General features: G+C 61.8%; 52 protein-coding genes and 3 pseudogenes (1 of these 55 only partly in view). 38 read left to right on the forward strand and 17 right to left on the reverse strand.

All coding sequences use genetic code 11. The features are described 5' to 3' along the window. Nucleotides 1-175 precede the first annotated feature (175 nt). From NKG95_RS18285 to NKG95_RS18295, 3 genes and pseudogenes are all read left to right on the forward strand, one after another. Nucleotides 176-1144 (forward strand): annotated as a pseudogene (locus tag NKG95_RS18285) (zinc-binding alcohol dehydrogenase family protein). A gap of 329 nt (nt 1145-1473) precedes the next feature. Further along, entirely contained in the window at nt 1474-1701 is a 228-nt protein-coding gene (locus tag NKG95_RS18290; protein WP_023718512.1) for a ribbon-helix-helix domain-containing protein, read from the forward strand. Next, on the forward strand, nt 1698-2135 hold the full coding sequence (locus NKG95_RS18295; protein ID WP_023718511.1) for a TA system VapC family ribonuclease toxin: 438 nt from the start codon (nt 1698-1700) through the stop codon (nt 2133-2135). The genes NKG95_RS18290 and NKG95_RS18295 overlap by 4 nt, the downstream gene beginning before the upstream one ends. A 187-nt stretch (nt 2136-2322) precedes the next feature. On the opposite strand, the pseudogene NKG95_RS18300 reads toward NKG95_RS18295, so the two are convergent. Continuing rightward, nucleotides 2323-2565, reverse strand: a pseudogene (locus tag NKG95_RS18300) (D-amino-acid oxidase); the annotation flags it as partial. Between the two features lie 9 nt (nt 2566-2574). Between NKG95_RS18300 and NKG95_RS18305 the strand changes: the two are divergent. Beyond that, nucleotides 2575-3378 (forward strand): D-alanyl-D-alanine carboxypeptidase, encoded by an 804-nt coding sequence (locus tag NKG95_RS18305; protein ID WP_353041788.1) that lies wholly within the window; start codon nt 2575-2577, stop codon nt 3376-3378. 331 nt (nt 3379-3709) lie between these two features. Here the strand turns inward: NKG95_RS18305 and NKG95_RS18310 are convergent. After that, nucleotides 3710-3859 (reverse strand): annotated as a pseudogene (locus tag NKG95_RS18310) (ABC transporter ATP-binding protein); the annotation flags it as partial. A gap of 69 nt (nt 3860-3928) precedes the next feature. On the opposite strand from NKG95_RS18310, the gene NKG95_RS18315 reads away from it, so the two are divergent. After that, a complete protein-coding gene (locus NKG95_RS18315) occupies nt 3929-4786 on the forward strand; it encodes a protein-L-isoaspartate O-methyltransferase family protein (RefSeq protein ID WP_353041790.1) in 858 nt (285 codons plus the stop codon). A 215-nt stretch (nt 4787-5001) separates the two neighbouring features. Here NKG95_RS18315 and NKG95_RS18320 read toward each other — a convergent pair whose 3' ends face one another. Further along, nucleotides 5002-5616, reverse strand: coding sequence for a glutathione S-transferase family protein (locus tag NKG95_RS18320; protein ID WP_353041792.1), 615 nt, complete (start codon nt 5614-5616; stop codon nt 5002-5004). A gap of 95 nt (nt 5617-5711) precedes the next feature. Then, nucleotides 5712-6785 carry a pyridoxal-phosphate dependent enzyme gene (locus NKG95_RS18325; protein WP_353041794.1) on the reverse strand — a complete coding sequence of 358 codons (1074 nt, stop codon included), beginning with the start codon at nt 6783-6785 and terminating at the stop codon, nt 5712-5714. 87 nt (nt 6786-6872) lie between these two features. Between NKG95_RS18325 and NKG95_RS18330 the strand changes: the two genes are divergently transcribed. The 15 genes from NKG95_RS18330 to NKG95_RS18400 all read left to right on the forward strand — a co-directional run bounded on the left by NKG95_RS18330 (nt 6873) and on the right by NKG95_RS18400 (nt 22108). After that, entirely contained in the window at nt 6873-7355 is a 483-nt protein-coding gene (locus tag NKG95_RS18330; protein ID WP_353041796.1) for an Lrp/AsnC family transcriptional regulator, read from the forward strand. 305 nt (nt 7356-7660) lie between these two features. Next, a complete protein-coding gene (locus NKG95_RS18335; RefSeq protein WP_353041798.1) occupies nt 7661-8323 on the forward strand; it encodes a TetR/AcrR family transcriptional regulator in 663 nt (220 codons plus the stop codon). A 111-nt stretch (nt 8324-8434) separates the two neighbouring features. After that, nucleotides 8435-9298: a TauD/TfdA dioxygenase family protein gene (locus NKG95_RS18340; RefSeq protein ID WP_023718497.1), complete on the forward strand. Its 864-nt coding sequence runs from the start codon at nt 8435-8437 to the stop codon at nt 9296-9298. A gap of 24 nt (nt 9299-9322) precedes the next feature. Continuing rightward, complete coding sequence (locus NKG95_RS18345; protein WP_353041800.1) at nt 9323-10270, forward strand: carbohydrate ABC transporter permease; 948 nt, start codon at nt 9323-9325, stop codon at nt 10268-10270. Continuing rightward, nucleotides 10260-11096, forward strand: coding sequence for a carbohydrate ABC transporter permease (locus tag NKG95_RS18350; RefSeq protein WP_353041802.1), 837 nt, complete (start codon nt 10260-10262; stop codon nt 11094-11096). The genes NKG95_RS18345 and NKG95_RS18350 overlap by 11 nt, the downstream gene beginning before the upstream one ends. A 28-nt stretch (nt 11097-11124) precedes the next feature. Further along, complete coding sequence (locus NKG95_RS18355; protein WP_353041804.1) at nt 11125-12414, forward strand: ABC transporter substrate-binding protein; 1290 nt, start codon at nt 11125-11127, stop codon at nt 12412-12414. 396 nt (nt 12415-12810) lie between these two features. Then, entirely contained in the window at nt 12811-14349 is a 1539-nt protein-coding gene (locus NKG95_RS18360; RefSeq protein ID WP_353041806.1) for an ABC transporter substrate-binding protein, read from the forward strand. A 114-nt stretch (nt 14350-14463) separates the two neighbouring features. Beyond that, nucleotides 14464-15405: an ABC transporter permease gene (locus NKG95_RS18365; RefSeq protein ID WP_352910055.1), complete on the forward strand. Its 942-nt coding sequence runs from the start codon at nt 14464-14466 to the stop codon at nt 15403-15405. Next, on the forward strand, nt 15405-16268 hold the full coding sequence (locus tag NKG95_RS18370; RefSeq protein WP_353041808.1) for an ABC transporter permease: 864 nt from the start codon (nt 15405-15407) through the stop codon (nt 16266-16268). Before NKG95_RS18365 ends, NKG95_RS18370 begins: the two co-directional genes overlap by 1 nt. Then, entirely contained in the window at nt 16268-17491 is a 1224-nt protein-coding gene (locus tag NKG95_RS18375; protein ID WP_353041810.1) for an amidohydrolase/deacetylase family metallohydrolase, read from the forward strand. Before NKG95_RS18370 ends, NKG95_RS18375 begins: the two co-directional genes overlap by 1 nt. Further along, nucleotides 17488-18507 carry an ABC transporter ATP-binding protein gene (locus tag NKG95_RS18380; RefSeq protein WP_353041812.1) on the forward strand — a complete coding sequence of 340 codons (1020 nt, stop codon included), beginning with the start codon at nt 17488-17490 and terminating at the stop codon, nt 18505-18507. The genes NKG95_RS18375 and NKG95_RS18380 overlap by 4 nt, the downstream gene beginning before the upstream one ends. Next, nucleotides 18504-19496: an ABC transporter ATP-binding protein gene (locus tag NKG95_RS18385; RefSeq protein WP_353041814.1), complete on the forward strand. Its 993-nt coding sequence runs from the start codon at nt 18504-18506 to the stop codon at nt 19494-19496. The genes NKG95_RS18380 and NKG95_RS18385 overlap by 4 nt, the downstream gene beginning before the upstream one ends. A 13-nt stretch (nt 19497-19509) precedes the next feature. Continuing rightward, on the forward strand, nt 19510-20001 hold the full coding sequence (locus tag NKG95_RS18390; protein WP_352639600.1) for a RidA family protein: 492 nt from the start codon (nt 19510-19512) through the stop codon (nt 19999-20001). Nucleotides 20002-20029: 28 nt separating this feature from the next. Further along, complete coding sequence (locus NKG95_RS18395; RefSeq protein WP_353041816.1) at nt 20030-21229, forward strand: aminotransferase class V-fold PLP-dependent enzyme; 1200 nt, start codon at nt 20030-20032, stop codon at nt 21227-21229. A gap of 57 nt (nt 21230-21286) precedes the next feature. After that, on the forward strand, nt 21287-22108 hold the full coding sequence (locus tag NKG95_RS18400; protein WP_352910051.1) for an IclR family transcriptional regulator: 822 nt from the start codon (nt 21287-21289) through the stop codon (nt 22106-22108). A 268-nt stretch (nt 22109-22376) separates the two neighbouring features. Here NKG95_RS18400 and NKG95_RS18405 read toward each other — a convergent pair whose 3' ends face one another. The 3 genes from NKG95_RS18405 to NKG95_RS18415 all read right to left on the reverse strand — a co-directional run bounded on the left by NKG95_RS18405 (nt 22377) and on the right by NKG95_RS18415 (nt 25398). Next, nucleotides 22377-23966, reverse strand: a complete 1590-nt coding sequence (locus NKG95_RS18405; RefSeq protein WP_353041818.1) for a hypothetical protein — start codon at nt 23964-23966, stop codon at nt 22377-22379. A gap of 464 nt (nt 23967-24430) precedes the next feature. After that, a complete protein-coding gene (locus NKG95_RS18410) occupies nt 24431-24763 on the reverse strand; it encodes a hypothetical protein (RefSeq protein ID WP_023718481.1) in 333 nt (110 codons plus the stop codon). Nucleotides 24764-24903: 140 nt separating this feature from the next. Beyond that, complete coding sequence (locus NKG95_RS18415) at nt 24904-25398, reverse strand: hypothetical protein (RefSeq protein ID WP_031193811.1); 495 nt, start codon at nt 25396-25398, stop codon at nt 24904-24906. A gap of 480 nt (nt 25399-25878) precedes the next feature. Here NKG95_RS18415 and NKG95_RS18420 point away from each other — a divergent pair, with 480 nt between their 5' ends. From NKG95_RS18420 to NKG95_RS18435, 4 genes are all read left to right on the forward strand, one after another. After that, a complete protein-coding gene (locus tag NKG95_RS18420) occupies nt 25879-28710 on the forward strand; it encodes an AfsR/SARP family transcriptional regulator (RefSeq protein WP_502913967.1) in 2832 nt (943 codons plus the stop codon). Between the two features lie 540 nt (nt 28711-29250). Beyond that, complete coding sequence (locus NKG95_RS18425) at nt 29251-29619, forward strand: hypothetical protein (RefSeq protein ID WP_353041821.1); 369 nt, start codon at nt 29251-29253, stop codon at nt 29617-29619. 277 nt (nt 29620-29896) lie between these two features. After that, nucleotides 29897-31708 carry a hypothetical protein gene (locus NKG95_RS18430; protein WP_156948049.1) on the forward strand — a complete coding sequence of 604 codons (1812 nt, stop codon included), beginning with the start codon at nt 29897-29899 and terminating at the stop codon, nt 31706-31708. Nucleotides 31709-31717: 9 nt separating this feature from the next. Continuing rightward, complete coding sequence (locus NKG95_RS18435) at nt 31718-33160, forward strand: hypothetical protein (protein ID WP_352639592.1); 1443 nt, start codon at nt 31718-31720, stop codon at nt 33158-33160. Nucleotides 33161-33397: 237 nt separating this feature from the next. Here NKG95_RS18435 and NKG95_RS18440 read toward each other — a convergent pair whose 3' ends face one another. Next, complete coding sequence (locus tag NKG95_RS18440; protein ID WP_352483665.1) at nt 33398-34198, reverse strand: IclR family transcriptional regulator; 801 nt, start codon at nt 34196-34198, stop codon at nt 33398-33400. Nucleotides 34199-34439: 241 nt separating this feature from the next. Here NKG95_RS18440 and NKG95_RS18445 point away from each other — a divergent pair, with 241 nt between their 5' ends. Genes NKG95_RS18445 through NKG95_RS18460 form a run of 4 tightly spaced genes read left to right on the forward strand, consistent with a single transcriptional unit; the run spans nt 34440 to nt 38949 of the window. Further along, on the forward strand, nt 34440-35492 hold the full coding sequence (locus NKG95_RS18445; protein ID WP_031193806.1) for a substrate-binding domain-containing protein: 1053 nt from the start codon (nt 34440-34442) through the stop codon (nt 35490-35492). Nucleotides 35493-35510: 18 nt separating this feature from the next. After that, nucleotides 35511-37019: a sugar ABC transporter ATP-binding protein gene (locus tag NKG95_RS18450; protein WP_023718472.1), complete on the forward strand. Its 1509-nt coding sequence runs from the start codon at nt 35511-35513 to the stop codon at nt 37017-37019. Next, a complete protein-coding gene (locus tag NKG95_RS18455; protein ID WP_023718471.1) occupies nt 37016-37981 on the forward strand; it encodes an ABC transporter permease in 966 nt (321 codons plus the stop codon). The genes NKG95_RS18450 and NKG95_RS18455 overlap by 4 nt, the downstream gene beginning before the upstream one ends. After that, nucleotides 37978-38949 (forward strand): ABC transporter permease, encoded by a 972-nt coding sequence (locus tag NKG95_RS18460; RefSeq protein ID WP_156948048.1) that lies wholly within the window; start codon nt 37978-37980, stop codon nt 38947-38949. The genes NKG95_RS18455 and NKG95_RS18460 overlap by 4 nt, the downstream gene beginning before the upstream one ends. Here NKG95_RS18460 and NKG95_RS18465 read toward each other — a convergent pair. Next, the gene (locus NKG95_RS18465; RefSeq protein WP_352790942.1) at nt 38923-39864 is read right to left on the reverse strand and encodes an amidohydrolase family protein; all 942 of its coding nucleotides are present in this window, start codon (nt 39862-39864) and stop codon (nt 38923-38925) included. The genes NKG95_RS18460 and NKG95_RS18465 overlap by 27 nt on opposite strands. Nucleotides 39865-39938: 74 nt before the next feature. Between NKG95_RS18465 and NKG95_RS18470 the strand changes: the two genes are divergently transcribed. From NKG95_RS18470 to NKG95_RS18495, 6 genes are all read left to right on the forward strand, one after another. Then, complete coding sequence (locus NKG95_RS18470) at nt 39939-41258, forward strand: alanine racemase (protein ID WP_352717066.1); 1320 nt, start codon at nt 39939-39941, stop codon at nt 41256-41258. A 40-nt stretch (nt 41259-41298) separates the two neighbouring features. Beyond that, the gene (locus NKG95_RS18475; protein ID WP_353023446.1) at nt 41299-41643 is read left to right on the forward strand and encodes a RidA family protein; all 345 of its coding nucleotides are present in this window, start codon (nt 41299-41301) and stop codon (nt 41641-41643) included. A gap of 9 nt (nt 41644-41652) precedes the next feature. Beyond that, a complete protein-coding gene (locus NKG95_RS18480; RefSeq protein ID WP_023718466.1) occupies nt 41653-42663 on the forward strand; it encodes a succinylglutamate desuccinylase/aspartoacylase family protein in 1011 nt (336 codons plus the stop codon). Nucleotides 42664-42719: 56 nt separating this feature from the next. Then, nucleotides 42720-43898, forward strand: coding sequence for a hypothetical protein (locus NKG95_RS18485; protein ID WP_023718465.1), 1179 nt, complete (start codon nt 42720-42722; stop codon nt 43896-43898). A gap of 265 nt (nt 43899-44163) precedes the next feature. Continuing rightward, complete coding sequence (locus NKG95_RS18490) at nt 44164-44415, forward strand: helix-turn-helix domain-containing protein (RefSeq protein WP_023718464.1); 252 nt, start codon at nt 44164-44166, stop codon at nt 44413-44415. Then, complete coding sequence (locus tag NKG95_RS18495; RefSeq protein WP_023718463.1) at nt 44415-45722, forward strand: type II toxin-antitoxin system HipA family toxin; 1308 nt, start codon at nt 44415-44417, stop codon at nt 45720-45722. Before NKG95_RS18490 ends, NKG95_RS18495 begins: the two co-directional genes overlap by 1 nt. A gap of 91 nt (nt 45723-45813) precedes the next feature. Here the strand turns inward: NKG95_RS18495 and NKG95_RS18500 are convergent, their stop codons facing one another. Continuing rightward, on the reverse strand, nt 45814-46257 hold the full coding sequence (locus tag NKG95_RS18500) for a MarR family winged helix-turn-helix transcriptional regulator (RefSeq protein ID WP_353023450.1): 444 nt from the start codon (nt 46255-46257) through the stop codon (nt 45814-45816). A gap of 97 nt (nt 46258-46354) precedes the next feature. Here NKG95_RS18500 and NKG95_RS18505 point away from each other — a divergent pair, with 97 nt between their 5' ends. After that, the gene (locus NKG95_RS18505) at nt 46355-47956 is read left to right on the forward strand and encodes an FAD-dependent monooxygenase (protein ID WP_353041824.1); all 1602 of its coding nucleotides are present in this window, start codon (nt 46355-46357) and stop codon (nt 47954-47956) included. Nucleotides 47957-48171: 215 nt separating this feature from the next. Here NKG95_RS18505 and NKG95_RS18510 read toward each other — a convergent pair whose 3' ends face one another. Next, nucleotides 48172-48645: a phosphatidylglycerophosphatase A family protein gene (locus NKG95_RS18510; RefSeq protein WP_352483659.1), complete on the reverse strand. Its 474-nt coding sequence runs from the start codon at nt 48643-48645 to the stop codon at nt 48172-48174. A gap of 350 nt (nt 48646-48995) precedes the next feature. On the opposite strand from NKG95_RS18510, the gene NKG95_RS18515 reads away from it, so the two are divergent. Further along, the gene (locus NKG95_RS18515; RefSeq protein WP_352549180.1) at nt 48996-49622 is read left to right on the forward strand and encodes a CDP-alcohol phosphatidyltransferase family protein; all 627 of its coding nucleotides are present in this window, start codon (nt 48996-48998) and stop codon (nt 49620-49622) included. A gap of 53 nt (nt 49623-49675) precedes the next feature. Here the strand turns inward: NKG95_RS18515 and NKG95_RS18520 are convergent, their stop codons facing one another. From NKG95_RS18520 to NKG95_RS18545, 6 genes are all read right to left on the reverse strand, one after another. Then, the gene (locus NKG95_RS18520) at nt 49676-50695 is read right to left on the reverse strand and encodes an LLM class flavin-dependent oxidoreductase (protein WP_352856819.1); all 1020 of its coding nucleotides are present in this window, start codon (nt 50693-50695) and stop codon (nt 49676-49678) included. Between the two features lie 155 nt (nt 50696-50850). Next, nucleotides 50851-51054, reverse strand: coding sequence for a hypothetical protein (locus tag NKG95_RS18525; RefSeq protein WP_353041826.1), 204 nt, complete (start codon nt 51052-51054; stop codon nt 50851-50853). A gap of 17 nt (nt 51055-51071) precedes the next feature. Then, a complete protein-coding gene (locus NKG95_RS18530) occupies nt 51072-52214 on the reverse strand; it encodes a DegT/DnrJ/EryC1/StrS family aminotransferase (protein WP_023718457.1) in 1143 nt (380 codons plus the stop codon). Between the two features lie 254 nt (nt 52215-52468). Next, complete coding sequence (locus tag NKG95_RS18535) at nt 52469-53392, reverse strand: carbohydrate kinase family protein (protein WP_353041827.1); 924 nt, start codon at nt 53390-53392, stop codon at nt 52469-52471. Continuing rightward, nucleotides 53389-53835, reverse strand: coding sequence for an RbsD/FucU family protein (locus tag NKG95_RS18540; protein WP_023718455.1), 447 nt, complete (start codon nt 53833-53835; stop codon nt 53389-53391). The genes NKG95_RS18535 and NKG95_RS18540 overlap by 4 nt, the downstream gene beginning before the upstream one ends. Nucleotides 53836-53837: 2 nt before the next feature. Continuing rightward, nucleotides 53838-55067 carry an ROK family transcriptional regulator gene (locus NKG95_RS18545; protein ID WP_023718454.1) on the reverse strand — a complete coding sequence of 410 codons (1230 nt, stop codon included), beginning with the start codon at nt 55065-55067 and terminating at the stop codon, nt 53838-53840. A 229-nt stretch (nt 55068-55296) separates the two neighbouring features. Between NKG95_RS18545 and NKG95_RS18550 the strand changes: the two genes are divergently transcribed. Both NKG95_RS18550 and NKG95_RS18555 read left to right on the forward strand, forming a co-directional pair. Continuing rightward, a complete protein-coding gene (locus NKG95_RS18550; protein ID WP_023718453.1) occupies nt 55297-56313 on the forward strand; it encodes a sugar ABC transporter substrate-binding protein in 1017 nt (338 codons plus the stop codon). 89 nt (nt 56314-56402) lie between these two features. Continuing rightward, nucleotides 56403-57093 carry the 5' portion of an ABC transporter permease gene (locus NKG95_RS18555; RefSeq protein WP_023718452.1) on the forward strand. Its footprint extends 392 nt past the window's final position, so the window shows 691 of its 1083 coding nt (coding positions 1-691); the start codon lies at nt 56403-56405; its stop codon lies beyond the right edge, outside the window.

Consider the following 57093-nt stretch of genomic DNA (forward strand, 5'->3'; position numbering starts at 1 on the left):
CTCTTCATCATCTTGTCTCTGCGGCTCTGTTAAGTTTTTTAATCATCCCCCTCCCTATAATTTTTATTTTCTTGCATTCTCACCCGCCGGGGGGGGCGCGCCCCCCCCCCCCCCCCCACTTCCTGTTGCCGGACTCCAGCTTAGCAAGGGGGGAATTGCCGTCATGGATCCCACCATCAAAGTCGTGCGATGCTCCGAGCCCGGCAGACTGGTGTTTGAGGAGCAGCAGGCACCAGACGCTCCGCCCGAAGGCTGGGCACTGGTCAATGTCGCCTTTGTCGGGATATGCGAAACCGACTACCACATCTTCGAGGGCAGGCATCCTTATCTCGCCTATCCGCGCATCATGGGCCATGAGGTTTCGGGAACAATCGCGGCAATCAACGCGCCGGACCTGTCGGTCGGAGAGCAAATCCTCGTCAATCCCTATCTTGCCTGCGGACATTGTGCCGCCTGCCGCCAGGGCAAGCCTAACTGCTGCATGTCGATCGAGGTGCTTGGCGTGCACCGTGACGGTGCCATGAGTGAGCAGATTCTCGTGCCGGCGCAAAACTTTCCAGCGGCCGGCCTGTCACTGGTGGAGGCGGCCACGGTCGAGTTTCTGGCCATCGGTGCCCACGCAGTCCGCAGATGCATGGCGGGGCCGGGCATTCGCACCTTGGTTATCGGCGCCGGGCCGATCGGCCTCGGCACCGCGCTTTTTGCGCGAATCGCGCAACAGAACGTGACCGTCATGGACGTCGATACCGAGCGGCTGACCTTCGATCATCGAAACGATAGCGGCGCGAACTGCGGGAGCAGGTTTCGACGTCGTCTTCGACGCAACGGGAAACAGCCGTTCGATGCAGTCTGCCTTGCCTATGTTGCTCATGGCGGCGTCATGGTGATGGTCAGCGTCGTGCCGGACGACATAACTTTCTCCGATCCAGAGTTCCACAAACGGGAAATGATGCTGATCGGCAGTCGCAACGCGACTCGTAGCGATTTCCAGCACGTCATTGCCTCGATTCGCGCTGGAAAAATACCAATCGACCAGCTTGTCACCCACCGCACCACCCTGCGCGACAGCCCACGCGACATCGCAATCTGGGCGCAGCAGAAGTCCGGTCTGATCAAGGCCGTTATCGACGTAGGATCTGGCTGACTTCAGCAACACGATCAAGACATGTCATCGCAGCCCTGGTGCTGCATTGTGGGAGGGCGAGTTGCTCGGTGACGCCACGCTAAGCGTCGCGCTTGACACGGTATTCCGTGCGGTTTTCCTCAGATAACAATTGTCCCTGCCGAACTGGCTTGGCGTTTCGCTGATTACCGCGGGCGCAGTTTTCGTCGCATAAAGGTTGAAGCCGCGGAGCGACGATCTTTCCGGCAAAACGTGTTCCACGCAAATCCGCCGGGTATTCGCACCGCTTGAGTGTCCGACGTAGCTAGTCCACATCATGCGTGATGTTTGATGCGCGTCAGGAGAGTGATATGAGAACCACACTGGCGATTGATGACGACGTCCTGGTCGCGGCCAGGGCCATGGCCCGGCAGCAGGGTCGTAGCCTCGGCGAGGTCATTAGCGATCTCGCCCGGCGCTCGCTGCGCCGGCCTCAAGCTGGCGGCGAGCGCAACGGGATTCCTCTTCTGTCGCCTCGGCCGCATGCACCTCCTGTCACGCTTGAGACGGTCAACGCCTTGCGAAACGAACTGCCTTGACCTTCCTGCTCGGTGTCAATGTGCTGATCGCACTGATCGATCCTGGTCACGTCGCCTATGGCGACGCGCATGGCTGGTTCGAAGAGACGGGCAACGCGGCATGGGCTACTTGTCCGATCACCGAAAACGGCGTCCTGCGCATCGTCGGGAACCAAAGATATCCTAATTCTCCCGGCTCGCCCGCCATCGTTGCGCAAATCGTTACCAAGTTGCGGGCTCTGCACGGGCACAGCTTCTGGCCCGACGATGTGAGCCTGGTTGGCTCCGGCGACATCGATGCAGCGAAAATCCTGACTTCGGCACAGGTCACGGATACGTACCTTCTCGCGCTCGCCAAGGCGCGAGGCGGCCAACTTGCCAGCTTTGACCGCAAGCTGTCAGCGGCGCCCGTGAAGGGCGGGAAGTCTGCACTGCACCTGATTCCCACAAGGTAGACCGCCGGGCTCTTCGGTGCAGTCTGCCTTTCGATCTTCTTGGCTTTGAATTGAGGCTTGCGCAACTTGTCGCGCTCAGCGCACTCCAGTGGATCGCGAGCGGCTATCTGGCCATAGTTTGCGGGGCATTCATCTTCTCCCTTGAGCGTCCGCGCTTGGACAGTTCGGCCTTGCCGCAATTGCCCTTTCAGCTGAATCGATTAGCGCGAAACGTTGCAAGCATGGGATGCGGATTGCCTGAGGCGATTTCTTTGGCAAGCAATCCGCCGACGATCAATCCAAGCGTGGCGCCGTTGTGGCTAAAGGCGACGTGAAGCCCGGCGACGGTCTCGACGGAGCCAAGCACTGGCTCGCCGTCGCCCGGGATGGGCTTCGGGCCAACTGCATAGGTAGCGAGTTGGAGCCGCGGATTGCCCTCGAGCACCGCACTAGGCGCAGGATGCGGATCGCGCCATCAGAGGTACGACACCATCATCGAGCGGTTCGAGCCGCCGCCGCGGCCTCCGCGGCCGCTGCGCTCAGATTTCGCCCAACGCGATCTCAAGCTCGTGAAAAGGGATTGCCCAATGCTCGTGATCCATTCGACCCCTCTGACGACCCTCGTCGCGTTAGTCACGCTTGGCTTATTTGCGGCGCCGGCGCGCGCGCCGATACCCTTCGGCCGGTCGCGGGCGACCCGCCTGAACATGTTTCGGCTGTCATCGGAGAGATCCAGTCGAAAGCGGCGTACGCGCACACGAGTTGGGGCATGCGCGTGGTCGATCTCGACACGGGGGCCGTGCTTGTCGACCAGGCGGGAGACCGGGCGCTGACTCCTGGATCGATCATGAAGGTATACAGCACTGCCACCGTGCTGGATCTGTATGGTGCCGAGTACCGGTTTCACACTCCGGTCCACAGGACCGGGTCCGTCTCGGACAGTATGCTTGGCGGTGATCTGATCCTGGTCGCGTCCGGCGACTTCAGTTTCGGTCTACGCGAGCAGTCGGACGGCACCCTCGGCTACAACAATATGCCGGAGATCGACCACAACTATGCTGATACCGGCTTTGCAGGCGGCGCCTTGGTGAAGGGGAGCGACCCGCTCGCGGCGTTTGATGGCTTGGCCAAGGAAGTTCGCGGTGCGGGCATCACGCAGATCAAGGGCGACGTCATCATTGATGCGCGTCTCTTCGAAACCTATCGCGACGCCGGGCCATATGCTGATCACCGACGTGGATGCACGGGCGCTGCCTTGGCCTAATGTCGAGCTTGGCGCGAGCTTGCAATGATCGTGCTCAAGTCAGAGCTTGCCTGATCCAACGCTCCGAAGCACCTCGACAGCAGGGCAGACGGGATGGCCTCTGACCGTGGACCCCACCAAGGCCTTTCGCGAGAGCTCTGACTGCGCCTCGAAGCTTGGTAGTCATAGTCGTGCATGACCCTCGCGAAGAGTAGGTCAGCGGTGATGATTTCGGACTGTACTTGATTGAGCTCATTCATTTTATCTGCCGCTCTGGCTGGGCTTCTGGCTTATTCGCCGGCCCAGCTCGGTATATCAACCTTCGGTAGCGGTATAAGGTTCCGGAACTAATCCCGCCAGAGAGCTGGTGCGGGAACCTGTAACTGAGCGCCGGATCCAGGCCGACCGACCGCAGGACGGCTTCCACGTCTACCGAGTTCGTTGCGAACCCTTGGTTTCGGAGCGGCTCCTTGAGCTGTGAGCGGATCGTCTTGCGGGGATAGGGCCCCTTTGCCGTCGTTCGGTTTTCTGAGAGCATGACAAGTACGCCCAATCCGCGAGCCGACATTCCATGCCAACAAGAATCGATGCCAGTGACGCGCGCCGGTGGTTTGCCGAAGACCTGCGTGTCTCATCACCTGTCTTGCACAATCCTGCGGTCATCGAGGCCTTCGCAAAGGTTCCGCGCGAACAATACCTCGGTGACGGGCCATGGCGTATCCATTCGAGATTGCAGATCGGGGCGGTCCATACGAGCCCTTCAGCCGCACTTCACGAGATTTATCACGACGTTCTGGTCTCGCTTGACGAACAGCGCGGATTAAACAGCGGCTTGCCGTCGCTTTGGGCATTGGTTTTCGACCATCTGAACATGGCTCCCGGTCAGACTGTCCTTCAGGTGGGCGCTGGTGTCGGCTATTTCACCGCCATCCTCGCTGAACTGACGGGGTCTGAAGGACGCGTAATTGCATATGAGATCGACGAAGAACTAGCTCGGCGCGCGCAAAGGAATCTTGCTCGTTATGCCCACGTCGAAGTGACGTTCGGTGACGCAACGCAGGCAGTTGATCTGCCAGACCTCGATGTCGTGGTCGCCTTTGCCGGCGTGACGCACGTGCCGGAACGGTGGCTTTCAAATTTGTCCGACGCTGGCCGGATGGCATTGCCGTTCACAGGTGAAGACCGACGAGGCTTCATGATGCTTCTGGAAAGGGCTGGCGATACGTTTCCCGTACGGTCGCTTGTGCCATGCGGGTTTTACCCCTGCAGCGGAGCTAGGCGCAGTGACGAAGAAAAGGCTTTGATGGTCGCCCTCAAGGCTGCCCGAGGCAAGGTCACCCGTCTCGCGCAATATCATCGAGGCCGACCAACAAATGGCCTCGAGAACGCTTGGTTGGTGACCTACACATACTGGATTTCGAAAGCCTAGAGATTGATGTCAATCTTGCATGCGGCGCGGCGTTCCACGAGCGATCTACGCCGTCGGGAGCAGTCCGAAACATCATTGCGTCCGAAATTTCCCGATCCGCGCGCGCGGATTGTAGTCGCGGTCCTGGCCGGCTGCAGCGCAGGCTTCCTCTTGGCCTCGAGAACGTTTGGCTGGTGACCGACACATACTGGATTTCGAAAGCCCAAAGATTGATGTCAATCTTGCGTGTCGCCGTCGTAGAGTGTGTCACGCATTGAAGGGCGTTCCACGAAGGATCTAAACCATTGTTCCAGTCGTGGCCTTCCCTGCAAGAAGTCCGGCAGTCCGCGGAATTCCAGCCAGCTTAGACAAGTGGCGAGCGCGATGTGGCCGACATGGAGCGGCGCGTCGAATTCGACCTCGCGTTCCACGAAGTCATAGGATTCGATAAGCTTCATCATCATGCCTTCGCTCAAGGCGGGATAACGCAGATGTTCAGGGCGGCGCTCGTTTTCCCAGCGGATGGAAATGCCTATGTCGCACATGCCGCCGGCGAGCGCCTGGAGGCGCAGGGCGGACCATTTTGCTCGCCCCGTTTCGGGGATGAGCCGACTGCTTTCGAGATTGTCGAGATAGTCGCAGATTACGCCCGAATCGAAGATCGCATAGCCGTCGTTGAGAACGAGAACGGGCACCTTGCCAAGCGGATTGATCGCAAACACATCATCGTTGCGATTGATGGGGCTCGTCTCGTGATGAATGACGCGCAGACGTCCGGCAAGCCCGGCCTCGTGGGCAAAGACCAGAACCTTGCGCGCGTAGGGGGAGTGGGTCTGGTAGATGAGCTTCATGGACCCGTTCTGCGTTGAGTCTGAAGCGTGGGCATCTCGAGCAGTCCGCGGCCCAGCCGCTCTTTTGTTCAATGGTCCGGGGTCTGGCGCCATCGTCATGCGTCCTTCTCCAGTTCGGCCTCGGTCACGATGATCAGCACCCGGCTCGATTCGTCGAGCGCAAGCTCCTGCGACGGGCCGGAAGTCGCGACGGCGGTGGCGAGGCCGGCGAGGCCGGCCGCACCCGACGGGGTTGTGCCTGGACCGTTTGCCTCGCGAAGTCGGCTCTTCGCGTCGGCAAGCGCCGCTTCGGACACGGTTATGACCCGAGCGTTGCCTTGGCGGAGTACGTCGAGCGCCGATGCGGCTGCTTCGCCACAGGCGAGCATGTCTGCCGACGTCTTGAGATCGCCGGATATCCGCACGGACCGTGCTTGCGACAGCGCGGCCGCGACGCAGGCTGCGGCCTCTGGTTCTACTACGACGATCATGGCTGGAGGCATCAACCAGTCCTTCAGCCCAGTCGTCAGGGCGGCGGCAAGTCCGCCGACACCGGCCTGCACGAAGAGGTGGGTTGGCCTCAGATGGCCGATCTCGTCGACCTGGCGACGAATTTCCGCAGCAAGCACGCCATAGCCAGCGACGACATCTGCGACAGCTGGGTCATCCGGGTCGCTCGAGGTGTCGGCCACGAGAATGCCTTCTCCGGCGCGGGCCGCCGCAGAGGCCAGATCTACGGCATCGTCATAGGTGCCGTCGACCCACACGATTTCGGCGCCTTGTGATTCGATACGCCTGACCCGCGCCGCAGGAACGCCCGTGTGGAGGTATATTTTTGCCGTCCCACCGGCAAACTTCGCCGCCGCGGCAACGGCAAGTCCGTGATTGCCGGCGCTGGCCGTGATTAACGCCGGCAACGGCGTCCTGGCCCGCTCTGGATCGAGCAATTCGTCGATATCCATCCCGGTAGCCCGGGCCAGAGCACACAGACCAGCATAAGTGCCGCCGAGGGACTTGAAGCTGCCCAGGGCACGGTGTCCCTCGTTCTTGGCAAGCACCTGGGCCACATCCAGGCTCGCAGCGAGGTTTGGCAGGTCGAGCAACGGTGTCGGTGCATAAAATGGCGACAGGCGCTGTAGCAGCGCCGCAATGAGATCGGGGTCAAGGCCCGCCTGTGTGTCTATGGTCATGAGGCAAAGTTCTATCCCGGAAACCACGCCGGTTGGCGCCTATTATCGTTGCTCGCCTGCCTGATTTCGTCATACATGCCTGTCCTCATGACGAAAACTGCCGCCCTCGATCGCTTCGACTATGTGCTGCTGTCGCTGGTTCAGCGCGACAACCAGATCCCGGCGCGGCGTCTCGCCGAGCAGGTCGGGCTTTCCCAGAGCGCGGTTCTGCGCCGCCTGCGCCGGCTGCGGAAGGATGGCGTGATCGCAGCAGACATTGCCGTCGTTCGCCCGGGGGCCGTGGGCCTGCCGCTAACCATCCATGTGCTCGTTTCCCTGGAACGGGAGAGCGCTGTCGAGTTGGACGCCTTCATCGGCAAGCTTCGCGGGCGCTCGGAGGTTCGTCAGGCTTGGTATGTCACCGGTGAAACCGATTTCGTGCTCCTCCTGCAATTGCCAGGGATGGAGGCGTACGATGTCTTCACGCGGGAAGTCTTCCACGCCGATTCGAACGTGAAGGCGTTTCGCACCATCGTGACGATGCGAGAAGTGATCGGCGCAGCCGATGCGCAGCCGCTATCCACTGCCTGAGTTTGTGGCCTGTCCCCAGCAAGGTCATTGCCCTTTTGACCCGTAATATCAGTCAAGGGCGCGAACCAGGTTGAAGGTCGATATACGCGTTCCCGTATCTACTCACCCGCCCCACCACGAATGTCTGCACCTGGCGCAAATTAGTTCCGCCAGTGCGTAGAAAGAGACTCTAGTACGACGGGTACATCGCATGGCAATTTGTGATAGCAACGCTGATCGCGTCTGGTGCCGGTCGGTGGGCGGTTGCGGCTCGTTCCGGCATAGTGATCGTCGCGGCAGCGAGCGGCATGAATTTCGGAAGGCATATGAGAGCCAACATTTCAGGATCTCCCGGTGACGAGGCGCACTCTACGCGGACCAGAATCAAAGAGGTCGCGGCCGAGTTCTATGTCCTACGCGGCCACGATGGTTTCAGCTTCGGCGATATAGCGACGGCAATCGGCACGACGCGCGCCAACATCCATCATCACTTCGGCAACAAGCGTCAGCTGATGGAGGAATTGATCGCAGACTTCGCCGCCAACGCCGAGGCCCGCATCAAGCGCTTCTGGACGACCCCCGATATCCGGTTCTTCGACCGTCTCGATATGCAGCTCGAGGATCTGCGCCGTTTCTACGAACGTTTCAATGCTGAGAAGGGAGCCCGCAATATGTGGAGCCCGCTTTCGCGCCTTCGCCACGACCTCCCGGTTCTCGGCGAACCAGCGGAACGTGCCCTGGAGCGCGTCAACCGGGTCTATGATCAGAGCCTGCGTCATGCGGTAGACCAGGCGGTGAAGGACGGAGAGCTTTCCTCCGACACGCTCAGCGACGAGCTCGTGCACATGCTGCGCATTACCCTTCTGTCCTGTCCACCGATGACGCAGGACACCGGAAGCTTCGACGAGGTCGCCAGGACCTTCGCAGCGCTCGCCGCGATCATCCGCGCCGCTTGGCATGATGCGGGGAAGGGCTCGGGTCGAGGCTAGACATCCAGTGGATCAAAGCGAGGGTGAGTTGACAGCCTTTGGCTTTCAAGTTACTTACTTGCAGGTAAGTCAGCCCATGATGGCGACGAGGCGCGTATTAGGGAGGATCACGTGCTGCGCGATGACGCATTCACTCGTTTCGAGGTCAGCCCCTTCACTGGAGCGCTCGGTGCAGAAATTCGTGGGATCGATCTGGCGAGCGCGAGCGAGGATGCCTTCCAGGACGTTCGCCGCGCGCTCTACAAGTATCATGCGCTCGCCGTGCGCGATCAGGAGCTTGACGCCGCCGGCGTCCACAAGGTCGCCCGCCGGTTCGGACCATTTAGCGGCAATCCGGTGCACACGCCGATCGACGGCTTTAACGATATCGTGCGCTTCGTGCGCGAGCCGGACGACACGGGCAAGGTGATCGGCGAGGACTGGCACATGGACCTCGCCTGGCTACCGAAGCCGCCGGGCATTACGATCCTCTACGGTGAGGAGGTGCCGCCGGTTGGCGGCGACACCTGCTTCTCCAGCCTCGAGAAGGCATATGACTCGCTTTCGCCGCGGCTGGTCGAGATCCTGCAAGGCCTGACGGGCGTCCATAGCGGCCGCGGGGTCTTCGCCATCAACGCGGCCCACAGCCGGCTCGGCGTCAAGGCCGATGTCGAGGCGATCGAGAATGCCGTCGTCGAGCATCCTGTGATCTGTCGCCACCCCGAGACTGGCCGGCGCTATGTCTTCGTCAGCAGCGTGATGACCAATTTCAAGGGGATGACGGAGGAAGAAAGCAAGCCGATGATCGACTTCCTGATGGCGCGGGCTGTCCGGCCCGAGTTCAACTGCAGGCTGCGTTGGGAACCGAAGACGCTCGGTATGTGGAACAATCCCCATGTCCTGCACACCGCCATCAACGATTATCCCGGATATCGCCGGGTGATGTACAGAACAACGGTGGAGGGCACCGTTCCACTTGCCGCCAGGGACGGCTGACGCGCAACCGCTCAGGGAGGAGCAATGGCATTTGGTTCCGAGGCATCCGTCGGCCACAGGGGGGAGGGGACGGCGGAAGCGGCTGGCGAGACCAAGAGGCGGCGCTTCGCGTTTTCGCCGGCCTACCTCTATGCGACGCCCGTGCACCTCCTGGTGCTTGGGATCATCGTGCTCCCCGCCATCTTCGTCCTGTGGCTGAGTTTCGAAGCCTCGTCATTCGGCCAATCGGCAACCTTCGTTGGGTTCGATAACTACATCCGCGTCCTCACCGATCCCTATTTTTGGCGTTCGGTCTGGAACACCGTCCTCGTCGTCGCCGTGGCGGTTCACATCGAACTGCTGCTCGGCCTTGGCCTGGCCCTGCTTTTCGCTTCCGGGCTTCCCCTCCAGCGCGTCATGCTCGTCGTGGTGCTCGCTCCCTACGCCATCAGCGAGGTGACGGCGGTCGCAATGTGGCGCTTCCTGTTCGATCCGGACGTCGGCCCAATCACGCTGATGCTGCGATACACCGGTCTGCCGACGCTCGACTGGACGTTCATCCCTTCTCACGGCCTCGTCCTCGTCGGCCTGCTCACGATCTGGCTGCACCTGCCATTCACATTCATCATCCTCTATGCGGCACGACTCGCGGTTCCGAAGGAGCTCTACGAGGCTGGGCGCACCGACGGGGCCAATGCGTTCCAGCTCTTCCGCAACATCACGCTGCCGCTCCTGGCGCCAGCGATGCTCATCGCGCTGCTCTTCCGCTACATCTTCGCCTTCCGCCTCTTTTCCGAGGTCTGGCTCCTGACCCAGGGCGGCCCGGCACGCACGACCGAGGTCGTTTCCGTTTATCTTTATCAGGAAGGCTTCCGCTACAACTCGTTCGGCACGGCGGCCGCGACGGCGTGGATGATGGTCGTCATCTCGCTGCTGCTTGCGACTGGCTATGTATGGCGGCTGCGCAAGGAATCCTTGGCCAATGCGTTCTAGGCGTCTCGCCATCGGTGCCGGAAAGATGCTCGCTGTTGCGGCAATCGTCGTCTGGTCACTGTTTCCGATCGGCTTCATCGTGCTCTCGTCGTTCAAACCCGGTCGCGAGATTTTCGCGGTTCCACCGGAGCTCTTCTTCGAACCGACCTTGGAGCACTACGCCTCGCTGTGGCAGCGCTGGCCGGCCTTTTTCGACGGGCTCGTCAACAGCCTGATCATCACCACCGGGGCGACGGCGCTTGCCGTCATGGCAAGTCTGCTCGCTGGTTTTGCCTACTCACGCTATCGGGGCGTCCGTTTCCTGGAAGGATCGGTGCTGTTTCTGATCGGATCGCGGCTGATCCCGCCGATCGTCGTGACGCTGCCACTGTTCCCGGTCGTCAATCGGCTCGCGCTCAACGACACCCATCTGGTGCTGATCCTGCTCTGCGCGACGTTCTTTGTTTCGCTCGGCACGCTCTTGATGCGCACGTTCATCGATCAGGTACCGCGCGAACTCGACGAGGCGGCTGTCCTCGATGGCGCGCGGCCGCTGACAATCCTTGTGAAGATCATCTTGCCGCTCGTAGCGCCCGGCATGCTCGCCGTCGCCGTCTTCGTCGTCGTCTTCGCGTGGAACGAGTTTCTGTTCGCCTATATCTTCACCGCCAACCACGCCAAGACCGCGCCTCTGGTCCTTTCGGAGATGATCAGTTCGATCGATGGCGTCGACTGGGGCGTGCTCTTTGCTGCCTCTACCGTCCAATTGCTGCCGGTTCTCGTCTTCGTGGTCCTGATGAACCGGTTTCTCGTCGCCGGATTGACCGCCGGCGCGACCAAGGGGTGACGACGTCACCGAGAAAGGGAGGAAGACAATGCCTTTGCACATGACACGCAGAGCCCTGCTGACGACCGCGATGGCCGCCGGCGCGACGGGCGCCTTGGGTCGGTTGGCCCATGCCCAGGCAAAGACGCTGAACGTGCTTTGCCATCGCGTCCACCAAGCCAACCTGACGACCGGTGCCGCCGGCGATGTCATCAAGCCCTGGGAGGACAGGAACAACGCCCAGATCTCCTGGACCACGCTCGACAGCAATCCGCTCCAGGACCGGCTATTCCGGGAGGCGAGCCTGAGCGAGACCGACTTCAACGTCGGCTATATCATCGACAACCGCATGACGTCGCAGATCGCCTCGCTCTTCGAGCCGCTCGACCACCTCAAGAAAGCCGAGCCGATCGAGGATTTCGACGATATCGCCGAGGGCCTGCGCCAATCGATGACCGTCGGCGGCAAGCTCGTCGGCATCCCCGTGCGCCATGCCACGCAGGGGCTTTTCTACAACGAGGAGCTGCTTCAGGAGGCCGGCATTTCGGCGCCACCGAACACATTGGAGGAGCTGGTCGAGCAGGCGAAGAAGCTGACCTTCACCTCCAAGTCCGGCACGCCCGTCGTCGGCATAATCCTTGCGAGTGACCTCGCTGTCTTCCCGGTCATGTTCGCCCGCGCTTTCGGCGGCGATTTCATCGACAAGCAGTTCCAGGTGGTCCCCGATCCGGAGGCGATGGAAAAAGGCCTGTCCGTGCTTGCCGACCTCTTCAAGGCCGGCGCGCTCCCCCGCAGCTATGCCACAACGCGCAACGACGACATGGTGACGTGGATGCAGCAGGGGCGCGCTGCCTTCGCGGTGCTGCCTTTCGCCCGCTACGCGCAGCTCAACAACAAGGAACAGTCGACCGCACCGGGAAAGATCAAGGCGATCGAGTTCCCCGGCTCCAAAACCCTCGGCAGCGGTCACGAAATGCATCCGGTCGTCGAATCCTGGGCGATGGCCATTCCCGCCAATTCGACGGACAAGAAGCTCTCCTGGAGCTACATCCGTTTCGTAGCGAGCAAGGCGGCCACACTCGACATGGCGCGCAACGGCAATGGCCCCGTCCGCACCTCGACCTATGCCGAGCCGTCGTTCGCCGGGTCGTTGCCGCAGGCGAAGGTCGAGGCTGCCGCGCTCGCCAGGGCGCGACCGGCCTTCCCGGCTTTTCCCGAAGCCGCTCGCGCTCAGTCGACATTTCTCGAGGAGGTTCAGCTCGCCGTCCTCGGTCGCAAGAGCCCGAAGGAAGCGGTCGCCGCCATTGTCGATCGCGTCAAGCCGCTGATGCCAGCTTGATCGTATGGACTGACGTGGCCATGTCGCCTGCTACTTGCCAGGCGACCAACCGGCGAGGATCAGCGCGGTCGTAAAGTCGTCGTCGGGTGAGGCGGTGTTCCATGGACCTGAGTTCGATCGCGCGAGCTCAGGACTGCTTAGCAGTGCGCTGGCGGCAGACAGCAGGTTCAGCGCGCCGCCACCGATATCCCACCACGCGGCCTAGGCGCCTGGGCGATCGCGTGATGCAGGCCTGTGGCAAGGCCACGCCTTGGCGCACGAGGATCATCAGCGACTCCAGCCGCGCGACGTCCTCTGGGCGAAAAAAGCTTGACGACGTCATATTCGGATGCGTTTACTTCGTCCGTAACTAGGATATAAATTCCATTACTATGGAACAGAGCGAAGGGAACCAAGATGAGGCGTTTCTTGCAAATCGTCGCTTCACTCGCCGCGCTTATGCTGCCGGCGACAGGCGCTGCCTGGGCCGAGCCCGCTAGAGGTGGAGTGATTGATGTGGCGACCATTGGGGAGCCGCCGACACTGGATCCGATGGCCTCGACCGCCGATCTGGTTGGCATTGTCACACAGCACATCTACGAGACGCTCTATACCTTCGACAAGGACTGGGGCATCACGCCGCTGTTGGCCGCCGACATGCCACGGATTTCACCGGATGGCCGTACCTACACCATCGCGCTCAGAACCGGCGTTAAGTTCCACGACGGCAGCGATATGAATTCGGCCGACGTGGTCGCTTCGCTGCAGCGTTGGATGAAGATTGCCACGCGCGGCAAGCAGGCAGCCGAAGTCATCGCCACGGTCGACGCCGTTGACGACCACACCGTCAAGCTCACCCTGAAAAAGCCGTTCGCGCCACTTCTGTCGCTGCTCTCACTCAACAATGCGGCGGCAATCATCATCCCGTCCGAAAACGTGGGACAGGAGCCGCTGACCAGCTTCGTCGGTACCGGCCCCTATATGTTGAAGGAACGCAAGCCGGACCAGTACATCCAGCTTGCCCGGTTCGACGGCTACAAGTCGCGCGACGGCGAACCCAACGGCTATGGTGGCGCCAGAAAACAGTATCTCGACGAAATCCGTTTCGTGCCGGTTCCCGATGCGAACACGCGCGTCGAAGGCGCTGTCTCCGGCCAGTTCGCCTATGTTGACTCGCTGCCGGTCGAGTCCTTTGACAAGATCTCGGGTGGCAAGACCCAGCCGGTCATCTTGAAGCCGTTCGGTTGGCCGGTATTCGTCCTCAATACCAAGCAGGGGCTGAATTCCGACATTCGCATCCGCAAGGCGATACAAGCAGCGCTGGCGCCGAACGACATGCTGCTCGCCGCATTCGGATCGAAGGAGTTCTTCGCAGCCGACGGCGACATGTATCCGCAAGGCTTTGCCTGGCACACGGACGCCGGCACCGAGCCCTACAAGCCCGATGGCGACACTGAGGCGGCTGCGGCGCTGCTGAAGGAAGCCGGCTATGACGGCAAGCCTTTGCGCATCCTCACCAGCCGCCAATACGAGTTCCACTACAAGCTGGCGCAGGTCGCGGCCGAGTATCTGAAAGCCGCCGGCTTCCAGGTCCAGCTCGACGTGGTCGAATGGGCGACGCTGACAAAGAACCGCACCGACCCGGCGCTGTGGGACATCTACATTAGCCACAGTCCGTTCCTGCCCGAGCCGTCGCTGACCGGCATAATGTCGGACTCCTCTCCGGGTTGGTGGGTTTCGGATCGCAAGCACCAGGTGCTTGAGGCGTTCAACGCCGAAGCCGATCCGGCCAAGCGCGTCGCGCTGTTCGCAGATGTCCAGAAGGCGATCTACGACGAGGTTCCAGCGTTCAAGGTCGGCGACTTCAACGCCTTGGCCGCCCAGGCCCCCAAGCTGAAAGGCGTGACGCCGGCGCCATGGCCCTATTTCTGGAACGCTTATCTGGAAGGCAACTGAGACGGCTCCTCCCACCTTCCGCCTCAACCCAAGGATAGGCGGCCGGGTGCCGGCCGACAAAGAACCGTGGCGCCCGGCAAACCGTTCGATGATTGCTCAGGGACTATAACGCAGATGCTGCGCTCAATCCTCAACAGACTTCTCGGCATGATCGTCGTCATGGCGCTGGTCGTCACGATCGTGTTCGTCATCGTACGGGTGACGCCCGGCGATCCGGCGGCAGTCATGCTGGGTCCAGACGCCACGGCCGCCGATATAACCGCGCTGCGGTCCAAGCTCGGGCTCGACGGTTCCATCCTCGAACAGTTCGGGCGCTACGTTCTCGATGTCGTCCAAGGCGACTTCGGCCAGTCGATCTTCCTCGGCGAGCCGGTCACGACCGCGCTCGCCCAACGCGCCGAACCGACGTTTTTTCTCACCGTCTTCTCCCTGGTAATCGCAACGCTCATCGCGCTGCCGGTCGGAATCCTGTCGGCCTATAAGCGTGGCTCTATCTTCGACCAGGCGGCAACTACCATTGCCATGTTCGCAGCCAGCGTGCCGAGCTTCTGGCTCGGCCTTGTGTTCATTCAGTTCTTCGCCGTGAAGCTCGGCTGGTTCGACACATCTGGCTATGGCGGGCCGGGAGCTTCGTTTGCCGACCGGCTTGATCATCTGGTGCTGCCGGCGCTGGCGCTCGGTCTCATAAGCTCGGCATTGATCACCCGCTTCACGCGCGCCTCGATGCTCGACGTGCTCAATGACGACTATGTGCGGACCGCCCGGTCCAAAGGCATGAGCGAATGGCGTGTGGTGCTGAAGCATGCCTTCAGAAATGCCTTGATCCCCATCCTCACCGTCATCGGCCTGACCGCGGCACTGCTCATCTCCGGTGCGGTGGTGACCGAGACGGTGTTCGGTCTGCCCGGCGTCGGCAGCTTGGTCGTCTCGGCGGTGTTACGGCGCGACTATCCGGTTATCCAAGGCGCGCTGCTGGTCATTGCCGGGCTGTACGTCCTGGTCAATTTCGCCATCGACATGCTCTATCTGGCTGTCGATCCGAGGGTTCGCTACTGATGGCCGCTATCTCGGTGCCGCTCCAGGCGGAGCCAAATATGCTTTCGCGGCTGATGACGCGGCCGACGGCGGCGGTGGGCATCGCCGTACTGATCGCCATCGTGCTCGCCGCGATCCTCGCGCCGGTCATCGCGCCCTACGCACCGACCAAGCTCTCCATTGCCAGTCGCCTGCATCCGCCGAGCCTCGACCACCTGTTCGGCACCGACGATCTTGGGCGCGATATCTTTACCCGCATGCTCTACGCCGCGCGCACTTCGCTGGCGGTCGGCTTTGCTGTCGTGATCTTCGCCTCGATCATCGGTGTCGTTTTGGGACTGACTTCCGGCTTCTTCAGAAGGCTCGACGCGCCGGTGTCGCGGTTGATCGACGCCATGATGGCTTTTCCCGACATATTGCTCGCAATTGCACTCGTGGCGGCACTTGGCGCCACCGCCGTCAATGTCGTGGTCGCCCTCGGCGTGGTTTATGCGCCGCGGCTCGCACGCGTCGTGCGCGCCTCGACGCTGGTCATTCGCGAACTGCCCTATGTCGAGGCGGCCCGCGCACTCGGCGTGCCGACCCCGATTATCCTGGTGCGGCACGTACTGCGCAACGTCACTTCTCCATTGCTGGTGCAGGCAACCTTCATCTTCGCCAACGCCATCCTGGCCGAGGCCGGTCTGTCCTTCCTCGGCGTTGGCATATCGCCCGACATCCCGACCTGGGGCACAATGATCGCCACCGGCCGTCAATACATGGATCAGGCCGGCTGGATCATGATGTTTCCGGGCGGCGCCATCGTCATCACCGTGCTGTCGCTGCAGCTCGTCGGCGACGGCTTGCGCGATCTTCTCGACCCTCGTCTCGCAAAGGACATCTGATGTTCAGCAATCGCTCTTCCCAAACCGAAAGGCCGCTGTTGATCCGGGGCGCAAAACCAGTCGGCTTCGGCGGCGAGTTTGGCCAGACGATCGACGTGCTGATCGGCAAGGATGGCCGTATCGCCGAAACCGGTTCGACCATTGCCGCCGGCGAGGATGTGACGATGCTTGACGCCAATGGCGCGTTCCTGTCGCCCGGCTGGACCGATCTTCACGTGCATGTCTGGTACGGCGGCACCGACATTTCGCTGCGGCCGCAGCAATGTGGCGCCGCCCGAGGCGTCACCACGATGGTCGATGCCGGCTCAGCCGGCGAAGCCAATTTCCACGGCTTTCGCGAGTTCATCATAGAGCCGGCGCGAGAGAATATATACGCGTTCCTGAACATAGGTTCGATCGGTCTCGTCGCCTGCAACCGTGTCAGCGAGCTGACCGACATGCGCTCGATCGACATCGACCGCACCATTGCAACCGTCGAGGCCAACCGCGACGTCATCGTCGGACTGAAGGTGCGTGCCAGCCACGTCATTACCGGCGGCTGGGACCTGACGCCGGTCCGGCTGGCGAAGAAGCTTTGCCGCATCCTCAAGCTGCCGCTGATGGTGCACGTTGGTGAGCCGCCGCCACTCTATGACGATGTTCTCGGCCTGCTGAGCGAAGGCGACATCGTCACTCATTGCTTCAATGGCAAGGCCGGCGGCTCGATCATCGAGGACGACGATCTTTATCGGCTCGCCGAGGATGCGGCGCAGCGCGGCATTGTGCTTGATGTCGGCCACGGCGGCGCCTCGTTCTCCTTCGATGTCGCCAAGGCGGCGCTCGAGCGCGGTCTGCCGCCGAAGACGATCTCGACCGATCTGCACAACCGCTCGCTCGACGGCGCGGTGTGGGATATGGCAACCACCATGTCGAAGCTGTTGTCGCTCGGCATGGCATTCGACGATGTGGTGACGGCCTCGACGACGGCGCCGCGCCGCGCCATCCGGTTGCCCGCCGACGGACTGCTGGAAAAGGGCAGGCCGGCAGAATTCACTTTGTTCGACCTCGCCGACGCCGAGCTCACCGTGAAGGATTCGCAAGGGGCGACAAGCACGCTGCACCGGCTGTTCGAGCCTCGCCACGCTATCCTCGGTGCCGAGGCGATCATTGCCCACCGCCACCTGCCGCCGGAAGGTTCTGCGGGCAGTGTGCACGTCTGTCCGCATTGCGGGTGGAAATCATGAGCGGCGCGATCGCCAGCGACGTCATCCTGTCGGTTCGGGACTTGCGGACCTGGTTTCAGACCCGCCGTCTTACCGCCAAGGCGGTCGATGGCGTCACCTTCGACCTGAAGCACGGCAAGACGCTGGCCGTGGTCGGAGAATCCGGTTCCGGCAAGTCGGTGACCAGCCTGTCGATCATGGGCCTGCTGTCACGGCCCGGAAGGATCGCCGGCGGCCAGATATTGTTCCGCGACCGGCAGGAGCGTGTCCACGACCTCGCCGGATTTACTCAGAAGGAATTCCGCAAGGTCCGCGGTCGGGAAATCGCGATGATTTTCCAGGAGCCGATGACCAGCCTCAACCCGCTCTTCACGGTCGGCGATCAGATCGGCGAAATGATCGCGGTGCACGAGCCGGTGACCCGGGAGCAAGCGCACAGCCGTGCGCTCGCCATGCTGAAGCATGTCGAGATTCCGGACGCCGTCTCGCGGCTCGACGACTATCCGCACCAGATGTCCGGCGGCATGCGCCAGCGCGTCATGATCGCCATGGCACTCGCCTGCAGTCCGTCGCTGCTGATCGCCGACGAGCCGACTACGGCCCTCGACGTCACCATCCAGGCGCAGATCCTTGATCTCTTGCGTCGCCTGCAGGTCGAGATGGGCATGTCGATCCTTTTCATCACCCACAATCTTGGTGTCGTCGCCGAGATCGCCCATGATGTCGTCGTCATGTATGGCGGCCGTGTCGTCGAGCAGGCACCGGTCAACGACCTGTTTGCGCACCAGCGCCATCCCTACACGAGGGGGCTGCTGGCCTGTACGCCCAATGCCGCGCGCGACATCGGTGACGACGGCAAGCGCCGGGCGCTCTATTCCATTCCCGGCAGCGTGCCGCCGATCACCGCATTGCCGCCGGGTTGCGCCTTCGAGCCGCGCTGTGACTTCGCCATTGCGCCCTGTCGCGCGGCACCGCCGCCATTAATGCCGGCAGGGCCGCATGGCGCTTCCCGTTGCATCAGGAGTGCAGAGCTGTGAGCGCCGGGGTGATACCAAGTCGTGCGGCGACTGCGCCATTGCTCAGCGTGCAGGGTCTGACAAAGCACTTTCCCGCCCGCAATGGCCGCATCGTTCATGCTGTCGAGGATGTCAGCTTCGATGTCGGACGCGGCTCGACGGTCGGGCTGGTCGGCGAGTCCGGCTCTGGCAAGACCACCGCCGGGCGCGCCATCCTCAGGCTGGTGGCGCCGACCAGAGGCAAAGCGCTGTTCGACGGCGTCGATCTGTTTTCGCTGTCCGCACGTGAAATGCGCAGCTACCGGCAAAAGCTGCAGATCGTGTTCCAGGATCCATTCTCCAGCCTCAACCCGCGCATGCGCATCGCCGCCATCATCGGCGAGGCCCTCGACGCGCGCGGCTTTCCGCGAGGCAAGCGACGTGCCGACAGGGTCGCCGAACTGCTGACCCTGGTCGGCCTGTCGCCTGATCACGCCACGCGCTACCCGCACGAATTCTCCGGCGGCCAGCGCCAGCGCATCGGCATTGCGCGCGCGCTCGCCGTCGAGCCGGAATTCGTCGTCGCCGACGAGCCGGTCTCGGCGCTTGACGTGTCCGTGCAGGCGCAGGTGCTCAACTTGCTCGGCGAGTTGCAAAAGCGGCTCGGCCTGACGCTGCTGTTCATCGCGCATGACCTCTCGGTGGTCGAATACCTTTGCGACGAAGTGGTGGTGATGTATCTCGGGCGCGTCATGGAGCGTGGTCCGAGCCGTCTTCTCTACGCCGCGCCGCGGCACCCATACACCAGGGCATTGCTGGCGACAGCACCCGTGCCCGACCCGACCCGCCGCCGCACCCACGTCGCCTTGCATGGTGATATCCCAAGCCCGATTGACCCGCCTTCCGGCTGTGTCTTCCGCACGCGCTGTCCGGAGGCAATTGCCGCCTGCGCCGGGATCATTCCGCCCGTCGACGATATCGGCGGCGGGCATCACGTGGCCTGCATCCGGCACAACGAAAAAACGATCTGATTGGAGTTTGTGTATGACTTTTTCCGAGCTCATGAAGCGACCGGAAAGCACGCCCTACGACCGGCTTTTGGCGCTTGGAATAACGCTGCCCGAGGCGCCGCCGCCGATCGCCAATTTTGTCACACACGTGCAGGAGGGCAAGCTGCTGTTCCTATCCGGCCAGGGGCCGAGTGAGGCCGACGGCCGGGTCTATACAGGCAAGGTCGGTGCCGACGTGACGGTCGATCAGGCCTATGCCCATGCGCGGCTGACCGGTGTCAACCTCATTGCCGTCATGCAGGCAGCGCTCGGCGATCTGTGCCGCGTGCGACGTGTGGTAAAGCTGTTCGGCATGGTAAACGCCACGCCGGATTTCGCCGACCACCCCGCAGTGATCAACGGCTGCTCGGACCTGCTCATCGACGTTTTCGGCGAGCGCGGCACCCATGCCCGCTCTGCGGTGGGTCACGGATCACTGCCGGGAGGGATCAGCGTCGAAATTGAAGCCGTCATCGCCGTTGATTAGTCGCATCGAATAGTCGGAGCACAAGACCATGCCTGTCGAAGATATCCGCAGCCAGTTGGGCCTCAGGCCCGTCATCAACGTCTCAGGCACGATGACCTCGCTCGGCGCCTCCATTGTCGTTCCCCCGGCTGTCGAGGCTGTGTCCGGCATTCTCACCGAGTTTGTCGAAATGGCCGATCTGCATCGCAAGGCCAGCGCCGTGATCGCCGAATTGACGGGCGCGGAGGCCGGTTTCATCACCGCCTCCTGTTCCGCGGCAATCAGCCTGGCCGTGGCGGCCAGCATGACGGGCCCGGACCTTGCCGCGATCGAACGGCTGCCGGATACCGCTGGACTGAAAGACGAGATCGTCATCCAGTCCGGCCACATGGTCAGCTACGGCGCACCGATCGAACAGGCGATCCGTCTCGCCGGCGCCAAGGTCGTGCCGGTCGGTCAGGCGACCAGCGCCTCGGCGTATCAGCTCTCAGGCGCTATCACCGAGCGCACTGCTGCAGCAATCTACGTCGTGTCGCACCATGTCGTCGAGTATGGGCAAATCCCGCTGAAGATGTTCGTCGAAACCGCCCGTGCACGCGGGGTCCCGGTCATCGTCGACGCAGCGTCCGAATACGATCTGGCGGGCTTTCTCGCCAGCGGAGCCGATCTGGTGCTGTATTCGGGTCACAAATTCCTGGGCGGCCCGACATCCGGTATCGTCGCAGGCACGAAGGCGCGGGTGCGCGACGTCTACTTGCAGAACCGGGGCATCGGGCGCGGCATGAAGGTCGGCAAGGAAGGCATCGTCGGTGCGCTCGCTGCTCTCCAGGCCTGGAAAACGCGTGACCATGCGGGTATTCGCGCTCGCGAACGCCGAGCGCTCGACTGCTGGGCGCAAGCACTCGAGGGGCGGCCTGGCGTCACCGCCGCTATCGTACCCGACCCGACCAGCAATCCGCTCGATCGCTTGAAGGTGTGGGTGAATGCCGCCGAATCGCGCATTACAGCCTGGGATCTGGCCGACCGGCTGGCAGCTGGCAATCCGCCGGTGGTCGTCCGCGATCATGAAGTCGAGCACGGCTATTTCTTCCTCGATCCATGCAATTTGCATCCCGACGAAGAATTCATTGTGGCGGCACGGCTTGCCGAGGAGCTTGATGGCGCGCGCAAGTCGAATGCGATCATCGCCACACCATGGAACGAGCGTCTCATGGCCCGCGAGGCTGCGATCCTCAACTGGCCGGATTGAGGCTGGCTGTGGTAAATGCCCCGGCTGCCTTACAGTGCCCGCAAAACCGAGAATGCCATGCCCACGATAGCGCCCGACCTGCACCTGAACCCCGCCGAAGACCCGCGGGAACCCCGCCGCTCGCGCACCAGCGGTATCGACCGTGCGCTGCAGATACTCGACTATCTGCAAAAGCAGGGGCGGCCAGCAACTGCATATGAGATAGCGCACGACATCGGCGCCCCCCTGTCGACGATCTACGTCATCGTCGACGATCTGGTCGAAAAGGAACTGCTGGACCGCAAGGACGGCGGCCTGCTCTGGCTGGGTCCGCGGCTCTATCAGTACGGCCTGACCTACGCTCGCACATTGGACCTGCTCAACGTGGCAACGCAGGAGATGCACGAACTGGCTCAGAGTTCGAAAGAGACGATCCAGCTATGCGGCCGTGACGGTGACCATATGGTCGTGCTTGCGATGGAAGAGGGCAAAGATCATTTCCAGGTTACATCTCGCGTCGGGACCCGGACGCCGCTGAACTGGACCGCGTCGGGCCGGCTGCTCGTCGGCCATTTGCCGGAAGCCGAACGCCGCGCCATTTTCGCCCGATCCGCGATCGCCTCTCCGACCGGTCGAGCCGAGACGGACGAGGATGTGCTCGCTCGGGCGGCCGCCACAGCACTGGAGCTGGGCCTGTCCATCCAGGCTGGTGAATCTGACTTTTCAGTTGCCTGCATTGCGGCTCCCATCCGTGACAATCAAGGAGCCTGCCGTGCGACGATCTCGATCGTCGTCCCGGATATGAAGCTGAAGCAAAAGAACCCGGATTTGATTACGATGGTCAAGACCAGTGCGCGCCGCATCGAGTCGCGGCTCGGTTGGCGAGCCGACCGGCCATAACGAACGCCCGGCGCGAGTTGGCAAAATCGCGGGATGGTGCGCTTCTGCACATCCCGCTCACCGAACCAGAAATGATCCCATTGGGCTCAGCAGCCCGTCCAGACGAAAATTTGACGCATTGAACCGACGGGCGCCGAGTCTCCAGCCGTTCCAATCAAGCCTGCGCTCGCTCTTCAAGCTGGCCGATCTGGTGGTTTTCGGTGCCTGACAGGCTTGAGCAGTGAAACGAGAATGTGCTCTCTGGCCTGTTGATCAGACGCTCCCGTCGTCAGGCAACCGAGTACAGCGTCATCGCTGCATCAAAGCCGCGCTGACCTCTCGGGTCGAGGGCTGCCCTGATCCCCAGGGATCCGGGGCCCCTTGCGGTGTGGCCGCGCGCACCGAGCCTCGCGTCGCCGAAGAGGCCGGAGGCGATGTCGAAGCCCAGAGTGTACATGCCGGGCGGCTCTGCAGTGCGGGCAGCTTTAAACGCATCCGTCGAGGTCTTCTCCGCGATCTTCGCGCCGACGGTCGCGAGGCCGAGTTGCGCATTCCGGGCGACGATGAAGAACGCCGAATCCTCGCAGCCAACGCGCTCGTCAGCATCAAGGCCATCCATGAAAAGCTGCTTTCCCGGGCCCCATAGCGTGTCTGCGCCGGGCATCGCGACGCCAATATCAAACCCGATCTTGGCGGGGCCGTCTGGCTCTAGTTCTCGCATCTCGCTCAACAAGGCGTCGCGGCTGACCATCATTTTTCCCTTGTCTGCATAAACGCTTTTCAGCCCCTTCGCGCCTTCCGGAAATGGATCGGGCGTCAGCCCTTGCGGGAAACGCCGGGCCGGCGTCTGCTTCGCGGCGAAATCAACCGGCAGGCACGCTGTTTTAGGATCGTTGATCGCCGCGGCGGCGGCTTGCGCGATGATGTCTATATCGACTTGGAAACCACGGAATGCCTCCTGAACCATCTCCAGGGTTGTCGGTGCCGTGAAGGTGAACTTGCCTGGATTGAGCGTAATGAAGTCCATCAGGTTCATCTGGTCTAGCCGGCTGCTGCGCTCCTTCGCGCACTCAACCAGAACATCCTGGGCTTGCCGGACCTGCGCTGCGTTCGGCGGGATCGGTCCATCTGCGATGGAGATTGGAGCTAGGGTGACGAAATAAGGAACGGCATTGGCGTTCGGATCGGTCTGGAATGCGTTCAGCCATTGCTGGAGAAGCCCATACATCTGGCTGGGATCCGTTACGTCCCCCATGATCAGATTGATCGGGCCGCCTTCGTGGTAGACGGTCGTGCGCACGTCTTCATGGAAATGCCTCTGCATGCTCTCCATTTTCATCTTGGCGTCGGCAGAAAACAGCCCGTAGGACCCCGACAACTCCATCGAAACGGCTTGGGCCTCCTCGGAACTGGCTGTATCCATCTGCAGGACGGCCAGGAACATCCCGCCGCGTCCTACCCCGTTCACGAACATGTTCCCGTAGCGTGATTGGAAGAGCTCGGGATTGCTCGATATCGCCGCCGCCGAGCCGCTCAGCTTTGGTTCGTCGATGCCGTGAAAGGGCAGCGTTACTTTGGCGGAGATGAGCAGGAACAGGGAACTGCTCTGGATCTTGGAACTTTGGGCGAAGTCAAACCTTCCGGACGCGGAGAAGCACCCGCACCCGCCGCTCGCTTCGACATTGATGCTCAGCGACTTTTCGAGTTCGGCGGTGGTGTGAATACGGCGTATGTCGAATGAAGATATGGACCCCATTGCATCGTCGACGCCGGAAAATGCGCCATCGACGACATGACCCATCGGACTACCCGTCGCAAGATCGACACCTTTTCCATAGTCGTAGCCGGGAGAGTAAGGTACGGTTACTTGAGTAAGCATTTCAATCTCCTGATGGGCCTATTGGCATTACTCTTAAATAAACCAGTTCAGCAGAGTATAATCTGCATGATTCTATCTGGCCGCCAGAGTGCAGTCTAAGGGGCTAGTTGGCGGCGTCCTCCCCACATTCCTAGCAGGAAGGCTCAAGCGTCGTCGGGAGGCGCTACCCCAAGCCATCTGTCGAGTTCCCGTTTCGGAACCAAAATTACAGGGCCGGGCGCTCCGCCCCGGGAACAGCTCCCAGACGTCTTTGATGTCCATGACCTTCTCTGCAAGGTCTTCAAAGAACGGTCCGACCGGAACCGATCCATGCATGTCAAGAAGCTCGATCGGAACCGGATCGCTCGCCGAGCTTGAGTTCGGAGCAGTTCCTGGCGCGGAGAGGCCACCCTCGCCGGAGGCACCAGACATCCAAGGCGGAGCAGGCGCGATCCTGCTTCGAGTGCGGATCGCGCATGCTAGAGCTAGTCTGATACGGATTGGACGAGGATGGTGATGTCGTAACTGGCATCCGCGCCCTGCACGTTTTTCACGGTTTGGAAATCCATGATCGCGGACAGGTCGATCATCCCTATCTCGTCATCGCCTGAAAGGTCGGTCTCGATAATATTAAGGTAGAATTCACCGGCTGGAACGATCTGTTTGATGTCGAGATTGTAGTCGTTTCCCGGAGTGAAGGATCCAATCGGGAAGCGAACAGGACCCATCACTCCAACAAGGTCGTCAGAACCTGTATAGTCGTTCGTCGAATGACATTTGATGCGGCTTATGTTCAGAGAGTAGGGACGCATGGTCATTGCTCCATCAACTTGTTGCGAGACGGAATGCTCACCTGCCCGAGCTTACGAATGGCTTACGGGGTGGTCACGGCCCGCTGCTTTCTGCTCGCTGAGGTGTTGTCGGCGACCGTGGACATCACCCGATGCCTGTCGCGCGGTCAGTCAATCCGGTAAATGACGTAGTAGGCCGAACCCTCAATCGCTGAGCGGGCGATCTTGGCGATTGGACCCATGCCTTGTTCTTCCTTGTCCATGGTGACGGAGCCGAGTGGATCGTTGCCATTAAGAGGGCCGTCTTCATCCCAAAGAGAGAGATTCTGGCTATACTCGAACGGCAGCACGAGGCCAGGTTCGAACGACTGGTCCGCATTGACTTCCCTGGTGGCTCCGGGAGAGGGCCAGACAGCGTCATCGACATTGCCTTCAGTCCCGGTGGTGATGAACAGGTTGTCCGGATCGGCCCGTATGGCGTCGATCGCTCCAAGAACGCTTGGCAGTGACTTGATCCCTTGCAGCAGGCTGCCGGCGAAGTCGTTCTGGATGAATTGCGGCGTCAGGCCCATGATGGCGTCGACTAGCGCCTGGTTGGCCGCGAAGTCGGTTCCGGTGGCGGGCTGGACACAATAGATGGTTTGAACGGTTGCGGTCGGCATGGTTTCCTCCATGAGTTGGAACGATGCCGACAGTGACCGAGCCGCGCTTACGTTTGGCTTACATGCTGAAATGACGCGCACCCGGCCCATCATCTGCTATAAGAGTGCAGCCTGGTGGATCTGGATGCGGCGGTGCACGGCGGCACGATAGCAAAACTTTCAATGCCAAGACCCGCGGGAATCTCGCGGCGGCCGCGCATTGCTGCACTGGTCGACAGGTGCCTGGAATCCGGCATGTGCTGGATTGCTGCCCCTGGCGGATACGGGAAGACCACCGCAGTCATCGATTACCTCCAGGAAAAGCGGGCTCCGCATGTCTGGTATCGCGTCGATGACGAGGACCAGGATATCGCCCGGCTGTTCTACTATCTGGCGATGTCGCCTGGGGCGCGGGAACTCAGCCTTCCTGTTTTCGGAACCGAATATGCGGAGGATGCTGCTGCATTCGCGCGTCTGTTCTTCCGCGCTTACTTGGCGCAGATGGTGCCGGACACGGTCATCGTCCTCGACGATATTCACCGTGCCGATACACCAGAATTCCGCGAAATTCTGGCTGTCCTGCTGCGGGAATTGCCCAACACGGTCCGGTGCATCTGCATATCGCGTACACTGCCTGGTGGGGGCGTGGCCGAACTCGCGCTCGCAGGCAAGCTGCCGGTCATCGGCCAGACGGCACTGGAATTCTCGGAGGACGAAGCACGCTGCCTCGTCGGTCTCAGGGAACCAGGCCATGAGAAGGGGATCGAGGTCGCCGCCGCCAAGGGGTGGGCGGTCGGCCTGGTCATGATCGCCAACCAGAAATCAAGTACCCCACAGTTGATGAGCGCCATGCCTCTGGGGCAGGGAAATTTCCAGGAGGTGGTCGGCAGACTGTTCCTGCAGAACGTTCCAGGCGACGACCAGAACACCCTGTTGAAGCTTAATCTGCTTCCCGAAATCAATTCCGGTCTTGCCGACGCCTTGCTCGGACCCAGAGTCGGCGGCCCGGTGCTGGAGCGGCTCTTTCAAATGCAGCTGTTGGTCACCCGAACAGGCCTCAGAGGCGGAGGATTCCAGTTCCACGACCTCCTGCGCGACTACCTGTCCAGGCTCTTCGAAGCGCGGCTGCCGCCGGAAGAGCAGGCAAGTTTGCGCGAAAGGGCAGCTCGGGTCCTGCGCGACGCAGGATTGGTCGACGCTGCCGTATCGATGGCTCTCCAAGCAGAAGCCTGGCCGCTTGCCCGCGAGTTGGTCATCGAGCACGCCGAGGCGATGCTGTCCCAAGGCCGCAGGGCTACCTTGATCGAATGGGGCACCAGATTTCCTGCTGAAGAACTGGAAGGCTGGCTTCTCCACTGGATCGGGGCCGCTCACGTTCCTGACGACGCCGCAGCCGAGCGATGGTTCTCACGGGCTTGGGAGGCGTTCGAGAAGGACGGCGATTTGCGGGGGCAGTGGCTGACTGTAATCCGCGCCGTGCTCGTAAAGACAAGCAGCTGGCGGACGCACGGGGGCCTGGACGGGTGGACGCGAAGGGCAGCCGCCATCCTTCGCGGGAGGCAACCCGATCTTGTCCCGAGAGAGCGGATGCTGGTTGGTGTCGGCATGTTGCGCGCGGTTGACTACGGCGAGGCCGACGAAGAGACCGCACAGGCAGGAGTGAAGATCGCCGACGAGCTCCTGCAACAGCTGTCGAATCCGACTGGTGAAGTTCCGGTTGACCTGAGATTGCTTGCCAGTGAAGCCCTTGTTGATCATGCGGTCTGGTCAGGGCGGCAGGACATCTTCGAACAGGCGGTCGACAGCGTCGCTTCCGAATTGAACGACCCGAAGGTGACGCCTTGGGTGCTTGGCATGTGGTTGGTCTCTTTCGGCGCCGCCAGCGGCAGGTATTTTTCATTCTCGAGGCGCGGGTTTCCATATGCCTCGGCCGAAGACGCCCTTCGCAAGGCGATCGAGATGGGCGAGAGGGAAGCCCTGAAAAGCGTCGAGTTCAGCGGTCTCTACCATCTCCAGCTGCTGCTCAAGCTGCGCAATGATTTCGCCGGCTTCGCAGATCTCGTGACAAGGCTCGGCGAAATCGCGGACAGCCGCTTCACAACTCAGGTGGCCGTAGTCGCAGATTGCCGAGCCGCCATGCATGCGCGGCAAGGCAGCTTCGTCGAAGCCTACAGGGATTGCGACACGTTCATGACCGCGATCGAAGAGGCGAACGAGCCGATGGTCGAGCGCTGGCCGCATTATGTCACCAAATTCCAGGTTCTTCTCGCCGACAGAAGACCGGCTGAGGCCGCCTCGCTGTTGGCAGATGTCGTCGATCGGCTGGACGGCGGCCCGCGGGAACGGGTGAAGATTTGCATTCTTGCCGCTGCCGCTTTTGAAGAGAAATGGAGGGGCGGAGCCGCTTATGAAGAGAAACTGACGGAGTTCATGGCAGCCCTGAGGGCCGTCAACCCGTCTGCAATCCTACTCAACCTGCCCGATCTCCTCGCCGAACTGCTGCTGGATGCACTTGACCGCGGAATTGAAGCGGATCTCTGCCATTCGGTCATTCAGACGCGGCGTCTCGTCCCGCCAATGAGACGGCCTGCTAAATGGCCATGGCCACTGAAGATCTTTGTACTGGGCGGCTTCAGGATCGAGCTCGACGGAACTCAATTCGATCTCGGATCGAAATCGCCGACGCGTGCCCTCGATATCCTGCGGGTTCTCGCCCTGGCGCGCGACCAGACCTGTCCCCTCGAAAGCATTCATGACTGGCTTTGGCCCGATCTCGACGGGGATCAAGCCAAACCGGCGTGCGAGCAAGCCCTTCACCGCCTGCGCAAGACGCTCGGCAAGGGCGACTTCATCGTCCAGAGGGAGGGGCGGATCAGTCTGCCCCCGGATAAGGTGTGGGTCGACCTTGCTGATTGGGAAGCCCGTCTCAACCGCGGTCTTTCCAGGAAAGGGGATACGACAGCCCCCGAAAAGGAACAGCTTCTGGCGAGATTCCCCGGCCCGCCACTGTCACCGGGTTCTCTTCCGTCTTGGGCGATACCGGTGGCCGACAAGGTTCGGGACGGCTATATCGACCTGGCGATCAACGTCGGAAGACATTGGGAGAATGCCGGAGAAGGTTTCCGGGCGCGAGAAGCCTATCTGAGAGCACTCGAGTACTACCCAGATTCGGAAAGAGTGTACCAAGCCCTCATCAGGGAACGTCTGTCCAGCAGTGATCCTGCCGCAGCTGTAGACGACTTCTCGCGCTACGAAAGGGCGGTTGGAGCGAACGGGGAATACAAATCCTCACACGTGATCCGCACGCTGGTGCGTCCGTATCTGAGATCTTGAACGCCCAAAACCCGTAAGCCATCCGTGAGCTGCGTCTTGCCAGCGTGCTCCGAACCTCTTCTTTGCACGGCCCGATAACTTCACGGGCAATCCCAGGTCGATCGTGTGCGGGGCGGTTTTGTCTAACCAGCAATCCGGGATCGGAAACACTGAGAGACCGGAGCGATAGACTCTGCGCTTGGGCAGCGTACCTGCGTGTCCCCAGCGGCGTTCAAGACTACTCGCGCTGCGAGCGGGTGATAGACCGGCGGAACCGGGCTTTCGATGCAATCCACTTGCGTGTGGTTTCTTCCAGAGCGAATGAATCCAAAAAATTTCGATCTGTAAGCCATCCGTAAGCTGCGGTCAGAGAAACTCAATCCGTCGAAAACAAACAACCGCTTCGTCCGGCCCCTCGAGGGGCTACCCCGCTCGCGAAACCGCGCATGCAAGCAGCCCGATGAGGATCAAAACATGTCTACATGGCAGGATAGAGCATACCGGATATTAAATCTTTTCGAGGGTTCGGCCGACGAAGCTGGCGACCGGACCTGGCAGATTATGAACCACGTTCTCGACGAGAACAATCAGGACGACTACATCAGCAGAGACTTCTACAACGTCCAGCAGACCGCAGGCGGGCTGCCGGAAGGCGTCAGCTTCGAAGTCTTCCTGTCAGCGGTGTCCGGTCATGTCAGGGACGAGCTGCAAGGCGGAAGCTTCGACGAGGGGCTTGGCGATGATGACATTCGCACGGCAGGCCTCTCTTTCGACGACAACATTCGCCGGCATATCCGGTTCCTCAACGGAGTGGTCCACCAAGGCGCTCCCGGCGAGGTTCATCTCGGACTATGGGAGAGAATTCTGCAGGACCGCGACAATGGCCGGAGTATCCACTCGCTGTATCACGATTACCTTGTCGATGCCTAGCCGGCTCAGACACTCACGGGTTTTGTCACAGGCACAGGTCCGCGGGAAGCCATCGCCCTAGTGACGCGTGCCCGGAAGGCACAGCCGCAGACTTCGGCTGGGAGATGCTCGGCAGCCAAGGAGGCGGCTGGGCCCGGCAAGGGCATTCCTGACCTGGTGATTGTCTGCTCGGCCGATGTCTGAACGAGACGTAACTTGCTCTTGGGCCAGGGCTCCCGGATCGACGGAGCGCGGGCTTTGCACATCCGCAACCTGACGTTGGTCTTTCCCCGTCCGCGTGACGATCCATGGTCCAACGCCGCAACAAACAAGGAGAGTTCTCATGCCTGGTAACGATCTTCAGGTCACCGGCGGCATCACGCAAGCACTGCTTGACGCGCTGAACCAGATACACACCGCCGTTGCGGCCCAGCTTGTGAATCCCGACGGCACGCCGTCTGGCTCGGCAGTCTACATGCACCTTCCAGTCGGCCAGCCGATCGACCCGAAGATGTATGCCAATCCCTGGACGCCCGCCGGCGGCAGCGCCTACGGCGCGGTTTCCACCACGGGCGCTTTCTCAGCACCACCCGCTCCCCCTTCTGCCGGAACGCCCGCGACGCCGGCCGGTCAGCTGGCCGCAATGCCGGCACCAGATCCCAGGCTGCAATTGGCGATCAGCAGCGCCTTCAACACGGCTCAACGGGTTGACGACATGTTGATGGTCACCAACAAGGGGGTTGCGGTGTCGTGGCCCCAGCGAACCGTCAGTATCGAGTATTTCACAGCCCTGGCCGGCATGCAGGCGGAACCGATCCCTGAGCCCTCGACCGATATCAAGAAACGCATCGCCGATGCCCAGAAGACATTGTATCTGATGGATGCCGACGGCAATTTTACCGGCTATACGCCGCGCCACACCGCCTACAGACACAACCAGAAGGTGCTGGCAGATGCACGCAGCGAGTTCGCGCTCGCTTACTCCCAAGCCATGTCCGATCCTATCCAGGGACAGGCATGGCCGGTCACCAGCGCCAGATACCAGAACGCCGTCGACCAAGCCTATAACGACTTCAAGGATATGGGCGGGCAACAGATCGACGACGCGATTGCAACCCTTCAGTCCGTCGGCGGCAGCGCCGCGGCCGCCCTGATTGCCAAGGCCCGCAAGATGTACGACGAGTATAGCGTTGGTCTCGGTGGCGCCGTGGCAATCAAGGTGCCGTGGTCGTATATCGATCCGGTCTCCTGGTGGGATCACACCAACCATGACTTCGGGGTGATGAAAATCACCGCCACATCGAAACAGTACCAGGCGAGCGGTGGCGGCGGCCAACACAGCTTCGGACACAGTTTCTACAACAACGAGTCGTCATCAACATCGGGCAGCGTCGGCTACAGCGTTCTGGGTTTCGGCGCCTCAGCCAATGCATCGCACAGCGAGACCAGCCACAACGACGGTTGGAATGCCGACCAGTCCTCCTGGCAGTCGCATCAGGACAGCAGTTCTTCGGCAACTGTCACATTCGAGTGGTTCATGGCCAGCATCGAACGGCCATGGCTGCTTGGCGACCTTTTCCACATGGACGGCTGGTATCTCGCCGGTCAGAAGAAGAATGCGATCAGCGACGGGACCATCGAAGGTCAGATCGGCGACGTGCCCAAGCTGCTCCCGATGATCCCGAAGGGTTTTCTGATTGTTCGAAACGTGAAGATTACCGCTAATTCCTGGGGCAGCATGGGCAGCGCATTCCAGAGCGCCGTCGACAGCGCTAGCGGACACACGGAAAGCAGCTCCACCTCCTATGGCGGCAAGGTTGGTTGGTGCGGTATCGGCGGATCGGTGCAACATTCCAATTCGGACAGCAGCGGCGCATTCAGCAACCAGCACGATGCATCTCAGGGTTTTTCCTTCAGCAGCAATGAACACGGTGGAACGCTTGAACTTTTCGGTTCGCAGATCGTCGGCTGGGTAGGCCAGATACAGCCGGCCGCACCGCGCAAGGACGACCCTGCCCTCAGCGCCGAAGTCGTGGCCAACCCTGCGACAGCCGCCAATGCCGGAGCGCCTGCGATACCGGCTGACGCGCCCGCTGCTCCGCAAGGCTGAGGTGTCCCTGTGAGCACGAACAGCGATCAGCTCGCGATCCTTGGCCAGCAAGTGGTGGACACGTTAATCGCGACCTACAACCCCAACAATGACCCGTCGTTGGCGCTTGCCATTCATCCGGGGCAGGCGCTAGCCGATGGCATCGTGCAAAATGGCGTGACCAATCCGCTGCGGCTGTCGGAGTGGCTGGAAGACCAGTACGACTACCCGCTATGGCTGAAACGGTCCGATGCCTCCTCCGTTTCCGCCTCGTCTGTCGGCAGTCTTACCGCCAAGTCTGCCTATTTGGCGATGATCCCATGGGCGCAACCGGGGGTTCCGGTTGATGCTCCTTCCTATGCGCGCATCGCCGCGATGGTTGCCGAGGCACGAAAAGATATCGGGGACAATCCCGATGCGCTGCCATTCAGCTGCGAGCCGACAGATTTCGCCGAGCCCAGCTGCACGGCCTGGCATGTCTTCGATCAAAGGATATCCCGCACTACCGCAACCACGACCGAGACACCCGGCGCCATTAAGGCAAATCCCCACTTATGGAAGATGCGAGTGTTGACAAAAGAGGTGGTGTCGAACCTCACCGCAGTTTCCGAGGCGGTCGAACGGCGCAAGGCATTTGCCGCCGAATTAGCTGTTGTGCCAAGGGTTGAAGCGGTCAGAAAGCTGCGCATGCAGCCACATCTCACGGACTACGCTACCCAGCCAGTCGAGTTTCTCGGTATCCAGGATGCAGCAAGCACCGCGGTCAATCTGAGCCAGTTCAGCGCGAACCATCTGGGTGGCCTCACCGCTTCGCCGCTCCACGCCCGGGCGCTGGCCGCTACCCTGCCAACATTCAGTCGAATTCGCGCTGCCCGGCGACACTTCACAGCCGAGGCAGATCACGTCTCGCCGCCCAGAGAGCAGCCAAATGCTTCCAGCACGCAAATGCAGTTGGACACCTCGCTCGTGAACCGATTGGCCACAATCCAGCTTCACGATCTCATTAAAAACCCGGTCGTAACGGAGGTAACTACCTCGGACAGTGAACTGCATGTGCATTTCGAGTATTGCATGCTCACCATCACCCGGCGGATCGCCGGCACGAGATGGTGGCATCCCGACCTCGTCGACGAGGAGGATTGGTACGTACCGGGAATGAAGCGCGGCGACATGATCAAGGCTTCGACCGACGAGACCTATGCGCATTGCCTGCCTCAGGGCCTGCTTCTGGTTCGTAACGTGGAATTCAGCGGCTCGTGGACCGCCGAAGCCCGCACGACGATGCAAAACGCCGTCTCGTTTCTGGGTCCCTTCCTGATGCAGGCGCCAACCGGCTCTACATCCAGCACGTCCGACCTCGAACAGATAAGTGTGCTTGGCGTGGGCGTTCAGGTAATAGGCGAGCTTTGCTTTCCATTGCCGCCGCTCCCGCCGATGGATGATCCGGCGGAATCGGAACGTCCCGTTGTCTAAGCAATCAACGACGCTCAATGAAGAGGGTAAGTGCGTTGTGGCCGGGCCGGACGAGGTGTCCCAGGCACCGGTATCATCGCGTGCACTCTGCGGTGCTGGCACGCTGCGGACTGTGGGCAAAGGTGGTCGCGGGAGCGCGCTGCCGCCTTTGCCATACCCACCGGAATACCGGTTCCGGCCTCGCTGCTGCGGCTGAACGAGCGGAGCCTATCCCGAACCTTCGCGCGCCGATTTTTACTAGCTTCCCGCCAGCGACAATCCACGGGCGCGCTCGCATAGCAGGGCAAGCAATTCGCTGCGCCTGGCTTCCGGCGTGTCGACGGGCAACACGAAACAAAGCGTCTTGTTGATGGCCCCGTCGCCATCGCGGATGGGCGCGGCCATGCACCAGGTGAAGCGGTCAGCCAGAGCGGCGGTCTCGCTGAAACCTTGCTGGCGCGCCAGAGCCACATCGCCGAAGAACTCGGCTGGCGCAATGACGCGGCCGTCGGGAAGCTTGTAGTCGCCAGGCGGAATGAAGTCCTGTATTTCCTGCGCGCTCATATGGCCGAGCAGCAGCCTTCCGGACGCCGTCCACGGGATCGGCACCTCGACTCCGACATCGCTTGAAATCCGGAACGGGCCGGGCGAGTCCCGGCAATCAAGGACGACGTATTTGTTTCCGCGCAGGCCACACAGTTGGACGGTCTCGCCCGTCTCCGCGCCTAGTCTGTCCAGGGTTTCGATGATGCGTCGATAATGGGCATTATGATGTGAGTAGGCCCAGCCGAACAGATGCATCGCCTTTCCGAAATAGACATAGCCTTCCGTCCCGACGTTCTCGAGCATTTCGGCTTCCAGCAGGCTGTTGACGATCTCATAAGTGGTCGAACGCGGCGCGCCGATCATCTTGGCGATATCGCCGACGCGCATCGGCGCGCGCTGCCGCAGAAGCGCTTCAAGCAGCGTGATGACGCGGTCAATCCCGCGGCGCCGTTCGCCATTGCGCGGCTCGGCGCGGACTTCCCTTTCGATCAAACCAGTGACGCCATCGCTCATGTGGGCCGCACCCCGCGCAAAATCATTTCGGCCCTCGTCTCAAGACGCTTGAAAGATGTCAAGGCTCAGTCTAGCATCCCATCTGTCCGATATACAGGCCTCTTGTCTGGAATATCAGACAATAAGGAGCCAGGCGCAGAGAGTCCTGACGAGAAAAAGGGCGGTTTCCGAGATGCGGCAACCGGCGGGTTTTCTCGTCTCGACCCCGCACGTCCAGGCATAACCTCAGAAGGGAACAATCATGACCAAATCATCGTTTTTCGCATCCGCCAGCGCCCTTTGCCTCGGTCTTCTCCTCAGCGTTGGCGCCGGTTCGCAGGCCAACGCCGCCGCTAAATGCATCAAGGGCGACCGCAAGGCGCCGTATACGATCGGCTGGGCCAACATCTATTCAGTTCCGACCTGGATGAAGCAGACACAGGGCACGATCGAAGCCGAAGTCGAAACTTTGAAGAAGCAAGGCTTGGTCGACAAGCTCGTCGTGACCGACGCCCAAGGCGACGCCAACGTCCAGATTCAGCAGATCCAGTCGATGATCGATTCCGATGTCGATGCCATCATCCTGATCGCTGGCTCGTCGACCGCGCCGGCGCGCGTGCTGGCGGACGCCTGCGCCAAAGGCATCGCGATCATCAATTTCGACAGCCTCGTCGACACCGACCAGGTGACCGCCAAGGTCAACACCGATTCCTCACAGTGGGGCGATCAGGCGGCCAAGTTCCTGATCGACGCCATCGGAGGCAAGGGCAAAATTCTGATCCTCAATGGCCCAGCCGGCGTTTCGGTCAGTGACGACCGGCGCAAAGGCGCCGATGCCGAGCTTAAGGCTCATCCCGATGTGAAAGTGCTTGCCGAAACGAACACGCCCTACAATGTCGCGCCCGCCCAGGAAGCGGTCACCAGTCTGCTTTTCGCCAATCCCGAAATCGACGGCATCCTGTCGCTCGGCGGCGCTCTGTCGGCGGGTGCCGTGCTCGCGCTCGACAAGCAGGGTCGCGACCAGGTGCCGATCACCGGCGAGAATGCGCGCCAGTTCCTCGAACTGTGGAAGGAAAAGGGCTTGAAGAGCTGGGCGACGATGCAGCCGAACTGGCTCGGCGCTTTCGCCACCTACACCGCCGTACAGGCGCTGGACGGCAAGGATGTGCCGGCTTTCGTCAAGATCCCGCTGCCGGTGATCGACAATTCCAACGTCGACGAATATCTCGCCCGGGCTAAGGATTTCCCGGCTGACGGTTACATCTATTCGCCGTTCGATGAGGATCTGTTCAAGAAGCTGCTGGCCCAGAAATAAGCCTGAAGGGTTGCAACATTGACAACCACGGCTACGCTTCTCGCCGCGCGGGGGGTGTCGAAGTCCTTCTTCGGCAACCCCGTCCTGCGCAACGTTTCCATCGCTCTGCAGCCGGGCCGCGTGCATGCGCTGCTCGGCGAGAACGGCGCGGGGAAGTCGACGCTGATCAACCTTTTGTCCGGCGCCCTGCGCCCGGACGGCGGGGCGATCGAGGTTGATGGACGCCCGGTATCGCGCATGAGCCCCGCTCATGCGCGGCATGCCGGGATCGCCGTTGTCCAACAGGAACTCAGCCTGACGGCCAGCCTCTCGATCGCCGAAAATATCGGGCTCGGCGCCTATCCCAAGAGATTCGGCTTGGTCGATTACACGGAACTTGCCGCACGGGCCAGGGCCGCATGTGATCTTGTCGGCCTTCGCGAACCGCTGTCTACGCCGGTGGGGCATCTGTCACTCGGCCGGCGTCAGATGGTGGAGATCGCCAAGGCGCTCTACCGGCGGCCGCGCGTGCTCATTCTCGACGAACCCACCTCATCGCTATCGGCAACCGAGACAAAAACCCTCACGGACTTGCTGGAAAGGCTTCGGGCCGAGGGCATCGCCATTCTCTACATCTCACACCGGCTGAACGAAGTGATGACACTGTGCCAGCATGTCACCGTACTGAAGGACGGCGCCTGCACGGCGGACCGCTCGCTGGAAGAAACTGATGCCGCCGGGCTGGTGCGGCTGATGGTCGGCCGCGACCCCGGCGATCTCTTTCCACGATGGCAGCCTTCGCCATCGCCAGCCAACGCCATCTCGGTTCGTAATTTTTCGGCCGGCCTGATGCGCGACGTCGATCTCGACATCAGGACAGGCGAGGTGCTTGGGATCGGCGGCCTGGTCGGGCAGGGGCAGGAAGATCTGCTGCTTGGCCTCTACGGCGCGATCCCGGCTAGGTCGGCATCCGCGACCGTAAACGCTGCTTCGGGTCTGCCGGGCGGCGTGCCGAAAGCCAATGCGCTCGGCCTCGCCTATGTCCCGGCCGACCGCAAGCGCGAAGGCCTGCACTTGATCCATCCCATCATCACCAACATGATGCTACCAGCCTTCGCAAGGCTGCCGGCGTTGAAGCTGCGCAGCCGGCGTGCCGAGCGCGATTTGGCGAGGGGACTCGCCGCCCAGCTTGCCATCAAGGGCGACCTCGATCGCCCGGCGCAGGCACTCTCAGGTGGCAACCAGCAGAAAGTCGCGCTGGCGAAATGGATGCCACACGATCCGCTTGTGCTTCTCCTCAACGATCCGACGCGCGGCGTCGATGTCGAGACCAAGCGTGAGATCTACATGATGCTTCGCAATCTCGCTGCCGCCGGCAAGGCGATCGTCCTGCTCAGTTCCGACACACCCGAACTGGTGCACCTTTGCGACCGCGTCGCCGTGGTCCGAGAAGGTCGCATCAAGGCCATGCTCGAGCGCGAGGCACTGAGCGAGGAAGTCATCGTCTCCGCCGCAATGGGCGCCGAACAGCAGAAAGTTGCGGCATGAGCACGGTTGTATCCTCAAGCCAAGCCGGCGCCCTCTACTGGCGAGTTCAGCTGCGCCGAAATGTTGGCGTGCGCAGCCTGTTTGCCGTGGTTCTGGCGTTCCTCGTTGCCTACGGCGTGTTGTTCCCCGGCCTCTTGACGGCGTCCGGCTTCGCCAAATTCACCCAGAGCTGGTTTCCGCTGGCGCTGGTCGCGATGGCCCAGGCGATCCTCATGCTCACCGGCGGCATCAGCTTGGCAATCGGCGCAATGGTCAGTCTCGGCGCGGTAATCGCCGCGACGACGATGATCGGGCCGCTGGGCGTAGCCGGCGGCACCGCCGTGGTGGCGCTGACCGGTATCGGCATCGGTGCCGCGACGGGGTTCATCGTCGTGAAACTTCGGTTGCCGGCCATCGTGGTGACGCTCGCCGGCTCCTTCATCATCGGCGGTGCTGCGTTGCTCATCCTGCCGAGGCCGGGCGGCGCCATTCCGGAGTGGCTGTCGGACCTGCTTGCCGGCAACACGCCGGCGGCATTCGTGTTGCTGGTGCTCGTCGTGCTTTTGTGGAAACTCTATCTCGCCACCCCGCTTGGGTTGAGCCTCTATGCCGCCGGTGAGAATCCGGTCGGCGCCTATCGCTCCGGCGTGCCGGTCGACGGCGCGCGGATCGCGGCCTATGCGATCAGCGGTCTGCTTTGCACAGGCGCCGGCCTGTTCGTCGCCGCGCAAACGGGTTCGGGCGACCCGGTCATAGGCACAGCCTTCACGCTGAATTCCATTGCCGCCGCGGTGCTCGGCGGAATCGGCTTCCTCGGCGGCCAGGGCACGATGCGCGGCGCGCTTGCCGGCAGCCTGCTGCTCAGCCTGATGATCAGTGTCATGTTCTTCCTCGGCTTCACGCCAGTTGCTCAGTATGTCGCCCAAGGCCTCATCATCATCGGGGCGGTCGCCATCCCGCAATTCCGCAAGGTGCAGCAATGACAGCACGGAAAGAGAGCGCGCGCGGCGGGCGGGCGTTGACGATCCTGCGCAGCCGGCCCTTCCTCACGGTCGCTATCGTTGCCGCGGTGTGGATCGCGGCGAGCTTCGCTTCACGTGGCTTCGGCGCTTATGGTCATTTGCGCTATTTGGTCGAGTTGGGCGCGGTGATCGGCCTGGTCGCGGCGGGCCAGACCTTCGTGGTGATTGCCGGCGGCATTGACCTTTCCGTCGCGGCGATCGTCACGGTCAGTGCCGTCAGCCTCCCGCTGCTCTCATTGCAGGCGGATCCGACCGGGCTCACAGCCGTTCTTGCAGTACTTGCGTTGACGACCGCGATAGGTCTCGTAAACGGGCTGGGCGTGGCGCTGTTGCGCGTTCATCCAATGATCATGACACTGGCGATGGCGACATTCCTGCAGGGCCTCCTGATCATCATCGCCGGCGGCAGCGCCGTGACCGCCGAGAACCCGCTGGTCAGCTGGCTCGGCAATGCGCGGCCAGCCGGTATTCCGGCAGGCGTGCTTTTGTGGGTGGTCATTTCCGTGATCGTTCTGACCACGATGCATGCGACATCCCTCGGCGCCCGGATTTTCGCGATGGGCGCCAATCCGCTTGCCGCGGCGCTGTCCGGAGTTTCCGTCGCCTCGACCACGCTCGCCGTCTACGGCATCAGCGGCTTCTGTTCGGGACTTGCCGGTGTGTTGGTCCTCGGCATGAACGGCCAAGGCTATGTCGGGATCGGAGATCCCTATCTCCTCGCGTCGATTGCCGCCGTGGTGCTCGGCGGCACCTCGATACTGGGCGGGCTCGGCACCTATGCCGGTACTATCCCCGGCGCGATCCTGCTGGTCACGATCACGGCGCTGATCACCGTCGTCAACGCATCGCCCGGCTGGCGCAGTATCCTGTTCGGGTCGCTGATTCTGGGGCTGCTGCTTCTCTCAGGCAGGGAGCAGGCCCGCCGATGAAATATCGTGCAGCCGGTAGATACGCCTTGCGTTGCCGAAGAACAGCGCCGTTTGCTCGTCCGCGGAAAGCTCTCCTGCAATGGCTTTGAAGCTGTCATATACTGCATCGAATGACGCATGCAGGCCGGCGACTGGGAAGTCACTGCCGAACATCGCTCGCTGCGTACCGAAACAGTCGATGCAATGCATGACAACCGGCTTCAGGCTGTCGAGTGTCCAATCATGATCGTAGGCGACCAGATCCGATATCTTGATGGCAGCGTTGTCGCACTCCGACAAAAGCCGCAGCCCTTCGCGCCACACCCGCATCCCGTCTGCATCGCGATCGATCGGGCTGCCGCAGTGGTTGAGAACAAAGAGTTGGTCCGGAAAGGCCGCTGCGAGGCGCGCCGCACCGGGGAGCTGGCGCGGAAACACCATCAGGTCGAAAACCAGCCGGTGGCGCCCAAGCAGGGACAGGCCGGCACGCCAGGCCTGATCGTCCATGATGCCGTCACGGGCAGCAAAACGGCGGGCAGGATCCGGATCCCAGCTCAGTATGTCGCGCACACCGACGACACGGTCGAATGCCGCCTGCGCCTCGACCAGCGCCGGCGCTTGGCGGCTCGCCAGCGGTATGTGAACAACATAACGGGCGGCCACGCCGCGCGACTTGTCGAGCGTTTCAAGCCACCGCGTTTCGCCGACGCAGTCATCCCCGGTCCAGCCGGCTTCGACATGGACGGTTGCGACGACATTGTGCCGGCCGGCGTCGCGCAAATAATCTTCAGGAAGGTAGTTTCGCCGCAAGCGGCCAAGCTCCCCCAGACCGCCGCGTTCGCCAGCCGTTGTGGCGAGCCAGGGGTGCCGGCTGAGGCCGAGATCCCAAAGGTGATGGTGGGCATCGATGATCGGTCCGCGGTAAGGAGTTGGCACGCATCTCTCTCATGGTGTGGCCGGAATCGGAAATCGATCCGGACTTCATCCTGTAACGGAAGGACTAGCATCGGATGACCGAAAGCTCACCCGTACTGTCGCTGGCGACCCGAGAAAATTTCCTGCTCGATGACCGTATCCGCGGCGTGCCGCCTGGCACCCTCGGCTTGGACAGCAGCCTTGTCGCATCTGAGCGCTGGCATCCAGCGGATGGGCGTATGTCGTTGCCGGTGTTGACCGTCGACGAGGGGGCCTTCATCGCCAATCGTGACCTGTTCCTGCGCTATGCGCGAGAGCAGGGCGCCGTGATCGCTCCGCATGCCAAGACCCCGATGGCGCCTGATCTTGCCCGGTCCCTGATCGAGGCCGGAGCATGGGGCACGACCGTCGCCGACATAAGGCAGGCCACGGTGATGCTCAGAGCCGGACTCTGTCGGCTGATCATCGCCAATGAGGTCGGCGGACCAGGTGGCGCGAACCGGCTTGCGGTTCTTGTCAGCGCCTGGCCAAGCGCTGAGTTCTACGTTTTCGCCGACTCGATCGCCGCCGTGAATGCGCTTGCCGAAGCCTGGCGGGCCAATGCGACGCTGCCGCCATTGCGCGTGCTCGTCGAACTTGGTGCGGGCAGGGCAGGCGCCCGGACCACCGGCGAAGCCGAGGCGATTGCCGACGCGATTGTAGCAGCCGGCGGCCGGCTGCTGATCGCCGGCGTCGCAACCTATGAAGGTGCCGCGGCGCAGCCCGATCCTGACCGCACCGATGAGGCGATATCCGCCCTGCTGACAATGACAGCCGACATGTTCCTGCGGCTCCGCGCCCGCGTCGGCGGCGACACCCCGCTGATTGTCACGGCAGGCGGCTCGGTCTACTTCGACAAAGTGGTCGCAGCGCTTTCGCCTCTCGTTTCTAGGGACAGCAGCGCGACGCTGGTGCTGCGCAGCGGCGCCATCTTCTTCCACGACCATGGCGTCTACGACCGCTCGCTCGGCACACTCGACGCCCGCGAGGGTTTTGCAGTCGGCGGCTTCAATGCGTCCGCACGAAATTCGTTCCGTCCGGCTTTGCGCCTATGGGCCGAGGTACTGTCGCGGCCGGAGCCCGGCCTTGCGATCTGCGGCATGGGCATGCGCGACGTGTCGTTCGACCAGGGCTTTCCAATGGTCCTGACCATCTTTCGTGCCGGCAAGCAGCTGCCGATAGCGCGTGCCGAGGTCTTCAAGCTCAACGACCAGCACGCCTTCCTGACAATTGCGTCGGGCGACGACATTGCCGTCGGCGACACCGTTGAATTCGGCATCTCCCATCCCTGCACCTGCCTTGATCGCTATCGCGTGATCTTCGGCGTCGACGCGGCCGGGTATGTCAGCCACGCCTTTCCCACCTATTTCGGCTGACCATCGTCGCGCTTTCCAAAAAAGAACGAAAGGATCCGATATGATCAAGTACTTCCAATCCGGCTCCCGCATGTCGCAGGCGGTCGTCTATGGCGGCCTCGTGCACATAGCGGGCCAGGTCGCAGACGATCGCAAGGCCGGCATCAAGGGTCAGACGAGCGAGGTACTCTCCAAGATCGAGGCGCTCCTGGTCGAGGCCGGCAGCAGCAAGTCGAAGCTCGTGGCGGTCAACATCTTCCTGCCGCAGATTGGCGATTTCGACGCCATGAACAGTATCTACGATGCCTGGGTGGATTCCGCCCGTCTGCCGGCGCGTGCCTGCGTCGAGGCGCGTCTCGCTGATCCTGACCTCCGCATTGAGGTCACCGCCGTCGCGGCTGTGTGAACCGCCGCCATGCACACCGGCATCAGCCATTCGCTCGATTTCGATCGGGACGGCAAGACGCTCAGCCATCTGAGCATCCCGTTCTCGATAGACCGTTCGCCATATTTCCAAATCAAGGTCCCGATCTGCCTCATGCGCAATGGTGAGGGTCCGTCGCTGCTTCTTATGGCCGGTAATCACGGCGATGAATATGAAGGCGAGCTGTGCTTGGCAAAGCTGGTCCGCCGGCTCGATCCAGCGCGAGTCAGGGGCCGCGTCACCATCCTGCCGATGGCCAATGTGCCGGCGGTGATGGCCGCCAAACGCTGCTCGCCGCTCGATGGCGGCAATCTCAATCGCGCCTTTCCCGGAGATCCGTCGGGCACGCCGACAAGCCGGCTCGCCAACTTTCTCGAGACAGACCTGTTCCCCCGACACGACATCGTCTTCGACATCCATTCGGGGGGCACTTCGATGGAACATCTGCCGACTGCACTCGTCGAGCGCAATGCCGATCCCGAGCGCCACAGGCGCGGGGTGGAGCTGATGCGGGCGCTCTGCATGCCCTATGGGTTCGTGGCCGACAATGGCCAGGCCTCGCCGACCTCCATGGGTGCAGCGCGCCGTGCCGGCGCCATCGGCGTCAGCGGTGAGTTCGGGGGCGGCGGCACCGCCACGGTCGACACGATGGCGATCACCGCTCGCGCGATCGACAATCTGCTGATTGCACTAGGCCTGGTCGACGGGCCAGTTGTTGGCGCGGAGTCAATGCATTCGATGCCGACGCGACTGCTTTCGCTTTCGCGGCATAGCCAAGGCCTCTACGCCGCCCGCCGCGGCTGGTTTGAACCCGCCGTGAGGGTTGGCGACAGCGTGAACGCCGGACAATTGGCTGGCTGGTATCACGATCTCGAAAGGCTCGATCTTGCCGAGGAAGCCTTGCATTTTGCCGAAAACGGCATCGTGCTTTCGCGGCGGCTGCATACAATGTGCGAGGCAGGAGACTGCCTCATGCAAGTCGCCGAACCCGTAGAAACCTAAGGGGAAACCGCACGGCGTCTAGCTGCTGCGCCACTCTGGAGAACTGAGGATATCTTATGCAGCTTTCCATGTGGACCTACCCCTGGGATGTCCAGGATCTCGGTTTCGAGATGGTCGAACGCGATCTGGTCGAACGCGCGGGACTCAACATGATCAGCCTTGCTGCCTCGTATCATGCGGGACGCTTCCTTCAGCCGCGCAGCCCGCGCCGCAAAGCCTATTTCCCGGAGGACGGCACGATCTACTTCAAGCCAACCGCCGCGCGATGGGCCGACCTCGCAATTCAGCCCAAGGTGGCGGACGTGATCTCGCAGGGAGGCGACGTGCTTGGCGAGCTCGTCCGCAGACGAGACGCCAATGGGCTCGGTGTTTCGTGCTGGACGGTGTGCCTGCACAACACCCGCGCCGGCATGCTTTATCCGCAGGTGGTTACCCGAAATGCCTTCGGCGATCCCAATTATTACAACCTTTGTCCCTCGCATCCGGATGCGCGCGCCTATGTTCGCGCGCTGGTCGCCGACGTTACGCACACCTACAAGCCGGACAGAATCGAGCTCGAAAGCCCGTCATTCATGAGCTTCGCCCACGAATATCATCACGAGAAAGACGGTGTCGGGCTGACCGCGGAAGATGACTTCCTTCTGTCGCTGTGCTTTTGCCCGTCCTGCCTCGCCCGCGCCGCTTGTGCCGGCATTGACGGCGAGGCGGCGCGCAAACTGGTCAGAGGGTGGATCGTCGAGACCTGTGATCGTGCCGTTCCGGCACCGCGTTTTCCGGACTTTCCGAACGGTAGCTTCGATACCTTCCAGCCCTGGCCAGAATTATACGACTTTCTGCTGTGGCGGTTCGAGCCGGTGACCAGCTTGGTTGCCGAGCTGCGCGACGTTGCCGATCCGGGCACACGTGTCCTCATCATTGACCTGAAGGACGGCTGGTTGGGCGGCTGCGATCTGGCGGCTCTCGGCCAGGCTTGCGACGGCGCGATCCTGTGCGCCTACGATATGCAGGCCAGCGATGTCGCAGATCTGATGGCCACTGGCCGTGCCACGCTCGGAGCAGAGAAATTCCTTGGGACCGGTTACCGGCTGTTCCATCCGGAAATGGCAGGCCCGGACATTCTCGCCGCCAAAGTGAAACCGGCGCTGGCGGCGGGCGTCGATGGCATCAATTTCTACAATTACGGCCTTGTACCTGCCGCACGCCTCGATTGGGTGAGTGCCGCACGATCTGTGTGAACAATCGATCCACTGCCGACCCAATAGGCCTAATTTTGCCTCGAGCATTGCGCGTAATGGAGAGACGTTCGGAGGACTTCCCGCATGGATCCTCGCATTGCTTTGGCCTGCGGCCAGCAGCCTAGCTGAAAATCGAGGCATGGCTGTGAGGGCCACGCGGGAGGGAGGCGGGTTATACGGTGGAGCGCATCTTCCAATTTATTCGCTCTAGCGCATATTGAAATCTATCTTCTGAGCGTATATCTCATAGCTGGAGAGGTACGCTGTGGACCAAATCGCCCGAACGCCTAAGCAACTCGGAGATGCCATCCGCCGGCGGCGCCGCAAGCTCGGCCTGAACCAGGCCACTGTCGGGGAGCACACGATGCTACGCCAAGCGACCATCTCGGCCGTCGAGAATGGTGCGCCCGGGACACAGCTCGGAACGCTTTGCGACATTCTCGCAGCGCTCGACCTTGAATTGGTTGTCCGCTCTCGGACCAGAGCAAAGTCGACCGAGATCGAGGACGTCTTTTGATGGCTCGTCCGCGGCGGCACCTCCCGCTCAACGTCTTCTTGAACAGCCGTCTCGTCGGGCGGCTGAATAGACAATCCAGCGGCGCGATCGATTTTCAGTATGATCCGTCCTGGCTTGCCTGGGAGCATGCGCTACCAGTCTCGCTATCTCTGCCCCTACGTGAAGATCGCTATATCGGTGCACCCGTCATTGCCGTGTTCGACAATCTCCTGCCCGACAGCATCCCGATTCGCCGCCGTATGGCTGAGCGTGTTCATGCCCGAGGGATAGACGCCTACGACTTGCTTGCCGCTGTCGGACGGGATTGTGTCGGCGCACTGCAATTCCTGCCGGATGATGTCGAGCCGGGCCCCGCCGGTATTGTCGACGGCAAACCCGTTGACGATATCGAGATTGCTCGTCTCGTCCGCGATCTGGCATCGGCCCCCCTCGGGCTGGGCGAGGATGAAGATTTCCGGATCTCGATCGCTGGCGCTCAGGAAAAGACTGCGCTCTTGTTCTGGAAAGGACGTTGGTACAAGCCGCTGGCGACGACTGCTACAACGCACATCCTCAAGCCACAGATTGGACGCTTGCCAAATGGCATCGACCTTTCCTTCAGTGTTGAAAACGAATTTTTCTGCCTCAAGATGACAGCCGCCCTGGGACTCCCGTGCGCCGTCGCCGCAATCGAGGAATTCGAAGGCAATCGCGTGCTCGTAGTCGAACGTTTCGATCGCCGATGGACGAGTGACAACCGTCTCCTGCGCTTGCCCCAGGAAGACTGCTGCCAGGCTCTGTCTGTGCCTCCGTCGCTGAAATACGAATCCGATGGCGGGCCTGGGGTTCCGGCTATCCTTGGTCTGATGAAGGGAAGCGACCAACCGGAGCTAGATCAAGCTGCGGTTCTGAAGGCCGTGGTCGCCTTTTGGCTGCTCGGGGCCACAGATGGACATGCCAAGAATTTTAGCGTCTTCCTTTCTCCCGGCGGCCGGTTCCGCATGACGCCGTTATATGATGTGATCTCAGCGCAGACCAGCCTTGATGCGGGACAGATCAGGCGCAACAAAATGAAGTTGGCGATGGCTATAGGCGACGCACGCCACTACCTTATCGATAGCGTCATGCCGCGCCATTTCATCCAGACCGCCGCCAAGGCAGGAATTGGTCCAAAACCCGTCACAGCGATCTTTGACGAGCTGCGCCAACGGGCGCTAGCGGCAATCGAACTGGTTTGTGCATCGCTCCCAAAGGGTTTCCCTTCGCAAGTCGCAGATGCCATTGGCAATGGGGTCAAAGCTCGCGTGCGCAGACTGGAAGAGGTGTGATGCTGAAGATCGAGGCACAAAACCAGACTGATAGCCATTGGGACGGTCCAATTGATCTTCCTTAGCAGCAGCAACGCCGCGCGGGATGTAATCAACCCACGGACTTGCCAGCCTGTAACTTTCTGACCAGGCCGATCAGCTGATCCAGGTCCGCGCGTGGAAGCGCAAGCATCTCCGCAGGGGGTTTGTGATATTCCCTTGTCAATTCCTCAATGGTTGCAGCACCCTTGGCCGTAAGCTTGACACGTTTGACACGGCGATCGCTTGGCGACGGAACCCGTTCGGCGAGCCCCGCCTGCTCCAACCGGTCGACCAGCCAGGTCGCCGTCGAAGGGTCGCAGTGCCATTGAGCGGCCAATGCTCCGATCGGCTTGCCCGCATCTTTGTCGAGGGTGAAGAGGGCGCGCGAGTCGTTGGGCGTCAGACCCAATTTCTGCTGGACCGCCAACCGGTCCGGCGCGGACCGCATCAGAAAATCAAACATCAGGCGCCAAGCCTCGGTGGCGTGCTGCAAGCGATCTTGGCCCGGTCCCATTCCACGCTCCTTCGTGTCTTGACACATATTTGGACCAATCATATGATTTGATCAACCAAAATATTTAAGTGATCAAATCAATGAGAGGAGATCCGAGATGACCAACACCACGGTTCTCGTCGTCGGGGGCGGCCTGAACGGTCTGACGGCGGCCGCCCTTTTGGCTCACAACGACATTCCGTGCGTCCTCGTCGAGCGCCATCCCGACACGTCAATCCAGTACAAATTTGCCGGCATTTCCCCGCGCAGCATGGAGATCTTTCGAAGCCTCGGCCTCGAGGAGGAGATTCGTGCAAATCGTACGGGGGACCAGCAGGCAGGCGCTATTGCGCGCGCCAGGAATCTCACCGATCCCGAGATTCAATGGGGCGGACCGGCGTGGCCGGATGCAAGTGCCCTCAGCCCCACGCAACCGGCGACGTGTGATCAGCACGTCCTGGAACCGATTCTGCGCCGCTACGCCGAGCGGAACGGTGCAGACATACGTTTCAGCACGGAACTGGTGGCTTTCGAACAGGATGAGAATGTCGTCCGCGCGGAAATTCGCGATATCGCGACCGGCGCAAAGGACGCCATCTCGGCCGACTATCTGATCGTCGCGGACGGTGCGAACGGCTCGATGCGAGAGAGGCTGGAGATCAGCCGCAGCGGGGCAGGCGGCCTTCAGCACTGGATAAATGTCGTCTTTGACACGGACATGCCTCCGACGATCGGCGGCAAGCGTTTCACGTCGTGCTTCGTGACGGACCTCAACGGGACCTTCACGCCCAGGGAGGGTGGACGATGGCTTCTGGCGCTCCAGTACTTTCCCGAAAAGGGCGAGAAACCCCAGGATTTTGATGAAGCCAGGTGCAGGGAACTGATCATACGAGGTGCGGGCCGGTCGGATATCACGACTAGGCTTGTCGATGCGCGCTCCTGGGAAGTGGCCGCGATGACAGCGCGCCAATTCCGCCGAGGCCGCGCGTTTCTTGTGGGGGATGCCGCACATGTGATGCCCCCAACAGGCGCTTTCGGTGGCAATTCAGGTATCCACGACGCCCATAACCTTGCCTGGAAGCTTGCGATGGTAACACGCGGGCATGCCGGTCCCTCGTTGCTGGATAGCTATGACATGGAGCGCCGGCCGGTCATCGAGGCTACGTTGGCGCAAGCGCTCGCCCGCCTTCAGAAATGGTTCGACGATCCGTCGAAGCGATTGCCTCCCCCAGTCGCGATCGTCGAGGATTACGACGTGGTATTTGGCCAACGCTACGCTGCCGGTGTCGTGGCTCAGGAAGCCATGCGGGACGATCACCCATTCCAAAAATCCACGGAGTTATCGGGCCGCCCTGGCACGCGTTTACCGCATTTCGCGGTCGGGCGTGCCGGCCAGCGGATTTCGAGTCTCGATTTGTGCGATCGCGACCCTCTTTTCCTCTGCGCCGACGACGCATGGTGTCAGGCCGCTGACGCCGTAAGCCAGCGCCTCCGCATGCCGCTGACCTGCCACGCCTTGGGTGCCAATGGGGGTCTGATTGATTTGGACCATCGGTGGCCTTCCGCGCTCGGGGTTGAAAGCGGCGGTGCCGCCTTGGTCAGGCCGGACGGGTTTGTCGCGTGGCGGTCAACGCACGGTGTGCCTGATCCTGTACAGATGCTGATCGAAATACTTGACGGCTTGGGTTTCCGCACGCAGGCGTGCGAACATCATCAGTGAGCGGCGGATGCCTCCGGTCTTCCGGCACGACTTCCTTGCCGATGTCGTCGCCGGGAATGCCGGCGATGTTCAGCCGTTTGCCCGTCTCGTCATGCCTCCTTCCTACTCGTTGTCACCGAGTAGGGCCGCGCCAACCGCTTCGGTCCTCCCCTTGTGTCGCTAAACTCGCATGGACCATCGTGCTGGCCTTTGGCATTGGAGGCCGAATGTCGCCGTTACGGCAAATGATCAATCAACTCGTTCAGCAGGAGCAGCAACGCCCCAGCGACGACAGCCGCGGCCGCGTCGTCCAGCATGATGCCGGCCCCACCCCTTACCTTGTCATGCATGATACGGATGGGCCAAGGCTTGACGACGTCGAAAAACCGGAAAGCAAGGAAGCCTGCTGCCCACCAGAGTGGGTCGAGCGGCAGCATGGAAAGCGTTACGGCGGCGCCGAAGGTCTCATCGATGACGACGATTTGCGGGTCCTCCGTCCCGGTATGGAAGATAACATGCGATGACGCCCATACGCCGACGGCGAACAGGGCCGCATAGGCAAGCACCGTCAGCCAAGGCGATGCGGGTATCAGAGCCGCGGCAACAGCCACTCCAACCATTGCGCCGGCCGTGCCCGGCCATGTTGGAGATAATCCCACGCCGACAGAGGTCGCGAGCAGGTAGGCGAACTTGGGTAGAAATTTATGCATCGAGTTTCGGCCGGCTTCCGACGGGTCGCAAGCAATCATAGTCACATCCTTCGGGTGTTGCCGCCAGACCGCCGCTCGATTTGCACACCCGTCACAAGGCATCGCCCAAACCGTGAAATGCTGTCGGGCACCTGTCGCTGCGACCGGAAGTTCTGTTTCGCCGTCAGCTTGGCGAGCAGCACCTTAATCCGCCGGCCACATTCGCCAAACGAGATCGCTTTTGCGGCGAGTTGAGAACATTGCGGAGCCCGGTCTCGGCCCGCATTGGCCAACTGAAACGGGGCGATGGTGGAACAAACCCGCAAATTGCTGGTAAAGCTCCGTCAAACGACATCATCAGAGGAGCCGCCATGATCGCCGGTCTCATGAAAAGTCGCATCGACCCGCTATGGGAGCAGGCCGCCTCTCCGCTGATCGGGATCGGCATGACGCCGAACCAGGTTACGGCCAGCGGGCTCGTGCTCGTGGCTTTGTCTTCGGCCGCCTACGCGTATCACCATTCAAGTCTTGCCTTTGGCTTGTGCCTGGCGTTTGCCTTCAGCTTCGATGCGCTGGACGGTGCGGTCGCCCGCCGGACAAATATGAGCACCAAGGCCGGTGGCTATTTCGACGCTATCGTCGATCGTTATCAGGAATTGGCCGTCTTTGCGGCAATAGGCTGGGTCGCCGATCTGTGGGCGATCGCAATGTTCGCGTTCGCCGGCGGGATTCTCACCAGTTATGCCAAGGCGCGGACGGCGCTGGAAATCCCTGTGGAAAACCATGGTTGGCCGGATTTCTTCGAGCGGATGGAACGTCTGGTGTTCATTTGCGTGCTGCTCGCCGCTGACGGAGTCGCGACTGCCGTGGGCGCGGCTTCGCCCTGGATTCTGGCAGGGGGGTTCGCGCTGTACGCGGTGCTGGCCAACGCCACGGCCCTGCAACGGATCAGTCGCGCATTTGCGATGCTGAAACGAGCCGACGGGAAGCAGCCGTGAGATCGCTAGAACGCGAGCATCGTATTGACCGCCGTGGCTTCCCAACAAAGTCGTCAGCGCCAGCCCAAGCCCGGAGCGACATGGGTCAGGATCGCCTCGATGGCATGGACATTGTAGTCGACACCGAGCTGGTTGGGGACTGTGAGCAGCAGCGTATCGGCCTCAGCGATGGCTTCGTCGCCCTTTAGCTGCTCGATCAGGACGTCCGGCTCGGCGGCATAGGAGCGGCCGAACACGGCAAGCCTGTCTGCCTCGATATAGCCGAACTGATCTCCGCCCTGGTTGCCGCCGAAATAGGCGCGGTCGCGATCGTCGACCAGCGCAAAAATGCTGCGGCTCACCGACACCCGTGGCTCGCGCGTGTGGTCGGCCGCCTTCCAGGCTTCGCGAAAAGCCCTGATCTGTTCGGCTTGCTGGATGTGAAACGGCTTTCCGCCTTCATCGAATTTGAGCGTGGAACTCTGCAGGTTCATTCCAAGTTTCGCCGCCCATTCTGCGGTGGCGTTTGTGGCGGCGCCCCACCAGATGCGCTCGCGCAGGCCCTCCGAGTGTGGCTCGACGCGAAGCAGGCCAGGCGGGTTGGGAAACATCGGCCGCGGGTTGGGCTGGGCAAAGCCTTTGCCCAGCAACACTTCGAGTAGCACTCCGGTGTGTCTGCGAGCCATGTCGGCATCGCTCTCGCCCTCTTGCGGGGCGTAGCCGAAGTACCGCCATCCGTCGATCACCTGCTCCGGCGAGCCGCGGCTGATGCCTAGCTGCAGACGCCCTCCGGCGATCAGATCGGCGGCGCCGGCGTCCTCGGCCATGTAGAGCGGGTTCTCGTAACGCATGTCGATCACCGCCGTGCCGATCTCGATTCGGCTGGTCTTCGCCCCAACCGCTGCAAGCAGCGGGAAGGGCGAGGCGAGCTGGCGGGCGAAGTGATGCACGCGGAAATACGCGCCGTCCGCACCCAGCTCCTCGGCGGCGACGGCCAGCTCGACGGACTGCAAAAGCGCATCGGATGCCGTCCGCGTCTGCGATTGCGGCGAGGGCGTCCAGTGCCCGAACGAGAGGAAACCAATCTTCTTCATGAAATAGCCAGCCTAGAGGGAAGACAGGTGCAGACTATGCTTCGGCGCAGAGCAAAGCATCCCGAAATCGGTACCGACGGCCCAGTTTGAGGTGAACGGTCCGTTGTTGATCAGCGATGCCGTCAATGGCGAGCCTGTTGCTGGCGCGAGCGCATCTAGGAAGGTGCCGCGAACGCGAGCACTATCGCGATGAGGACCAACAGCGGCCCCATCCATTTAAAATGGGTTCCAAAGTTGGTCCACCATGCTTGCTGGCCGGGGCGAGCTTGGAACGGGTCCGCGAGAAATCCGAAGCCGATGCCAGCCATCCACAACCCGGCGCAGAACATGATGAACTCGTCGATGTAATCCGCGACCATGTTCCGCAACTTTCGAATTATGCCGCCGCCACGTGCGCCGAATTCGAGCCGATATAGTTACGGATCGTTTCGATGATCCGGTCCTGGTCGGCCTCGCTCAGATAGGGATGCATCGGCAGGCACAGGATGCGCTTCGGCAGCTCTTCCGAAACGGCAAGGCCGGTCGGCGTGCGCGGATAATCGCGATAGGCAATCTGGCTGTGCAGCGGTTTCACATAGTAGATGACCGACGGAATGCCCTTTTCACCGAGATGTGCCTTGAGCCCGTCGCGCTTCGGCGTTTCGATGGCGTATTGCGCCCAGGCCGAGCGGCCGCCGCCCAGATTGCGCGCCGTCTTGACTATATCGCCGAGACCTTCGGCATAGCGATTAGCGACCGCTTGCCGCGCCACCATCTCGTCCTCGAGGATGGCCAGCTTCTCGATTAGGATCGCCGCCTGCAGTGTATCGAGCCGTGAATTGATGCCGACGCGGACATTGTCGTATTGCGTTTCGCCCTTGCCGTGAAAGGCGAACGAGCGCAGCTGTTCGGCCAGCGCATCGTCATTGGTGAACATCGCACCGCCGTCGCCGTAGCAGCCGAGCGGTTTTGCCGGATAGAAGCTGGTCGAGCCGACGGTGCCGAACGAGCCGCACATCTTGCCGTCAGCCGAGCCGCCGGTCGCCTGCGCCGCATCCTCGATGACCATCAGGCCTTCGCGATTGGCGATGGCCATGATTGCTTCGTAATCGGCGGCGAGGCCGAACAGGTCGACGGGAATGATTGCCTTCGGCCTCAGCCGCCCCTCCGCCTTGATCATGGCGATTGCCGCCTCGAGGCTGGCGATGTCGATATTGTAGCTGTCAGCATCGACATCGACGAACACCGGCTCGGCCTTGGTCAGCGCCACCACTTCGGCCGTGGCGGCGAAGGTGAAGCTCGGCACGAATACCGCGTCGCCCGGGCCGATGCCGGCGGCAAACAGCGGCAACAGCAGCGCGTCGGTGCCGTTGGCGCAAGCGACCACGTGCTTGGTGCCGATATAGGCGGCGAGCTTGTTTTCGAATTCGGTGACCTGCGGTCCAAGAATATAACGACCTTCGTCGACGACGCGGTCGATTGCCGCCTTCAGCCTGTCGCGGATGCGTTCGCGCTGTGCGCCAAGATCGATGAACTGCATGTCGGCCTCAAACGGTTTTTAGCCAAATAACCGGCCGCTGGTAGCAGACTTGGCACGGCCGAGAAAGCCGCAGGGCAAAACCCTGAATTGCTCAAGTGTCGCAGCCTGTTACCTCTGGTTTCCGATCTGCCCTCTTAAACGCGGGAAAATCCGGGCTTCGGCATGCTTGATATGGGCTGCGCATCCCGCCCGCCAGGTTAGGCGAAACATAAAGTGATCGCCGGCAGGCAGTCCGTGAGGCGGTTGCCAGCCGGTCAGGCGAGTTCATGCCGCCATGGCGGATTGGCGCCGGCCCGCGAGACCGTCACCGCCGCAGCCTTGGCGCCGAGCGTCAGCGCCTTATGGATGGCTTCTTTCGGCAGGCCGGCGATTGCCGTCTTCGACAGCAGGCCCTGCTCGTGCAAGGAGGCAAGGATGCCGGCATTGAACGTGTCGCCGGCGCCGACCGTATCGACCACCTCGACCTTGTCCAGCACGACCGTGACCCGGTGCTGGCTGCTGTAACCAACCGCGCCCTCGCTGCCGTGGGTGACGACGATCAGCTTCGGGCCGCGGTCCAGCCAGTTGCGGACGACGTCCTCATGCGAGCCGGCTTCGTCGAACCAGTTCAAATCCTCGTCCGACAGTTTCACGATGTCGGCCATCGCCATCATGTTGCGGATGCGCCTGAGATGCCTGGCCTTGTCGGGAATGAAGGTTGGCCGGATGTTGGGGTCGAGCATCATCACGCGGCGCTCATGCTCACGTCGCATGAACTCCTCATAGGCCGATCCGGCCGGTTCCGAGATCAGGCTGATGGCGCCGAACAGCATGGCCTCGATCTCGCTGCCGAGCTCCGGCAGGTCCTCGATGGTCAGCATGCGCCCGGCGGTGTTCTCGTCATAGAATGTATAGGTCGCCTGGCCGTTGGTGAGCCGCACGAAGGCGAGCGTGGTCGGCCGCGGCGAGGTGTGCGCATAGGTGGAACTGACCTTGCTGGCCCCCAGCGCCTCCCTGAACTGCCCGCCGAACAGATCCGACGACAGGCCGGAGAAGAAGCCGGCCGGCGCGCCGAGTCGGCCGAGCGCAATGGCCGAGTTGAAGACGGCACCGCCGACATAGGGGGCAAAGGCCGCTTCGCCCTCCGTCGTGGTGCGCGGCAGCATGTCGATCAGGGCTTCGCCGCAGCAGAGGATCATGAAGTCTTGCTCTCCGGCGGATAGATCACGCCCTTGCGAATGATGATGTTGGCGTAAAGCCGCGGCTCGCTCGTCGCGACGATCGCGTGCGCGGCCTTGACCCGTGCATAGAAGTCGGCGCCGGCAAGCGCAACCACCTTGCGGCCCGGCGCATGCCTGGCGCAGATCGCTTCAATCTCATGATGAACCGGATCGGCGAGCAGGGGATCGCCTTTAGCCGAGGCGCGAAACAGCGCCTGCGGCACGGCGTCGTCGACAGGCAACACGCTCAATACGGCATCCAGCACCGGGACGAGATGATGACCGTCGGCGCGGATCAGCCGCTGTGCCTGCTGTTCGGCCGGGTAGTTGCCGTCGACCAGCGCGATCTCGTCCCCATGGCCCATGGCGCGCAACATCGCCAGAAGCTCCGGGCCGAGCAGCGCCGGGATACCGATCAGCATGCTCAGAAGCTCCGGGAAATCGTGGTCGAGCCGATGAGGAAGCGCTCAGACAGCGGCAGGCTGGCGCCACCCAGCGCCCGCGCATGGATGCCGACTGTTCCCTCGCGAACGGCCGGCAGCCTCAGGCCTTCGCCGTCGATCCTGCCGATGGCCTGGATGACAGCATCGACAAGCCGCCTGCGCACGGCGAGCGGCATCCATCCGTCGATCACCGCGGCTTCGAAATCGATGACGGACGACGCCGCAACGATGGCATAGGCGAGCGCGTGCGAGGCGCTGGCGATCCAGTCGTCAAGCTCGGCGCCGATCTCGCCCCAGTCCCCCGGTGATGTCCACAGATGCGAGGCTTCGACGCCGCGCGCGTTGAGCGCCTTTTCCAGCATGGCGATCGACGCCACGTCGATCAACTGCGTCGGCTTGCCGTCAGGCCCGGGCACTGGCATTGAGCCCAGCGCGCCGGCATTGCCGGTTGGGCCGCCAAACAGCCGGCCGTTCAGCACGATGCCGCCGCCGGCAAAGGCACCGATGTAGAAATAGACGAAATCGCGCGCCGCACCCGCCGCCTGGCCGAACACGAGCTCGGCGCCGCAGGCCGAGGTGGCATCGTTTTGCAGGTAGACCGGAAATTCGCATTGCGCCTGGATGTCGGCGCGGATGTCGCGATGGCGCCATTCGTCCATGATTTCACGCGGCGCGCCGGCGGTATCGGCCCAGTTCCACAATTCGAACGGCATGGCGATGCCAAGCCCGGCGATGCGCTTGTCCTGCGCAGGAGTGAGCTCGCCGCGCATCTTCTTCATGCCGCTCGTAACGAATTCCACCGTCTCGCGCGGCGCCGGATAGCGGTACGAATGCTGCAGCATCGAGCGCACATTGCCGAGGAAATCGATCAGCACGAGCTCGGCGCTGCGCCGGCCGATCTTCAGGCCGATGAAATAGGCGCCGTCGGGATTGAGCGCCATGGGTATCGAGGGCTGGCCAATCTTGCCGCGCAACGGCGCCTGGCGAACGAGCAGGTCGTCCTCCTCCAGCTCGCGCATGATGACTGATACTGTCTGCGCCGAGAGGCCAGTCATGCGTGCGATGTCGGATTTGGCCAGGCTGCCGTGCTGGCGCACCAGCGACAGCACCAGCCGCTCATTGTGGTCCCGCATGCCGCTTTGATTGGTGCCGCGGTGCAGGCGGCTTTCGGCCGCATCGGGCGAGCCGTGCCTTGTAATGCCGGTCTCCACCCCTGTTCCTCCCGTCGTTTCCCCTCAATGCTTTTGGTCTAGAGTGAGTGAACAATCCTGCGTTGTCAATAATAAATAAGAGTGATTTAATTATTGACAGTGCTGGCGGACTGGTGTCTCTTGAGATCGGCGTCGACACTGGGAGATTTCGTCGGACGCGCTGCAGATGCCGGTTGGCCGGCATCCTAAATGGTTCAATGGGAGGAAAATCGTGACCACGTCAAAACTGTTGAAATCCACCGTGTTTGCCGCGGCCGGACTGAGCCTGATGGCGTTTGCGTCGACGGCATCGGCCGCCGGGGTCGGCGCCTGCTTGATCACCAAGACCGACACCAATCCCTTCTTCGTGAAGATGAAGGAAGGTGCCGCCGCGAAAGCCAAGGAAATCGGTGTCGATCTGAAAGCCTATGCCGGCAAGGCGGAAGGTGACAATGAGGGCCAGGTTGCGGCGATCGAATCCTGCATCGCCGACGGCGCCAAGGGCATTTTGATCACCGCCACCGACACTGCGGCCATCGTGCCGGCGGTGAAGAAGGCGCGCGATGCAGGGGTGCTGGTGATCGCTCTCGACACGCAGCTCGAGCCTGCCGATGCCGCGGATGCGACGTTTGCGACCGACAATTTCAAGGCCGGCGAGCTTATCGGCTCCTGGGCAAAGGCTACCTTGGGCGACAAGGCCAAGGATGCGCACATTGCCTACATGGATCTGATCGCCAGCCAGCCCTCCGTCGACGTCCAGCGTGATCAAGGCTTCATGAAGGGCTTCGGCATCGACCTCGGCGATCCCAAGAAGATCGGCGACGAAACCGACGCACGCAACGTCTGTCACGATCTGTCGAGCGGCAATGAGGATGGCGGGCATACTGCCATGGAGAATTGCCTGCAGAAGGATCCGGATATCAACGTCGTCTACACCATCAACGAACCTGCGGCCGCGGGCGCCTACCAGGCGCTGAAAGCCGTCGGCAAGGAGAAGGACGTCCTGATTGTCTCGGTCGATGGCGGCTGCCCCGGTGTCAAGAACGTTGCCGAGGGCGTGATCGGCGCCACTTCACAGCAATATCCATTGCTCATGGCCTCGCTCGGCATCGAGGCGATCAAGACCTTTGCCGACACCGGCAAGAAGCCTGAGCCGTCGCCCGGTCTGAACTTCTATAACACCGGCGTCACGCTGATCACCGACAAGCCTGCCGCCGGCATCGAATCCATCGACACGAAGCAAGGCCTCAGCAAGTGCTGGGGTTGATTTGATCCCCTGATCGGCTCAACTTCAAAAGAACAATAGGGAATGTGGAGCGGTTTCGGCCGCTCCACATCACAGGCGGGGAGGCCGACTTGAGCGTCGAAACAACCAGGAGCAAGGGACCGCAGGAATTCGAGACGGTCCTGGCCGCTAGCGACGCCAGCGTCGCATCATTCGAGACGCATTCCCGCTCGACGTTGGAGAGCATCCAGCACCGCTTGCATAAAAGCCCGGCCATGGTGCCGCTGATCATCCTGCTCATCTCGGTGGTTCTGTTCGCAGTCGTCGTCGGCGGACGCTTCTTTTCTCCCTTCACCCTCACCCTGATCCTCCAGCAGGTGGCGATAACCGGCATGGTCGGCATCGCGCAGACACTGGTCGTGCTCACCGCCGGCATCGACCTGTCAGTCGGCGCCATCATGGTGCTGAGCTCGGTTGTTATGGGCCAGTTTGCCATGCATTACGGTGTTCCAGCGCCGGTCGCCGTTGCCATCGGGCTGCTTGTCGGCGCGATTTGCGGCTTGATCAACGGCATTCTCATCGCCTGGGTGAAACTGCCGCCCTTCATCGTGACGCTCGGCACCTGGTCGATCTACGCTGCCATCAACTTCATCTATTCCGGCAACGAGACCATCCGCAGCCAGGATCTCGAGGCGACGGCACCGCTGCTGCAGTTTTTCGGCGGCTCGTTCAGGATCGGCGGCGCAGTCTTCACCTATGGCGTGCTGTTGGTGCTGATCATGGGGGCAATTGCCTGGTACGTGCTCAATCACACCGCATGGG

The sequence above is a fragment of the Mesorhizobium sp. M1423 genome, assembly GCF_040317575.1.
In the GTDB taxonomy this organism is placed as follows: domain Bacteria; phylum Pseudomonadota; class Alphaproteobacteria; order Rhizobiales; family Rhizobiaceae; genus Mesorhizobium.

Bases quoted from the DNA above. Each gene is read 5' to 3' on its own strand.
- NKG95_RS18475 (WP_353023446.1), top strand. From the start codon at position 41,299: ATGATCAAGTACTTCCAATCCGGCTCCCGCATGTCGCAGGCGGTCGTC.
- NKG95_RS18410 (WP_023718481.1), bottom strand. From the start codon at position 24,763: ATGACCATGCGTCCCTACTCTCTGAACATAAGCCGCATCAAATGTCAT.
- NKG95_RS18290 (WP_023718512.1), top strand. From the start codon at position 1,474: ATGAGAACCACACTGGCGATTGATGACGACGTCCTGGTCGCGGCCAGG.
- NKG95_RS18515 (WP_352549180.1), top strand. From the start codon at position 48,996: ATGATCGCCGGTCTCATGAAAAGTCGCATCGACCCGCTATGGGAGCAG.
- NKG95_RS18400 (WP_352910051.1), top strand. From the start codon at position 21,287: ATGCCCACGATAGCGCCCGACCTGCACCTGAACCCCGCCGAAGACCCG.
- NKG95_RS18395 (WP_353041816.1), top strand. From the start codon at position 20,030: ATGCCTGTCGAAGATATCCGCAGCCAGTTGGGCCTCAGGCCCGTCATC.
- NKG95_RS18530 (WP_023718457.1), bottom strand. From the start codon at position 52,214: ATGCAGTTCATCGATCTTGGCGCACAGCGCGAACGCATCCGCGACAGG.
- NKG95_RS18455 (WP_023718471.1), top strand. From the start codon at position 37,016: ATGAGCACGGTTGTATCCTCAAGCCAAGCCGGCGCCCTCTACTGGCGA.
- NKG95_RS18540 (WP_023718455.1), bottom strand. From the start codon at position 53,835: ATGCTGATCGGTATCCCGGCGCTGCTCGGCCCGGAGCTTCTGGCGATG.
- NKG95_RS18335 (WP_353041798.1), top strand. From the start codon at position 7,661: ATGAGAGCCAACATTTCAGGATCTCCCGGTGACGAGGCGCACTCTACG.
- NKG95_RS18460 (WP_156948048.1), top strand. From the start codon at position 37,978: ATGACAGCACGGAAAGAGAGCGCGCGCGGCGGGCGGGCGTTGACGATC.
- NKG95_RS18440 (WP_352483665.1), bottom strand. From the start codon at position 34,198: ATGAGCGATGGCGTCACTGGTTTGATCGAAAGGGAAGTCCGCGCCGAG.
- NKG95_RS18470 (WP_352717066.1), top strand. From the start codon at position 39,939: ATGACCGAAAGCTCACCCGTACTGTCGCTGGCGACCCGAGAAAATTTC.
- NKG95_RS18480 (WP_023718466.1), top strand. From the start codon at position 41,653: ATGCACACCGGCATCAGCCATTCGCTCGATTTCGATCGGGACGGCAAG.
- NKG95_RS18305 (WP_353041788.1), top strand. From the start codon at position 2,575: ATGCGGATCGCGCCATCAGAGGTACGACACCATCATCGAGCGGTTCGA.
- NKG95_RS18360 (WP_353041806.1), top strand. From the start codon at position 12,811: ATGAGGCGTTTCTTGCAAATCGTCGCTTCACTCGCCGCGCTTATGCTG.
- NKG95_RS18315 (WP_353041790.1), top strand. From the start codon at position 3,929: ATGCCAACAAGAATCGATGCCAGTGACGCGCGCCGGTGGTTTGCCGAA.
- NKG95_RS18320 (WP_353041792.1), bottom strand. From the start codon at position 5,616: ATGAAGCTCATCTACCAGACCCACTCCCCCTACGCGCGCAAGGTTCTG.
- NKG95_RS18405 (WP_353041818.1), bottom strand. From the start codon at position 23,966: ATGCTTACTCAAGTAACCGTACCTTACTCTCCCGGCTACGACTATGGA.
- NKG95_RS18520 (WP_352856819.1), bottom strand. From the start codon at position 50,695: ATGAAGAAGATTGGTTTCCTCTCGTTCGGGCACTGGACGCCCTCGCCG.
- NKG95_RS18380 (WP_353041812.1), top strand. From the start codon at position 17,488: ATGAGCGGCGCGATCGCCAGCGACGTCATCCTGTCGGTTCGGGACTTG.
- NKG95_RS18535 (WP_353041827.1), bottom strand. From the start codon at position 53,392: ATGATCCTCTGCTGCGGCGAAGCCCTGATCGACATGCTGCCGCGCACC.
- NKG95_RS18370 (WP_353041808.1), top strand. From the start codon at position 15,405: ATGGCCGCTATCTCGGTGCCGCTCCAGGCGGAGCCAAATATGCTTTCG.
- NKG95_RS18445 (WP_031193806.1), top strand. From the start codon at position 34,440: ATGACCAAATCATCGTTTTTCGCATCCGCCAGCGCCCTTTGCCTCGGT.
- NKG95_RS18355 (WP_353041804.1), top strand. From the start codon at position 11,125: ATGCCTTTGCACATGACACGCAGAGCCCTGCTGACGACCGCGATGGCC.
- NKG95_RS18495 (WP_023718463.1), top strand. From the start codon at position 44,415: ATGGCTCGTCCGCGGCGGCACCTCCCGCTCAACGTCTTCTTGAACAGC.
- NKG95_RS18510 (WP_352483659.1), bottom strand. From the start codon at position 48,645: ATGCATAAATTTCTACCCAAGTTCGCCTACCTGCTCGCGACCTCTGTC.
- NKG95_RS18350 (WP_353041802.1), top strand. From the start codon at position 10,260: ATGCGTTCTAGGCGTCTCGCCATCGGTGCCGGAAAGATGCTCGCTGTT.
- NKG95_RS18415 (WP_031193811.1), bottom strand. From the start codon at position 25,398: ATGCCGACCGCAACCGTTCAAACCATCTATTGTGTCCAGCCCGCCACC.
- NKG95_RS18375 (WP_353041810.1), top strand. From the start codon at position 16,268: ATGTTCAGCAATCGCTCTTCCCAAACCGAAAGGCCGCTGTTGATCCGG.
- NKG95_RS18500 (WP_353023450.1), bottom strand. From the start codon at position 46,257: ATGGGACCGGGCCAAGATCGCTTGCAGCACGCCACCGAGGCTTGGCGC.
- NKG95_RS18330 (WP_353041796.1), top strand. From the start codon at position 6,873: ATGACGAAAACTGCCGCCCTCGATCGCTTCGACTATGTGCTGCTGTCG.
- NKG95_RS18365 (WP_352910055.1), top strand. From the start codon at position 14,464: ATGCTGCGCTCAATCCTCAACAGACTTCTCGGCATGATCGTCGTCATG.
- NKG95_RS18505 (WP_353041824.1), top strand. From the start codon at position 46,355: ATGACCAACACCACGGTTCTCGTCGTCGGGGGCGGCCTGAACGGTCTG.
- NKG95_RS18420 (WP_502913967.1), top strand. From the start codon at position 25,879: ATGGTGCCGGACACGGTCATCGTCCTCGACGATATTCACCGTGCCGAT.
- NKG95_RS18325 (WP_353041794.1), bottom strand. From the start codon at position 6,785: ATGACCATAGACACACAGGCGGGCCTTGACCCCGATCTCATTGCGGCG.
- NKG95_RS18345 (WP_353041800.1), top strand. From the start codon at position 9,323: ATGGCATTTGGTTCCGAGGCATCCGTCGGCCACAGGGGGGAGGGGACG.
- NKG95_RS18425 (WP_353041821.1), top strand. From the start codon at position 29,251: ATGAACCACGTTCTCGACGAGAACAATCAGGACGACTACATCAGCAGA.
- NKG95_RS18525 (WP_353041826.1), bottom strand. From the start codon at position 51,054: ATGGTCGCGGATTACATCGACGAGTTCATCATGTTCTGCGCCGGGTTG.
- NKG95_RS18485 (WP_023718465.1), top strand. From the start codon at position 42,720: ATGCAGCTTTCCATGTGGACCTACCCCTGGGATGTCCAGGATCTCGGT.
- NKG95_RS18390 (WP_352639600.1), top strand. From the start codon at position 19,510: ATGACTTTTTCCGAGCTCATGAAGCGACCGGAAAGCACGCCCTACGAC.